Here is a 54,511-nt window from a genome sequence, read left to right as displayed (position 1 = left end):
AGAGCCAGGCCGGACCCGCGGTGGCAGAAGACGTCCCGGCCGAACCCGCCGTGGCGGAGCACGCTCCGGCCGAGCGCACCCCGGCCCACGGCCCTGCGGAGGTGTACACGCCCACCTACGTGCCCACCGCCCCCGCCACTGCCCCCGCCGTACTGCCCCGGCCGCAGCCGCCCGCGCCCACCAGCGTGCTGGACCCGGGTTTCCCGGCGGCCGTCGCTCCTCAGGCCCCCGCTCCGCCCGCCTACGCCCCGCAGGTCCCAGCCCCGCCCAGCCGCGCCGCACCCTGGCGACGGCGACGTCTGGTGGCCGTGTCGTTTCTGGTCGTCGGCCTCTACGTCGCCTACCTCTCGGTCGCGGCGCTGGACGTCCCCGACGAGAAGGCCACCGCTCCCGTCCGGTACGGGCCGGTCGACGTCACCGTCGACTCCGCCCAGGCCGGCTCCATCGACCTCGACGGGGACCGCCCGGTGGTCGGTGCGGATCCCGCCGATCTGGTGGTGCGGTGGAACGCGGCCGGCCCGCCGAGCCTGGGGGTCGAGCAGGCTCGGCCGGCCTTGGCGGAGGCCGCCCACGCCTACGCCGACTACGATCCGAGCTTCGGCGAGTGCAAGGTCCAGATCAAACAGAACGGTGCTGCCGACAGCGGCCCCCTGGCCGCGGGCAAACGGTTCTGCTACCAGACGCGCAAGGGCCGTACGGTCCTCCTGAAGATCAAGACCGTCCCCTCGGGGATCGGCCCCCTCCAGTTCTCCGTCACCGCCTGGGACGCCAAAGCGAAGTGACGCCGACCGGCCGACCTCAGGCCGGGATCAGCGCGTCCCACTCGGCGCGGGTCGGCCCGTCGTGCGTCGGCGTGAAGTCGGGGCGGGCGGCGAGCCAGGCGGTGACGCGGCGGTCGACCTTGTCGGTGCCGTAGGCGTCGTCGGGCGTGTGGACGAGGTGGCGCACGTGGGCGCGGGCCCGCATGACGACGGGGTCCTCGAAGGCGCACGGGCGGCGGCCCGCAGGTCCGTGGACGGTGCGCCTCGGCGAGGCGCGGGGTGTTTGTCTCGTCGGCCTTCACCTGGGCGTCGAACCACGGGCGCAGCGTCCAGCCGGCCCAGGCGTGGTAGCCGGCCGGGTCCGCGGCGACCTCGTCGGCGTGGGCGGCGAGGTACTGGCCGGCCAGCAGCCCGAGGGCGAGGCCGTGACCGAGGGCGGGTGGTGTGGACGAGGCTGTCCCCGGCGTTGACCAGGCCGGTGACGACGGGACCGTCATCATCGACCAGGGAGGTCCAGCGGTTGTCCAGCCCGGCCATCGCGAAGACGGGCGACTGCGGTTCGCCGGCCAGGTCGAGCCAGGAGGCGAACGCGGGGAAGGTGCGGGCGACAGCCTCGAACACGGCGGGGTCGGTGAGCGCGCCGCGGGTCGGGTCGGTCGTGGAGAGCACCATGCTGACCGTGGCCCCTCGCAAGTCGTGGCGGGGCGCAGACTTGGCGTGGGATTCCGTCATGGCAGGAGCCGGCTGGCGCCGAGGTGTCGGAGGATGCTGCTGGTGCGGGAGGACGCCCGGTTGCAGATGTCGACGGCGGCTGCCCGGACGTCGGACACGTCGTCGGAGACAGTGAGGTGCTTGCGGGCCTCGAAGGCGTGGCCGCGTCCGTCCAGGTCGATCACAGCATCCCAGGAATGGCCGTCGTCCACGCCTTCCGGGTAGACGACCGTGCTTCCCTCCGCTGACTGGATGATCCGGCCGACCTGCCAGAGCCGACGGCGTCCTTCGGCGGCGATAGCTCCCAGCAGATGATTCTTCGGCCCGGTCACCAGAACGTAGTACGGCACGGTCGCCTCCTCGGTCGCTGTCCCCCTGTCTATCGGTTCAGTCTCCCGTGGGTCACGTGCTCTTGGAGAACCCGTTGTCGGCGTAGTTGGTGAAGTTGGTGGCCCCGGTGCCGGGGTCGGTGGAGACGTAGGTGTCCAGGACGGCGGTGACGTCGCGGGCTGGCGGCTGCTCGTCGGTCTTCTCGGGGGTCGGTTCAGCGGTCACGGAGTGCCCCGGCGTCAGCACGGATCCTGCCTCCGACGGAGCCCAGTGGCCCCACCCGACCAGGCGTCAGCCACTGGACCGCTATGAACCCCGAGGCCAGCCATCCGCACCCCCGGCACCTTGCTGTCGTTGAACCGGCCGTGCGCCCTTGGCCGCCAGCCACCCCAGGCGGGGATCCCGAGCCGAATGGAACGACTGCTTCATGCCAAGACACAAAGATCTTTCAGACGGTCGCCGCCCGGTACCGGCGGCTGCCGCCCCAGCCAGGCCGGAAGAGGTCGCGATCACTACAACCGTCCCGGCTGGGCTGCGCCGTCAGCTGACAGTCGCGCTTGCCATCCATGAAGTGAAGCTAAAGGACGCGGTCACGCAGGCGCTGACGGACTGGTTGGACGAACACCCACCGGAGGTGGATGCCAAAGCCGCGCCCGGTATCCCGCGCCCCGGCCGTCGGCCAGCCCCCGGGCCGCCGACGCGGTGGCACTGACCGTCCGAGTCGACCCGGCCGAAGCCACCGAGGTGGACCTGTTCCAGGTGATGCTGCGAGAGGAGACCGGCCAACGAGTCGACAAAGCCGAACTCATCCGCGAACTCCTACTCCTTGCACGCGAACACGGACCCACCCGCCGCGCCCTCGTACAGCGGCTCAAGCGCGGACCCGGCTGACCGAATGCTCCCCGAACTGCTCCAACCTGCGAGCTGTAGCCGCCCACGCCAAGCACGATCCGCCCGCCACTCGCGCGGGGCGGCGGCAGGCCGGCCAGCAGACCGCGCAGACGGTCCGTGTCGATCCCTCCGCTGTTCAGGGCGTCGTAGAGTGCGCCATGCGCCGGTGCTCGGCCGTCAGCGTCAGATCGATCAGCGCATCGGCCCGCGCCGGCAGACAGTCGTACAGGTCGGTTCGGAGCCGGGACAACACGTCAGGGCCTCGACGCGGCTTGCCCCTGCCGAGCTACAGCGCAACACGCGCGGACTGGAGACGGAACATCTGTGCCGCGTCCTCGACCTGCCGGAACTCTTCGCCTCCGTCGACGGCATCCCCTGCCTGGCACGCTCAGCCCCGTCCATCCGCTGGGCCATGATCGGTGTCATGGTCCGCCGGCTCACCCGGGGCCGTGCTGCGACGCGCTCCGGCCCACGACCGCTCCTGCGGCAATCCTCATAGCCAGCCGCTGCTGTCGGCGAGCTACAGAGCCAAGAACCCCTTAACCTCGCGGTTCAAGGCAGGCGGCACGTCGGCCAACCCCGAGACGATCAGGCGGAGATCCCGCCGGAGTTCGGGGAAGCCCCTCCAGACCTCGGCACTCCTGGTGAGCACGGCGGCCAGCAGATCGCCCTCGTACATGTCGCCCTCGGCCAGTGGGTCGACCCGGAGGACCTCCGCCGCCAAGGGTAGGAGATAGGCAAGGCTCACGTCTTGCCTGATGAGAAGCCGCATGTCCTCGACCGTCAGGTCGCTGATCGGCTTGCGCCGAAGCTCGCGCACGGTCGCCATCAGCCGGGTTTCGCCGCCCGATTGGGCCGACCAGCGGTCGCGCTCAAGTTCCTCAAGGGAGCGGTCGCGGTTCACGAGTCGAGTCACCGACCGATCGTCCCATGCCAGATCTCAAACGCGGTCTGAGGCCACCCCCGAGCTTCGCCGGACCGCGATCACGCACTGGCTCATCGCGTACTGCATGTCCACGGGTACATGGGCTCCGGCTGAGCCCGGGCGGGAAACAGCAACGCGACCACCGGGCCTGCTGCCGTTCGACCACAGGTCTTTGAGTCGATGCTGCAAGATGAAGGAAACTGGCGACATGTGCCGAATCCTTGACTTCGCATTTCTCTAGTAGTAGTTGTGAACTCACACTGTGGAATGATCGCGTCGTCTCATCTATGCAGGAGGTGCCGTGTCGAATCTAGGGAGTGGCCATCCTGAAAATGAGACAGCACAGCGTACGGGCACGGAGAATCCCTCCACTGCAGCGGGAGATATGATAAAAAGCGCTCAAGCGCTGCCCGATGAGGAAAAGGCCTCCCTGGTCGCCGCCCTCGCCCAAAGCATCGCCACACCAGAGCAACAACAGGCCGTGGCTGAGCATGTAGTCAGAGCGCTGCCGCAGGAGCAGCAGCAGCGGCTGACCGAGACGGTACTGGGTAAGCCTGATAAACGTACACGGCAGGTCCTCTGGTACATCGTCGTCTGGACAATGACTTCCGCCGTCTTCGTCTTCGGTGTGTTGGCATTCGTGCTCATCTACCAGAACAAACACGCAGAAGCCCCCCTCGCTTTGGCCACTACTGCGCTCGGAGGCGTGGTTGGCCTCGTCGCGACCAGCCCGGGGAGCAATCCCTCACATTGAACCCGCCTCTTCGCTGGCATCGGGCGCACCGGTCACACGGTCACTTCGGCGGGACCCGCTGGTCGAAGTTGGGGTTGGCACTGTGATGACGAGCGGTCGTTGCAGGATTAGCCTCGATCTTTCGTGACGGTCCATCGGTTCATCCGACGGGCCGTTTCGGCTGCTCGGGCTGGTGATGGGTAGGGCGACGGCCCGGCTGTCGCGTCGGGTGGGCGCCGGGTTCCACTGCTCCGGCGTGGGGACGATTCGTTGGGATGGGACGTTGTCGCTGGTCAGCCAGGGTTCGGCAGGGCCTGGAGGCGTTCGGAGGCAGTGGTGATCACGCCGGTCCAGGGCCAGTGGCGGGCGAGGCGGAGGTAGCGGCGGCGGCCGGTGGTGACGAGCTGGGCGGCGGCGGAGAACAGGCGAAGTCGCAGGCGCTTGGGCTCCCAGCGTCTGGCGTCGCCGGTCAGGGCGAGCATGGGCATCCAGGCGAGCAGGTCGAGGGCGATCTGGACGATCTCCAGCCAGATGCGGTTCTGGGCGGCGTCGTGCAAGGGCAGGTTGCGTAGGCCGGTGTCGCGGGCGACGCGGATGCGGTCCTCGGAGCGGGCGCGCTGGCGGTGCCGCAGCTCCAGGGCGGCGATCGGGGCGCCGGTGGTGTTGGTGGCAAAGCAGGTCAGCCTCATGCCGTCGGCGTCGGTGAAGCGCAATTGTGCTCCGGGGTGCGGGCGTTCCTTGCGGACGATCAGCCGCATGCCCTTCGGCCAGCCGGTGAGGACGTCGCCGGCGAGTTCGGCGACCCAGGCGCCGTCGCGGACCTCGCCGCCTGGTTCGATGGCCGGGGTCCAGGCCGAGGCCGGGATCAGGAGCACGGCCTGGCGGATGGCGTCGGTGATGGTCATCCCGACCGAGTAGGACAGCCATCGGCCCCGTGCGGTGAGCCAGTTGAGGAACCTGTGGGTGCCGCCGCCGGAGTCGGTGCGGATCAGCGTCCGGCGCCCGCGCCGGTACTTTTTCGGCAGCTGGGCCAGAGCCAGGCAGGCTGTTTCGATGTGGTCGGCGGCGGTGTTGCTTCCCGCGTTGCCCGGCCGCAGCAGGCCCGCGACCAGTTCCCCGGATCCCTCGCGGCCGTGGTCGACGAACGCGAACAGCGGATGATGCCCGAAGGTCTTCTTCCAGGTCTTGGCGGCGTGCTCCTTCTCCGAGTGCGCCAGGACCAGCACCCGTCGATGTCCACGGTCACCTCGCCATCGGCATCCGGTGCCGCGTTGCCGGCCAACCGCCAGACCCGCTCACGGGCTTCGGCCCGCGCCCGCCGGGTCGCCGCCAAGACGCGAGGCCAGGCCGTGGCCAGGGCGTCGACCAGGCGGGAGACGGTCGGGTCGGAGGCCACCGGGCCGAACACGGCGGGCTGTCGGCGACGGGTGAAAACTGACCGCTGATCGGCGGATGATAGCGTCCGGCAATTCGGGGTGGGCGCCCGTGTAGCCGGCCCGCTCGTTCGATTTGGGGGGCAGCTTTGTGATCCATCTTCCAGATGGGTCCTGGTGGGACTGGGATGTTGTCAGCTGGAACGCCGGTCGGCTGCGGCTGGGCGCCAGCCACGACCTGTCGTACCACCACGGCCTGGAGCCGGTCTTCAGCGACCCGGTCTTCGTCATATGTCCCGCTTCATTCCACGATCCGACGTTCCGCGAGCCGACACCCGCGGAGGCCCGGATCGTGTCTCGGCAGGTTGGTGAAACACCTGAGGTGCTGGTCGCCTTCGAGGCCGATGCGGGAGGACCTGAACCCGCCTCCGGCTTGATCGCGGCCGGGCAGCTCGACATCGTCCAGGGAACCGTTTTCCGGTACTGGCGCGAGAATCTGGAGGCTGGGGAACGCCTTGCCCCTTGGGTGAGTCCGCCGGAAGCATGACTGCGGACTCGTAGCCGGGTGGTGCTTCTGGCCAGCTATCTGGCCAGAAGCACCGGCGAGGATGTGGGCTCTGGCGGCTATCGAGCCGAGCTTGGAACCGCTCGAATGGATCGTGTGAGGGCTCTACGGACCGCGGTGACCTCGTCTTCCAGCTCGGCTGTGCGGCGTTCGAGCCTTCCAGCTCGTGCGGCCTGCTCGGCAAGTTCGGAGATCAGGAGCGCGTTGTGGCTCTCCAGGTCCCGAATGCGGCGGAGAAGTTCGGTTCGCTGGACGTCGTCGATCTCAGCGCCGAGGGCGAGCCTGACCCGCTCCTGGAGTCGGTCCCGTTCCGTTTTCAGGCCCTTGATCTCTTCGCGGGCGAGTGCGAGGTCGGTCTGCAGGCTGGCTTCGCTGACCCGTTGCTTCGGGAGAATGGCTGCGGCCGGAATGCCGTGCCGTGCTTGTTCCTGGATGGCGGCTTGCACCGCCTGGTGGACGACCGGACTGTTGTAGACGAACCAGGTGGAGACGGCGGCCTTGCGGGCTACGCGCGCGACCGTGATCCGCTCGCCTGCGGCGACGAGGCCGGCGACGGCGTCGAGGCTCCGCTTGGTCTTGGCCTTACTGTCGGCGGTCCGTGCCTGCCGCAGCCGCTCTACGCGGGCCTCGCGGGCAGCGGTCGTTGGGTCCGTCACGGGGCCCTCCTGATGTCCAGGGTGTCACCGGGGAAGAACGCCTGAGAGGCGCGGACCTTCCGCAGCTCCTTCGACGCCGCCTCCACCGCGTCCCGTTCCTGCGGTGACAGACCGGCCAGGCGCTCGTCCATCTCGGCCAAGACCTTTGCGTATGCCTCCAGCTGGTGCTCGAAGTTCGCCAGCACCCAGTCCGCGGCGCCCATGGCCGTCGCTGCCTCCCGATCTGCTCGCAGATCGGCGATGGTCTGCTCCAGCGCCGGACGGTAGGAGGGGTCGGGCTCGTAGAAGTCGCAGCCGGCGCACTGGAAGCGCATGCGGCAGTGCCCGCCGCCGGCCTTGACGTTGCTGGGCTCGGTGCATCCTCCGTTCGGCACCGCCACGGATCGCAGCTCGTAGGCGAGCGGGTCGTTGGAGCCTCTCGGGTTCCCGTGACGGTCGGCCGCGAGTACCGCCACCGTTTCGACGGCCTTGCGGCGCCGCTCCTGGGAGACGGTGTAGTACCCCATGGTGACGTCGAGTGAGCGGTGGTCCATGAGCTTGCACAGCACGTCAATGGCGGTTCCGGCATCGGCGTGCCGCTGTGCGTAGGCGTGTCGCAGACCGTAGGCGACGATCTCGGAGCGGCGGTAGGGGATCTGGTCGCCGTTGTCGTCGAGGCGGTCGTCGAGGAGTTCGGGGATGCCGTCGACCCATTCGCGGAAAACCCTGGCCGAGAAGTAGTGAGCAGTCAGGTACCTGACTCGGGATCTGCGGGTAGCTCCGGGGGCGGGGAAGAGCCACTCTTCGCAGCCCGGCATCTCGGGAGGCTGTCTCGGTGCTTCTGCCACTGCTGGATGTGCCGGGCGGTCTCCGGCCTGATCGGAAGGCGCCGGCCGTAACGTCTGCGCTTTCGGTTGTCGTAGATCAGGGACGGCTTGCCGTCGATCCACTGCAGGCAGTCGCGCTTGAGCGAGGTGGCTTCCTCGGGACGACGCCCGGTGTCGCGGATGATCCGGTAGACCTCCTGATACATGGCCGCGAAGTCTTCGGCTTGCCAGCCGGCGTGCTTGTAGGTGGAGTCCGCGCTCATCAGGGGCAGGTACTGGTCGAGCTGGGCGATGACGTGTTCGGGGATCGCGCGGCCGCTCTCGTCCTCGGTCGTGTCGACGGCCTCGATGCCGTGCAGTTCGGGGCTGAGCGCGAAGACTCCTGGGATGTCGTCCATCAGGCCGGCCAGGCGCGCGTACTGAAGGAGCCGGCGCCACCAGCCCAGCATCGCCTTGCGCTGGGCCTGGGAGTAGGCGCTGCCGTCCTTCGGGTTGCGGGCGATCTCGATGGCCTGGACGACAAGGGTCATGTCGGCCAGGGCGAGCGTCTGCGGCCTCTCGGCGGCGGGTCTGGACGCCAGCGCGTTCGAGGCGAGCGCCGTGACGTTAGCGGTGCGCCTCAGCTCCGCGACGGTGGGCCGCACGGCTCGCCCGTACTCCTTGACGATCTCGCGCAGCCACCGTTGCCGGATCGGCCGGAAGTCCAGGTGCCCGCTGGCTGCGGGATAGCGGCGGTTCGGTGCGGAAAGAAGCCCCACAAGCGCGCAGTCCCAGACGTCTCCGAGCGTCGGATCGACGCCGTCGTACTGAACGCGGGCCCGGCGGAGTCTGACCTGCATGTCGTTGACCAGGCCATGTGTGGTCTTGGGAAGGTGCGTGATGGACAGCGGCGTCCCGAGGTCGAGCAGCGAGGACAGCCCTGGGGGGAGGTTGCGGATGATGCGGCGCATCATCGCGGGCACGACCGGGCGGTCCTCCTCGTCACGGCGCTGAAGGCAGTAGAGGATCTCTGCCCGCAGCGCTGTGGAGAGGTCCCCGAGAGCGAACTGTGAGCGGCCCGGTTGCAGGCCGTCCCCCACATTGGGTTGTCGTACGGCGGGTAGGGAGGGCGTGTGGGTCGTATCGAAGTCGGGCGGGTGACCGCGCCGTGTGCTGACGGCTCGACATGCCTCGCAGTGGGACGCCGGCGATTCGACCAGCGCGTCGCAGGCCGCCACGCGGCAGGCGAAGGCCCGGGACCGCGGGTTGTCCAGATCCGCTGTGAACAGCAGGCTGCCGGGATCCCACTCACCCGTCCGCCACTGGAGGTCGAGCCGGTCGGCGAGCCAGGCCGCCCAGTCGGGCCGTGCGACCTGGCTCGCGGGCAACTCGACGTAGTCGTGCGCGACGGTCATCGGTTTCCACCGGCTGCCACCAGATCGACCGCTGCACGCAGATCATCGTCGCTGGCATGGAGGTAGACAGCCGTGCTGGCCGCAGAGACGTGACCGAGCAGAGTCTGCACCACGTCAGGGTCGACTCCCGCACGGATCCAGGCGGTCGCCGCCGTGTGCCGCATCATGTGCGGCCGGGCCCGGAAGCCGCAACGGTTGCCAATCCGCTCAATGACCTGCTTGGCATTCGAATACGACATGGGCAGACCGGCATGTCGCGAGGCCAGATTCACGAACACGAAGTCGCATCCCGCTGCTTGCTGGACTCCGTCGCGCTCGACGAGGTGGTCCCGGTAGGCGTTCACCACCCGCCTTTCGACGGGAACGTGCCGGTGCCTCCCGGATTTGGCGCGTGCACCGTTGCTGTTGTTTTGGCGGGGCCTGACGTGCACGTGCGCCCCGGCGATCTGGCAGCCGAGGTGCTGGGAGTCGGGCAGGAAGTGAATGTCCTCGCGCCGCAGGCCGAGCGCCTCGCCAATGCGCAGGCCGGTCCCGAGGAGCAGTGCGAGCAGGAAGCGGTCGCGCGCGGTGCCGGCAGCCGAGAGAATTCGGTCGATCTGCCCGGTGGACAGAACGGCGGGTGGCAGCTCGATCTCGGCTGCTTTGAGAAGCGATTCCCAAACCGATGGATACGACTGCCGCTCGAACTTCCGTGCGCATCAGCCTCGTTCGAGTGATCACTCCGTGGCCGGCGCATAGCAGAAGGGCCTCCTGCACAGCTCGGTGATGTCGAGTCAACCAAGCACCAGGAGGCCCAGGTGTCCCACTGTGGCGTGTCGACCCCGTCCGCGTCCAACTCCGGCGTGTCGCCGTGCGATTGCCTGGCCCACCGGCTCGGCAACGCAGCCGACCAGCCCGACCGGACCCGCCGCTACAGCTCCGACCTCACCGACGCCGAATGGCACCTGGTCCGGCCGCTGCTGCCGGTCCCGGCCTGGCTGAACGGAAAGGGCGGACGCCCGGAGGGCTTCTGCCACCGCCAGATGATCGACGGCGTGCGCTACCTGGTCGCCGAGGGCGTGCGCTGGGCCAGTCTGCCGACCGACTTCCCCAAGCGGCGGGCCGTATACCGGTTCTTCCGCCGCTGGCGCGACAACGACCTGATCAAGGAGCTCTACGGCCGACTGCGCGCCCGCCTGCGAGAACTGGCCGGCAAGAAGGCGGAGCCGACCGCCGCGATCATCGACTCGCAGTCGGTCAAGGCCGACGCCACCGTGCCGACCGCCTCGCGCGGCTACGACGCCGGAAAGAAGATCAACGGCCGCAAACGGCACATCGCCGTCGACACCCTGGGCCTGCTGCTGACCGTGCTGGTCACCGCCGCCTCGGTCAAAGACAACGACGCCGGCCGCGACCTCCTTGACCAACTGCGCACCGAACACCGCCGCATCGCCCTGGTCTGGGCCGACAGCGGCTACACCGGCTGGCTGGTCGCCTTCGCCACCACCGTCCTGGCCCTTGCGCTCACCGTCGTCAAACGCAGCGACGACGCCACCGGGTTCGTGGTGCTGCCGCGCCGCTGGGTCGTGGAACGATCATTTTCCTGGCTGATCCGGGCGAGACGCCTCGCCCGGGACTACGAGACCCGCATCGACAGCGCCGAGGCGATGGCCTGGTGGGCCGCGAGCATCCCGGCCACGCGCCGCCTGGCCCGCTCCGGCGCCCCCGCGCCCCGCCGCGTCAAGCTGTCCGCGGCCTGAACAGCCCCGGCCGCTGCTCGGTCAGCCAGCCGCGCTCGACCAGCCGCTTCGCCCGGAACCGGGCGGCCTGCTCCTTCGCGTCGCTCGACGCCCAGCCCAGATGCTCGCGCATGGCCCGAGCCCGCACTCCCTCCCCGCCACCGGCCGCGTCGCGCTCGACCAGGGCCACGATCCGCGCGCAGTCGAGCGGCAGCTCCCCGGTCCCCACGCCCTCGCACCACAGCGGCACCTTCACCCGCGGCCCCGCAGCCCCCGCAGCCGGCACCTCCACCGGCGCATCGACCGCGCCAGCCGCCTCGGCCAGGGCCTCAACCGTCTCCTCGCGGGCGATGACCGCGCGCCGCGCGGCGTCCTCCGCCTCGGCCAACGCGGCCTGGAGCCGCTCCACTTCGGACCGCAGTTCCTCCGCCCGGGCCAGCGCCACTCGCTCGCGCTTCTCCAGCACTCCCAGCACCGACGGCATCCGCCACCTCCGAGCACGCCCCGCACCAGCACGACGATCCGAGCATGCCTACCGAACGACGGCCACACCCCTCACCTGGGAAAACGTGACCCTACCTTCGATTTGGGAATGGCTTCTGAGGACACGGGCGTTGACGCGTCGGAACTGTCCGTCTTCGCCTTCGTTGAAGCCCTTCGGGGTGTACTGGAGGAACCGGGGCTCACTGAGCACGGATGCGACCTCGGGGGCCACGATGCCGGTCGCCGCACACCATCGCAGGAACCCGCAGGCGGTGCCCACCACGGCATTGACAGTCTTACCGGTCGGCAGACGGTGGGTGCGCGGGTCCGGCGTCTGCTCGATGTGGAACTTGTAGCGGGCCATCTCGCCGAGCGACACGGTCTTCCAGTCGGTGCCGCGTCCGGCCCCCGGCAATGAGAGCGGGTCCGTGTGCGGTCAGCTGCCGAGCACCGCGTACATTCCCCGCTTCGGATTGGTGGCGCGGCTGGTCCTCGCGAGCTGGCCGAGCAGGGCCCGCACGTTGTTGACGTTCGCGGCAGTGCCATCCAGCCCCAGCTTGGCGGCGACGTCCTTCGCCGGGACCGGCTCCGTGAACTCGCCGAGGGCCGCGAGGACTCCCTCAGCACTCAGACGGCCGCGCTTGGCAGCAGCCGGCGGCTGCTGCTGTCCGGCGGCAGGCTTGCGGGACGCGGGGACCCGGACGCCCTTCGTGGCCTTCCGAGCGGAGGCCTTCGCGGAACCGGCCTTCTCTCCCGCTGGCGCGGCCTTCTTGACCGCAGGCTTGCGCGCTGCCTTCCTGGCGGCCGGCGCCTGGGCAGGAGCGACCGGTTGCTGCTCCGTGGTGTCCTGCGCCTGAGCCTCGACGGGCAGCTCCTGAGCGGCGACCGCAGGCTGCACCAGGCCGACAGCCGGAAGCGCGCGCAGCACGCTCAGCGCGTTGAGGGCGGCCTCCTTCTTCGCGCGGATCTCCTCCAGCGCCTGCAGGGCCTCGCCGTTCCTCCTCCTCGAACTGGGGCAGCACCGTTTCCAGCACCGCAATGACCGAGGCGACGTCGAACTGGACTGCGATCGGCTCCATGGACTACCTCACACAACACAAACGGAATGGTGTCCACGGACTTTACGGCCAATTGAAGGCCCAGCGCCTCACGGCGACCGACCGACCACCGACTCTTAAGAAAAGAGCGCTTCGGGCCGCCACCTTGCGAAGCGGTGGCCCTCGGCGCTCCGCACGGGCTCGACTGGGGAACGCGAAGCCGCAGGCTGATCCACCCACTTCCGCGTGCGCTGCTCACCAACGAACAAGGCCGGGGCCCGCGCAATCATGCGCCGGCCCCGGCCCTGGTGGTAGCGGGGACAGGATTTGAACCTGCGACCTCTGGGTTATGAGCCCAGCGAGCTACCGAGCTGCTCCACCCCGCGTCGGTGGAATCACCCTAAGCGATGACCACGCCAACACGAAATCGGTTTCCCGCAACGAGCCACAGCCGCAGCCACCGTGTCGCCGCCGACCGGCGGGCTGGGGCAGTAGACCGGGGTAATGGCGCCGCCCCGCCGAAACGCACAGCGGGCGCACTCGAACCGGCCGACTTTTCTGGCGCGGCGGTCGCACGGGCGTCGTCGCTCACCCGGGTCAGCCCTGCGACCCGTCACCGAGCCGCACCTGCCGCATGGACAGACACTCGACGTGTGCTTGCAGACCCGTTGACGCCTCATGACAGCGCCCTCATCGACGCTGTAGCGGCCACGGCCGTCACGGCCAACTGCCGTGCTGCCCGTGTCGTGCTCACCCAGGGCCGCCTATTCACTCCCGCGCCGTGGCCTTCCTCCGGGGCCCCGCGCCGCGGCGCACCTGGACCGTGCCACCGCAACGAGCTGCGCGTCGCCCGGCGCCTGCCTGGCGCCTACGTCGAGGGCTACGTCCTCGCGCCGGACCACACAGCACGCGCGCACGCGTGGTGCGCGGCCGCCGACGGAACAGTGCTCGATCCCGCATCCCCCGACGGTTCCGACCTGGCCTACCTAGGGGTGCCGATGGCCTGGGAGTTCGTCGCAGCGTTCCAGAAGCGCACCCTCACCAAGACGCATTTCAGGGGGATTTTCGACTCGGATGTGCAGGCTCGTGACGCCGAGCGCATCCTTCATGCCGGGGTTCCGATCCATGGCATGGTCGACCTGGGCCGCTTCCCGCCGCCCTTCGACCCCGAGTTGATCCCCCCAAAGGCGACCTCCTGACCAGCTTGAGGGAGCGCCATCATCTGACGCTGACGCTTGCCATGCTGGCGGCCCTCGCGGCTTCTCGGCGTCACCTGCGCACCGCTGCCGTCTTGGGGCGGCGACGTGGAAGCCGCCAGCCAAGGGCTGAGCGAAGCGCAGCAGGCCGAGTCAGGCCGCCTTGCGGAGGCCCTTCTCGTCGCGGGCGGCGGCACTCTGGCGGCGCTGCAACAACTCTGACACGATCTCAGCCGCAGTGAAGGAACTGTGTGCCAATCGTTCACTTCGGTCACATCGGCGTGGCCGTGGAGCGTTCAGAAGATTCGAGGCCCGCCTTGACGTCCGTGCGTAACCGCATACCCCATCTGGTGACTGCCGTGCTCATGCTCCTGGGCGTGATGACCGCCGCGAGCGCCCAAGCCCAGGCGGCCCCGCAGCGGCTCGCCGCCAGTGATACCGTCTGCTCCAACTCGCCCATCCCGCCCGGGTGGGTCATCACGAGCTCGTACCGGAGCAGTTCCTGCGCCCTCACCGGCGTCATCTACTCCATCGAGGACGTGACCGGGCAGACGAGCACCGCGGTGTGTTCGATGTCGCCGATTCCGGCCGGGTGGGTGATCACGAGCTCGAACACCAGCACGGGGTGTGCCGGTACTGGTGTGCTGTACAGCATCGAGAACACCGCCAACCGGACTGAGACCGCGGTGTGTTCGATGTCGCCGATTCCGGCCGGGTGGGTGATCACGAGCTCGTACAACAGCACGGGGTGTGCCGGTACCGGTGTGCTGTACACGATCGCGAACACCGCCGGCCAGACTGACGCCACGGTGTGTTCGATGTCCCCGATCCCGACCGGGTGGGTGGTGACCCGCTACTACCGCAGCCCCGCTTGTGCCGGCACCGGAGTGGCGTACACCATCCGGAAGGTCTGACCGACCGTATCCACGGGGCGCGGCCTCCATGAGGCCGCGCCTACGATGGCGGCCATGAGCGCTGTCCAGATCGCCGGCTACTACCTCGCCGGCCTCCACCTCCGCGGCGCAATACGGCCTCCAGGGGCCGGAGCGCGGTGCCGTGGTTGACGCCATCCTCGAGCGGCAGGCGCGCAACGCACGGTTCTGGGCCGAGCTCATGGCCTCCCCCGACACCGCACCCGCAGAGCCCGAGGTACTGGCCTCGCGGATCGAGTGGAGCCGCAGGGAGTTCGCGTTCACCGCCGTGAACCGGTCCATGTTCGAGGAGGCGCTGGCATGAGCCGGCTGTACCTCGTGCGGATGAACGCCATCGCTCCTTCAGCGTGCCGAATCGCCTATGCGGGACCTTGGCTGCTCTGCTGTTCGCTGGCAGACAGAGCGCCCGACCTGAAGGGTGTCTTTACTGCCGTACAACGGCTGACCAGCGGCTTTCCGGGCGGCCGCGTCCCGGGCATGATCACTGACTGTGGGTCTGCGACTGCTGCTCTTGATCTTCTGTCGACTGCTGGGCTGGCTGACACTCCTGGGACGCTCCTCCGCTGAGAACAAGGCCGAGATCCTCGCCTTGCGCCATGAGGTCGCCGTGCTGCGCCGACAGGTCGGGCGGCCGCGGATGTCGTGGGCCGACCGGGCGCCGTACTCTCCGCTCTCGCACGCCATATGCCGTCCGCCCTGCGCCGGCACCGGCTGGTCACCCCGGGCACGCTGCTGGGCTGGCACCGACGACTGGTGCGCTGGAAGTGGCGTCAGCCACCAGGAAGGTCCGGCCGGCCCCCGCTGCCCGAACAGATCGTCGCGCTCATCCGGCGCCTCGCCACAGAGAATCCGACCTGGGGCTACGTCAGGATCCACGGCGAGCTGCGCCGGCTCGGCCACCGCGTCGTCGCCGCCACCATCCGCCGCACCCTGCGCCGCTTCGGCCTGCCACCCGCACCACAGCGCGCCACCCAACAGACCTGGCGCACCTTCATCCGCACACAGGCCCACACGCTTCTCGCCTGCGACTTCCTGCACGTGGACACCGTCTTCCTCAAGCGCCTCTACGTCTTCTTCGTCATGGAGATCAAGACCCGGCGCGTCCACATCCTCGGCGTCACCGCCCACCCCACAGGAGCGTGGGTGGCCCAGCTTGCGCGGAACCTGCTGATGGACCTGGGAGACAGGGCCGGGTGCTTCCGGTTCCTCATCCGCGACCGGGACGCGAAGTTCATCGACGGTGTCTTCGCCGGCAACGACACAACTGTCGTCCCGACTCCACCACAGAGCCCGCGCTCGAACGCCTTCGCGGAGCGGTGGATCCGCACGACGCGCGCCGAATGCACCGACCGCCTCCTCATCACCGGCGAACGACACCTGCGCACCGTGCTCACCGAGTACGTCGAGCACTACAACGCCGGACGAGCCCACCGTGGCCTGGATCTACGAGCACCAGACGACGATCCCAACGTCATCCTCCTGCCCATGGCCGCAGTCCGACGCTACCGAGTACTCGGCGGACTCCTCAACGAGTACCACCCCACCCCGATCAGGCCGCCCCATGGCCTGCGGGAAACACCCAGCTCAGTGGCCTGATCGGAGTTTTGACACCCTTCAGGGGACGAGGACGGGGGAGCGGGCCGGTGAACCGGGCAAAGCAGCGCCGGTGCCGCCGGCCGGACCTCAGCCCCTGGAACTCGGAGCCGTGATGACCGCCGGCACCGCTTCGAACTCACCGGAAAGACCGGCCGGCGCCCAGGTCGTCCGCTGGTACACGATCGGGAAGTGCCACACCTGCGGGGACGGTGGTGACGCCCGCGTCGACGACGGCACCATCGTCGACGCGGGCCACGACTGCGCGGGCGACGGACGACCCGACCTCGCGCCGGCCGGAAGAAAGTCCCGAACGCTTGGGGGCTGCTCGCTCTGGCGCGGGATGAGTTGGGGCTGGTAGCAAAGTCCCGGCTCCTTAGCCACCCGCACAACCCCCGCCCGGCAACCGGTCGGGCAGGGCCATAGGCGACAAGGGGAGAGGTCATGGAAGGCAAGTTCTACCGCGTACAGGACGAGACGCGAGACGGCGAAGACCGCACGTTCGGCTTGTATGACCACCAGGGACTCAAGCGCGCGGAGGCCGGGGATGACCTGGAGCCAGGACGCCTCTGGGTGACCATCGCCGGGCACTTTGGGGACGAAGAGGCATACTCCCGGACCGTGTCCAGTCTCACCGACGCTGAGGCATGGGCCGCTGGCTGGTGGCAAGCTCACACGTTGCGCGGCGAAGAAGAGTGTGGCTGGTGCGGCTATCTGGCGGGTGTGCGCTGCGGAGTGTGCGGTACCGAGAAGTCATCCAATGACATGGTGCCGACGACGGTCACTCGACTGTGGTACTGCCCCACGCACCCCATTGACGAAGTAAGGCAGTGGGCCAACGAAGCGATAACAGGGTGGACTTACCGTCAAATGTTCATGAATGTGCTCGATGCGAGAGAGCGCAATGAGCAGGAGAGACGCGAGACAGCTGGCTAGTGCTGTGGCCGGATAGGTTCGCCGGGTTGCTTGATCACGCGGCGAGGAGGGGTCTGCCGCCCCAGCGGATGCCCTTCTCGCTGCGGATGCGGGCGCGTTCCTTGCGTTGGGCAGCCAGGACGTCGGGGTGGCGTGCGTTGGTGTTGCGCCACCGCAGGTAGCGGTGCAGCGCACGGGTCTGGACCGTGTGGTTGGGGTGGTTGGAGTTGGCGAGGGTGAACTGCCGCAGCGGTCCGAAGTGCGCCTCGATCGGATTGGCCCAGGAGGCGTTGGTCGGGGTGAAACACAGGTGGACGTTGTGCTTCTCCGCCCAGCGAAGGATCTTCCTGCCGTTGTGCGCGGACAGGTTGTCCAGGATCACGTAGACGGGGGCTCCGTCGGGGCGGGCGGCCCGGATCGACTGGAGCGCCGCCAGGGTGTTCAGGGTGCCCTTGCGGCGGCGGTTGACGCCCCACATCTTGTCGTCGCCGACCGAGTAGCAGCCGTGGAAGTAAGTGACGCCGTGGGGGCGGTGGTAGGTCGCCGGGAGCCGGTCGGGCCGTCCCTGTTCGGCCCAGCCACTGCCCGCGGTGGGGCGGATGCCCAGCGGCCCGAACTCGTCGAACGCGAAGGTGCGGTCGGGGAAGCGGTCCAGGACGTGCTCGATCCGCTCGATCTTGGTGTCGAAGTCGGGGTCGGTGGACTCCTTCCAGGTCCTGGTGCGCTGGAAGGTGACACCGCGCCGGGCGAGCAGGCAGCGCAGGGCCTCTCGGCCGATGCGGATCACCCGGCCGTGGACCTTGCGCAGGTAGGCGAGCAGCTTGCGGATCGACCAGCGGGTGAAGGGCTGGCCGAGCCTGGTCGGGCGGGTGGTGGCCGTTTGGACGACGAAGTCCTCGTCGTCAGTGCTGAGATGGCGGGGACGGCCTCCCGCCCAGCGAGGGTCCAGGCAGGCCAGGCCGATCTCGTTGAACCGGTGGATCACGTCCCGCACCGTGTCCTCGTCCGCCTGGACCAGCCGGGCGATGACCGGGACGCGGTTGCCTCCGGCCGAGGCCAGTAGCATCATCGCCCGCCGGTAGCGCACCGTGTTCGTGCTGCCCCGACGCACGATCCGCTGTAACTGCTGACCTTCCTGGTCCGTGAGTCTGCGAACCCTGACCGGCTCCGCCACTGGGGCCCCCTTCCGAGCTGAACGTCTCGCGACATCCAACCGGCCGAGGGCCCCGGCGCCAACCCGGTGAACCTATGCGGTCACAGCACTAGGGACGGAAGGTGCGGCGGTAGGTGTCGGGTGGGACGCCGACGCTGCGGTGGAAATGGCGGCGCAGGGTGGTGGCGGTGCCCATGCCGGTGGCCGTGGCGATGGTGTCGACGGTGGCGTCGGTGGTCTCCAGCAGTTCCTGGGCGTGGCGGATGCGCTGGGTGTGGAGCCACTGCAGTGGCGTGGTGCCGGTGAGGTGCTTGAAGTGGCGGCCGAGGTGGCGTGAGCTCATGCGGGCCTGGCGGGCCAGGTCCTCGACGGTGAGCGGTTGGTCCAGGCGCTTCAGCGCCCAGGGGAAGAGCTCGCCCAGGGGGTGGTTGCCTGGGGCGGGCAGGGGGGTGGAGATGAACTGGGCCTGGCCGCCGTCTCGGTGCGGTGGGATGACCAGGCGGCGGGCGATCTTGTTGGCGTTGGCTGAGCCGTGGTCGAGGCGGACCAGGTGCAGGCACAGGTCCATGGCGGCGGCCTTGCCCGCGGAGGTGAGGACGTCGCCGTTGTCGACGTAGAGGACGTCCGGATCGACGGTGGCGGCCGGGTGGCGCCGGGCCAGTTCCCGGGTGTGGGCCCAGTGGGTGGTGGCGCGCCTGCCGTCGAGCAGTCCGGCCGCTCCCAGGACGAAGGCGCCCGTGCACAGTGAGACGACGCGGGCGCCAGCCTGGTGGGCCGCGCGCACCGCGTCGACCAGGTCGGTGGGCGGTTCGCGGTCGGTGTCGGCCCAGCCGGGGACGATCACGGTGTCGACGTGCGGGAGGTGGTCGAGTCCGTGGTCGGGTTCCAGGCGGAAGCGGCCGACGCGTACCGGGCCGGGTCCGCAGAGGGAGAAGTCGTACCAGGGGTCCACGATGTGGGTCAGGTCGGCTCCGAAGATCTCGACGGCTACGGACAGTTCGTAGTGGAGCATGCCGTCGGTGACGGCCAGCGCGACCCTATGCATGTCCGAAAGTGTACGTGGCATGTCGTTTCCGACACTCGTGCGAAGTGCTGCCGGACGGACAGGATGTGGCTGTCAGACCGCAGCGGATCAAGATCGCAGCGGACGTTCGAGCACACGGGAGCAGTTTCATGGGGGCAGACCAGCTGGTGGCAGTGTTCGGCGCGTACGGTCACACCGGGCGGTTCGTGGTCGCGGAGCTGGCCGCGCGCGGGTTCGTCCCGGTGCCCTCCGGGCGCAACGCGCAGGCGCTGGAGGAACTGGCCGGTGAGCACGGGCTGCAGGCCCGGGTGGCGTCGGTGGACGATCCGGCCTCGCTGGATCGTGCCCTGGCGGGCACGGTGGCGGTCATCAACTGTGCGGGCCCCTTCGCCTCGACCACCGGCCCCGTGATCGAGGCCGCGCTTCGCGCGAAGATCCCGTATCTGGACGTGGCAGCCGAGATCGAGGCCAACCTCGACACCTTCGCGCACTACCGCGAGCGGGCCCGGGATTCGGGGGCGGTGATCGTCCCGGCCATGGCCTTCTTCGGCGGCCTCGGCGACCTGCTGGCAACCGCGGCGATGGGCGACTGGACCGAGGCCGACGAGGCGCACATCGCCTACGCACTCAGCAGCTGGCACCCCACCGCCGGCACCCGGCTGTCGGGCGCGGTCTCCCGCGAGCGGCGCGGTGACCACCGTCTGCGCTACAGCGGCGGGCAGTGGGAGCAGCGCACCGATGCCGCGCCCACCTTGGAGTGGGCCTTTCCGGAGCCGATGGGACGTCGGTCGGTGATCGGGGAGTTCACGATGGCGGACGTCGTGACCGTGCCTCAGCACCTGTCCATCTCCGACGTGACCACCTACATGACCGTCGAGGCGGCCCGCGACGTCGTCGCCCCCGACACCCCGGCCCCGACCGCCGCCGACGAGAGCGGGCGCTCGGACCAGATCTTCCTCGTCGATGTCGTCGTCCGCTCGGGCGGAGCCGAGCGCCGGGCCACGGCCAGTGGCCAGGATATCTATGCCGTCACCGCGCCCCTGGTCGTCGAAGCCCTCGACCGCGTCCTGACCGGCCGCACCAAAATCGTCGGGGTTGCCTCCGCTGGCGAGATCTTCGACGCCCCCGACTTCCTGCGCGCGCTCGCCCCCCACATCGCACTCGACTTGCACCCGCAGAAGGAAAACGCCTGACCGAAGCCCTTCGCCCCGCCGTCGGGCGCGCCCTCAGCAGGCCGTAACAATATGTGCGCCGATGACCTTGTTCGACTTCCTTCGCCTTTACGGGTGCTGTCCGAAGTGCCGAACAAACGCTGCCCAAACTCGTGAACAGAGCCACGAGGTCGACCGCGAGAACGAGGGCGTCGGCACGCTGGTGGAGAAGCTCGCCTCGTACCGCACCTGGTGCGAGCTCCCGGCCAAGGGCACGGCGAAGGCGGCCTTCGAGGCCTCGCTGCGCCGTCCCTGGGGCCGGACGAACGACCTGCGGCTGTGGCCGACCGTCTCCCGCCGACCGGCCGCGAGGGCCTGCCGCCGGTCGCCCTGGTCCTGGAAGCCGGCCGCAAGCGCGACCGGCCCGGCGCCAAGCGGCTCACCCCGGAGGAGAAGGAGGAGAAGGCCAGTCGGGACCACCGGCGGCTGCTGCGCCGCCTCCAGGAGGTCGAGGCCGCCTCCGAGGACACCTGGTACGCGCCCGCGTACCGCGCGTACGGCGACGCCGTCACCGCCCGCAACCACCACCACGCGCTGCCGGTGGTCGCGACCACCCTGCCGCTGCTGCGCCGCTCCAGCGCCGGCGCCCCGTGGCACCGATTCGGCCGGGACGGCTGGCACACCCTCACCAACGCGCTCGACAATCCGGACGGCGACGAGCTGCTGCGCGCGGAGCAGGCCGTGGCCGAGCAGGCCCGCCAGGCCCAGGCGAAGGAGGAGCGCGAGCGGCGCCGTCCGTCCTGCAGCCGTTGCAAGGCGCCCGTTCTCGGACGAGCGGTGGGCCGAGCGCGAGCGCGCTGCCTGGGGCGACGACGGGCTGTGCGAGCCTTGCCGCCAGGCCGTCGCCGACCAGCGTGCCCACCAGGAGGCCGAGCGCGAGCGGGCCGCCGCCGAAGCCGCGGCCGCCGAGGAGAAGCGGCGCGGCTCCTGGTGGCGCCGCTCCTGACCCTGCCCCACCCCGGCGCAGGCCGCTGACCTGCGCTGGGGAGTTTGGGCACCCCTGCTGACCTGCACCGGGGAGTTTCGCCGCAGGGCCGGTGAGTTTCGCCCCGGGGCGGTGGTGAGTTTGCCTGCACCGGGACGGCCGCCGCCGGTGAGTTTCGGGTGTCGACGCAGGTCAGCGGGGAAATCGGTGTCGGACACCGGCCCATCGTTGGTCGCCTCACCGGACATGGATCATCTCGGTCCGCTGTGCAGCAGCGGGATGCCGGACCGCAACCGGAGCATTCCGGGGATGTCGAGTTGGCACTCTCGTTGAGCGGCGACGATGTCTTCGATCGTGACGGTTCCCTTGGCGATGCATCGGCCGCACTGGGCACCCACCAGTTTGGCCTGCCGGACTGTGGCCAGCAGGCCCTCGATGTCGAAGACGACGGTGAGTCCCACTCGTATGGTGCCGATGCGGCGTTCGTTGATGAGTACGTCGACGCTGGGGTGGTGGCTGGAGGTGATGCGGTGGGTCAGCATCGGGACGACCTCGGTCCGTCCCGGGGCGTCCCGAGTCACGCGGGCGGCCTCGTGGAGCCGGGTGCAGGATGACGCGCTGGCCGAGCTGACCACACTCTGCCAGTCCTACCTCTTGCACCCCGCCCAACCGCCAGCGGCAGAGCCCAGCCCGGAGCCGGAGCGGGGCGGCGCGTGACCGCCCTCCTGCAGACGCTGCTCGCCGGGCTACTCATCGGCGCGGTGTACGGGCTGCTGCGGGTGAAGTCCCCGGCCCCGCCGCCCTACGCGCTGGTCGGACTGGCCGGCATGCTCACCGGCTACGCGCTGCTGGAGCGGCTCGCATGACCCCCGCGATCCGCCGCTACAGCGCCTCGCTGCTGGTCGGCCTGCTCGCCGGCGGCCTCTACCACCTGCTGGGCACCCCGTCCCCCGCCCCGCCGTGGCCCGCGCTGGCCGGCCTGGCGGGGATCGTCCTGGGCGAACGCGCCACCCGAACCCTCCTCAGTCGATCCCGCCGCCGCGACGGCGACGACTCCGCGCACTGACCACCGCGACCCACCCGCCGCATCCCCCTCCCGAAGGAACCCACCCGTGACCAGCTACCAGCCCACCCCCGCCGACGCGGCCCCGATCCCCGACCAGTACGCCACCAAGCCCCGCTACCTCGGCTACCAGGCCCCGGAAGCGGCCAAGCCCCACGCGAAGTACTTCCGCGCCCAGACCCTGCCCGTCCAGGACCACGTGCGCGAAGCCCTGCTGTCCATGGCGCCCACCGAGTACGCCTACGACATCCGCGACGCCGCACGCCGGATGTCCAGCCCCGGCTACCACGCGATGGAGACCGGCTGGACCCGCACCGACGGCGGCCTCATGGTCTCCTGCCTGACCGACATGCCCGGCGTCACCGCCGAGATGTGGGACTGGTGGTTCGGCTGGCACTCCACCGACAGCTCCCGCTACAAGCTCTGGAACCCCGAGGCCCACCAGTTCGCCGCCATCGGCGAGGACCGCAGCGCCGACCGCACCCTGACCGACCGCCAGCGATACGTCGACAACGTCTCCTACGTCGACGAGTACATCGGCGGCCGGCTCGACCGCCTCGCCATCCGCTTCACCGACCCCACCCGCCTCGGCTTCGACCGCATGGCCCCCGGCCACACCGCCATCTGCGCCCGCGTCGGCCCCAGCCAGTACCCGATCGCCCTCGGCTGGCTCATCCACCAGATCCGCCCCACCACCAACGGCTGCGAGATGCGCAGCCGCTTCTTCCTCAGCCACCCCCAACTCCTGAACCTGCCCGCCCACTCCAGCACCGCACGCGCCGCCGCCCTGCTCACCACCAAGCCCGCCCGCGCCCTCGCCGGCGCCGCACTCCCGCACCTGGCCGGCAAGGCCCTGCGACCAGGCTACGGACACGACCTGCTGCACGACTGCGCCGCCGAGATGAACCACCTCGCCTCGTTCCTGCCCGCCCTGCACGAGGAGTTCAACGGCACCCCCTGAGCCAAACCACGACCCGAGGAGTCCGGCGACTTGGTCACCGAGGGTAACTTTCGTAACTGGCCGTCCCTGGGGAATTCCCGGGCCGCTGTCACCTGGGTCGGATGCTCATGCGCGTTCAGTGCCAGGGGGGAGTGGGCGAGCCGTCCGGGTCCAGTCCCCAAGGCCACCGATCTATCGTTGAGGTGTGGAGATCAAGGCCGGCGTCGGCGGCCTGCAGGTAGAGGCTTTCGGCGCCCTCCCGGTCCCCGGCCTGCTCCCGCATCTCTGCGAGGACGGCTAGGACCTGAGGGTCGCCCGCGTCGGCAGCCTGCCAGGCGAGGGATTCGGCGCCCTCCCGGTCCCCGGCCCGCTCCCGCATCTGTGCCAGGCGGGTCAAGGCGCCAGGGTCGCTGGCGTCGGCGGCCTGCAGGTAGAGGCTTTCGGCGCCCTCCCGGTCCCCGGCCTGCTCCCGCATCTCTGCGAGGACGGCTAGGACCTGAGGGTCGCCCGCGTCGGCGGCCTGCCAGGCGAGGGATTCGGCGCCCTCCCGGTCCCCGGCCTGCTCCCGCATCTCTGCGAGGACGGCTAGGACCTGAGGGTCGCCAGCGTCGGCAGCCTGCAGGTAGAGGCTTTCGGCGCTCTCCCAGTCCCCGGCCCGCTCCCGCATCTGTGCCAGGCGGGTCAAGGCACCAGGGTCGCCGGCGTCTGCGGCCTGCTGGGCGAGGGATTCGGCGCCCTCCCGGTCACCGGCCCGCTCCCGCATCCATGCCAGGTTGGCTAGGACTTGTGGGTTGCCGGTGTCGGCAGTCTGCCGGTAGAGCGCTTCGGCGCCCTCCCAGTCCCCGGCCCGCTCCCGCATCCACACTGGGCTGACCAAGGCGAGGGGCCAGCCGGTGTCGGCGATCTGTCGGTAGAGCGCTTCGGCGCCTTCCCGGTCCCCGGCCTGCTCCCGCATCGATGCCAGGTCGAACAGGGCACCGGGGTCGCCGGCGTCTGCGGCCTGCAGGTAGAGGCTTTCGGCGCCCTCCCGGTCACCCGCCTGCTTCCGCATCCATGCCAGGTTGGCTAGGACTTGTGGGTTGCCGGTGTCGGCGGCCTGCCGGTAGAGCGCTTCGGCGCCCTCCCAGTCCCCGGCCTGCTCCCGCATCCATACCAGGCTGCCCCGGGCGAGGGGCCAGCCGGCGTCGGCGGCCTGCCGGTAGAGGCTCTCGGCGCCCTCCCGGTCACCGGCCCGCTCCCGCGTTACTGCCAGGTCGAACAGGGCACGGGAGTGGCCGGCATCGGCCGCTCGGTGCCGGAGGTGGTGGGCCCATTGCTTGCGGAATCTTGCCTCAGCTGCCGTGGCGAGGTTGTTGAGGTCCTCGGGGCGAATGAGGTGGATGTGAGCAGCGTGCCAGAAGGAGGCAGGCGGGCACAGCCGTCTGCGGGTGGCGCGGCCGTGCTGTTCGAGGTAGTCGGCGAGCCTGAACATCGGTCCCTCCTCGGGACCGGGCGTTGGACTGCCGGGTGGGCGGCGGGGGGAACGCATGGCGCTGCGGCGCAGGGGTGCCTGCTTGCCGTGGACGGGGCGGGCGAGGTCGGAGAGGGCGGCTTCGGCCCAATCGTCGGTGAGCTGGTCCCAGTCGTGGTCGGTGAGGTAGTCGGCGGCGGCGTCGGTGAGGAAGGTCTGCGGGAGGTGGACGCCGACGCCGAGGCGGCGGGCGTCCATTGCGGCCTCCAGCAGGCCCCGGGTGGCCGGGATGGCATGTTGGTAGCGGCGAAGGAGTTCGGGGGCGCCGGCGAGGTCCTGGGCGAGGCGTCCGTCGGTGTGAGCGCGGGTGAGGGCGTCCGCAAGCAGCTGGTCGCCGTCCCGGGCAAGGGCTTCTGCGGCGAGGAGCTCGTTCTGGTCGAAGGTGTCGGGGACGGTGAGGGTGCGTCCGGTCAGGAGTTCCCGGGCACGGCTGTGCGGGTCCGGGCCTCCTGGGTGGGGAAGGGCGATGTATTGGCTGGCGTACTCGGGCCAGAGAGTGCCGAGGATCAGGACCGGCTCGCGGCCGGGGTCGGTAAGGAGGGTGTGGAGGGCAGCGGCGATGCGCTCGCCAGCCTGGGGGCCGCCGAGGTAGTGCTGGGTCTCGTTCAACCACAGCACCGTGTGCGGCCCGACCCGTTCGAGGTCGGCGAGAGCGGCCTCCGCTCGGGTGGGATCGAAGGGGTGCCAGAGTGCCCAGCCCTGGTCGGCGAGCGGTTGGACCGCCTCCCAGCATGCCCTGGTCTTACCGGTGGAGGACGAGCCAACCAGCACCACCATCCGGCTGCGGCCCTTGGCGGCATCGCCTGCGGCGTCGGCCAAGTTCTGGTCGTGGGCGCGGCGAACGTAGCTGGGCAGCACCACAGCCCGGGGATCACCGGACCGTCCCGCAACGGGTCGGCTGGCGCCGGCCGGGTGGACCTCCAGGTCGTGCGGGTCCCACTGCCTGATCGGCTTCTCGGGGCGCCGCCCCGCACCTGTCCTATCGCTGTCGTGGGCGGGCCCGGAGTGGATGTTCACGACTCCGGCCTGGATCACGTTCCCGTGAACGGTGCCGTCGATGATTCGGTTGTCGGTGTGGGCCCAGCTGGCCCCCTGCGGCAGAGCGTTGTGATGGGTCACTGGATCGCTGGGGCCGTCGGCCGTAGCTGCCGGACGAGGAGGCTGCGGCGGCCGTTCCTGCGGGAGGGCAGTCGGGGTGCCCGGCCCACCACCGCTGCCGGGTGCCGGGCCGGCTGCGCAGGTAGCCCTCTGTCGGAGGTACAGCAGTTTCTGGGCCGGCAGGTGCAGGGCACGTGCAAGCGCTGCGACGGTGGCGGCCGACGGAACAGGCCCGTCGGCACGGAACGCCTCCTGCACGGTCGTGTCACCTAGTCCCGCTGAAGCGGCGAGCTGGGCCATGGTCAGCCCAGCCAGAGCCTGCCCGTGGGCCAGCCGCCTGCGCAGCTCAGCCAGCGCATTCGCATGCCCGGCGTTCTCCTCGTGCGGCATCCAGCCCCCGGTCGTGTGTTCGCCGGTGTCCATCATCGTCCGCTCCGGGCACCGGCGGCACGGATCCCGCGAAGGTGAGCCAGGCAGATCGCCGTGGCCGTCTCGCCGTCGTACCTGCCTGGCCGTTGACACTTCCTCCGCACCGTCGAGAGAAGGCCGGCGGACACCTGGAGAACTGCGCCGCCTACGGCCCGTACGGCTGCTGACACCCCACCGCCGCCAGACCGACCATCGTCCATTGAGCATTGCTCAGCGTGCCGAGCACGGACAGGTCCGCGGCGGGCCGGGCCTGCAGCTGCTGGAGCGCGGCCAGCGGGAACACCTGACGACGGGTCAGGCCGGGACGGCGCTGGGGTGCTCGATCCCGACGGGACCGGCCTGGCCGAGTGGGAGTCCGACGGCACGGTCGTCACCGACGCCGCCGACAACCTCCCCCTGCTCTCCACCAACCCCGACGACGCCCTCATCCTGCTGCGCCTGGCACTGGAACGGGACCTTGGCAGCATCCCGCCCGGCTGGGTGCTCCCCCGCCCTGTGGGGTGATCCCGGTCACGGAGGACAAGGCCCTTGACAGACATCCCATGAGCTGGAGAGTCAAACAGCGAGGGTGTGGGCCCGGTGGGACCAGGCGGTTGCCTTGTCCCACAGCTGCTGGTAATCGACCCGGCGATCGTTCTCATGTAGGTCGCGAGCGGGGCCTGTCAGCCGGCGGTCTTCTGGTCGGTCGGTGGCTTGTCGGAGCCGTCGCCTAGAGTGCAGCCTCTGAACGGACTGACGGCCGGAGAGGGGTCGGGCGATGACCGAGGCATGGGACCGGCTGCGGTCGATCATGGGCGAGCCGGTGTACACCCCGGCACAGGTGCCGTGGGAGCTGGCACCGGCCGGGCTCGGGGTCCAGCTGCCGTCGGACTACCGGGCGTTCGTCGACCTGTACGGTGCCGTGAACTTGAATGGCGAGTGGGGTGTGCGGTCGCCGACGGAGCGCTCCCAAGTAGCCGGTTCGCCGGGCGGCATGGCGGGGTGGCGTTTTGAGACCGACACAGCGTTCCGGGAGCAGGTTGAGGGCGAGGACGAGTTCTGGAACCAGGAGCGCACCCCTGTGTTCCCGGACCCGGGCGGGCTGCTGCCCTGGGGCATGAACAGCAACCACAACTACTGCTGCTGGCTGACCACGAGCCCGGACCCGGAGCAGTGGCCGGTGGCCGTCTTCTGTGACTTCGATGGCGTCGACGACGGTGAGCTCGACTGTTTCGACGGCGGCTTCGCGGAGTTCGTGGTGACCGTACTCACCGGCGGCTACGCCCATGAGGACGAGTTGCTGGTGCGCCCGGACCCGGAAGAGTGGGGACCTCAACCCGCTCGGCCGCTCTGGACACCTGCCTACGACTGGACCGGCAAGGACTGGGGTGCGGAGTGGGGCATCACCTGGTACCAGCCCACCGGGTCGACGGAAATGCCCTGGACCAGGTAGCGATGGTCCGCCGACCTGGCATTCGCCTTCGGCCGCGAGTGGGACCCCGGCGTCTTCCCCGATTGGAGTGGCAGGACACGGCGGAACGGCCCCACCCATGAGCTGGAGTGTCAAGCGGCGAGGGCATGGGCTCGGTGGGACCACGCGGTTGCCTCGTCGTACGGTGTGCCGGTTTTGAGGCAGCCGTGCAGGATGCCGACGAGCGGCCAGGAGCTGCGCCTGCCGGACAACCGCAAGCTCTGGTGCCTGACCGCGGCTGGCCGCCGGGAGGCCGTCTGCTCCCGGCCGGGGCGAAGCTGTCCGCGCTGCGCCCCGAGTGCGATGGCCAGGGTACGGCGTTCTCCGAGCACGCCCTGGACGTCGTCGCCACCGCCGGCCTCCTCGCCCGCGCCGGCATCGGGTACCTGGCCGCGTTCTCCACCGAGGTTGAGCACTCCATCCCGCACCGCCGTTCCCTGTTCACCGACCTCGTGCTGCGCGACCCCACAAGCGGCTCACCCCGGAGCAGAAGGAGGAGAAGGCCAAGCGGGACCACCAGCGGCTGCTGCACCGCATGGCCGAGGTCGAGACCGCCTCCGAGACGTCCTGGCACGCGCCCGCGTACGGCGGCGACGCCGTCCACGCCCGCAACTACCACCGCGCGCTGCCGGTCGTGGCCACCACCCTGCCGCTGCTTCGCCGCTTTGGCGCCGACGGACCGGTCTGGCACCGGTTCGGCCGCCGCGGCTGGCACACCCTCGACCAGGCGCTGGCCGACCCGGACGGCGACGAGCTGCTGCGCGCGGAGCAGGCCGCCGACCAGGCCCGCCAGGAACGGGAGCAGGAACGGCAGAAGGCGGAGCGCGAGCGCCGCCGTCCGACCTGTACCCGCTGCAAGGCGCCGTTCTCGGACGAGCGGGTGGGCCGAGCGCGACCGGGCCGCCTGGGGCGACGACGGGCTGTGCGCCGGCTGCCGCCGGCGCACAGCCGACCGGAAGGCCCAGGAGGAGGCCGAGCGCGAGCGAGCCGCCGCCGAAGCCGCGGCCGCCGAGGCGAAGCGGCGCGGCTCCTGGTGGCGCCGCTCCTGACCGCGCCTCACCCCGGCCGGGCCGCTGACCTGCGCCGGGGAGTTTCGGCACCTCTGCTGATCTGCACTGGGGAGTTTCGCCCCGGGGCCGGTGAGTTTCGCTCCGGGGCGGTGGTGAGTTTGGCCGCCGCCGCTGGTGAGTTCCGGGCGCCGACCGGTGAGTTTCGGGTGTCGGTGCAGGTCAGGGCCGGTGAGAACGGCCGTCAGCTGAGCCGTCCGGGTGGCGGCCAGGTTCGGCGGGACGGCGGGGCGGGCAGAGCCTGCGGCATGACGACACCCTTCATCAGGCGCCCCCGCCGGCCGCGCCGTCCGGCCGCGCCCACCCCGGCCGCGCCCGCCTCCCCGGTCCGCGCCGGCTGGTGGTGGTGTCGATAGGGCGGACGGGACGGGCGGCGGCGGTTCTGCGCCTGCGGCGGGCTCGGGAGGGTGGGCAACCGGCGTGGCCGGTCCGCTCGGCACGCGCCGCCCGGACGCGCCAGGGGCCTGGTGCTGCCCGCTGCGCCGGGTCGCTGGCCCCGCCCCGTCACGGCAACCGCCGCGCGGCCCGCTGTCGGCACGCGAACACCTCAGCAGCCCGAGCGCCACCTGATGATCCGCCGGACGGCGTACCGAATCCACCCGTCCAGCAGAACGCACTCCGAGCGACTGAACGGCATCGCTCGCCCGTAGGCGGATCAGGACCTGGCGTGGCGGGGCCGGCCGCCGGCGCGGCGCCGCCGGCGCTTGGTGGGGATCGGGGCGTGGGGTCGCCGGGTGGTGTCGTCGATGGTGATCAGGACACGGGTCCAGTCGGTGATCAGCTCGACCAGTTTCTGGACGCGTGCGGGGCCGGTGCTGTTGAAGGAGAGCACGAGCAGGGACGGCGCGCTGGCCAGCAGCACGACGAGCAGCAGCATCGCACTCGCCAGGATGGTGGTCGTGCGAGCGGGCCCGAACAGGGCTCGTGACAGGGACACGGGCAGCATGAACATTCCTCCCGGAAACGTGCTCGGTGAACGTCCCGGCGCTGACCGGCGGGACGTTCACCGAGCCTCGGTGCCAGAGGGGCAGTTGCGGAAGGGGAACAGCCCGGTTCCTGGCCGAAGCCACCTCGGTGTGTCCAAGTAGGCTGCTGCGCCAGCGGGTTGCCGACAGGGAACCCAGGTTCATGGCCCGACCCGGGCCACCGATGGGCAGGAGCGCCATGCAACCCGAACACCACAGTGACGACCGGGGAGAGGAACCGGCCGGAAGCGAAATCGTCGCGACGCCGCATGCCAAAGCACAGCGGGCCCTGAACAGGCACATCGAGCAGATGCTGCGGCAGGCCGGCATGAAGACGCGCTCCGAGTTCAACAAGAGGCACGGGATCCCCAAGTCCACCGCGTCCCGCTACGCCAACGGCGAGCGCACCTGGCCGTGGCGGTTCATGGAACTCCTGATGACCGACGCGGAGAAAGCGGCCGGCGGGCCGCTGACGATCGACGTCCGCGAAATCACCCTCAGCCTGTACGGGGCCGTGATGGAGGTGAGCAACAACGCCGAGTTACGTGAGATCTTCGACCTGGTGAGACAAGGCCTGGGCAAAGACGCCGCGCTGTCTCATGCCTACTACGAGATCTGGATACTGAAAAGCCGGCTCGAACGGCTGCACCGGTCCGGGCAGGCGATGCCGGCCGAAGCCCGGCAACAACTGCGCACCGCAGAACTGGCGGCCGAGCGCCTCGCGGCCGAACGGCACCTGATCCGGGCGCAGGCCGCGCAGGCAGAGCAGCTGCTGCCTCGAGAACTCAGGTTTCTCGACGACCCTGACCTACGGGTTCCCGCCCGGGAACAGGTCCCGCCGTGGTGGCCGCAACCCGTGCCGGCCACCCCCACGGCACGGTTCCCCCAGCACGAAATGGACCACGCCATCTGGCCAGGGTCCGCGACGCCCTCCAGGCGGGCTCCGTGGATCCTAATCGGCGTGCTGCTCGGCCTGCTCGGCGCGGCGGGAATCTGGATCACCCTGCTTCTTCACGGCACGGGCACGGCCAGTACCGTCCAGGCCGCCCCACCTACCGCCCAGCCGACTCCCTCCGGCAACGCCACCACCGCGGCGCAGACAGCCGTGCCCTCACCGGCGACCCCGACCGGCAACCCGACCCCGCCCCTCGCCTTGTCCCCGTCCCCGGCCGCTCCGCAAGCCGATGCACCGGGATGGACAGCCCAGTACCGGGACTCGACCATCAACGTGCCGGCACTGGAAGGTCAATGCCGACAAGGCGTCCTGGACTTCGATCCGGCACGCGGAGCCGTACACGACCCGGATGACATGACGAACCTCATGACCCCCGACGACCTCACCATCCAGCAGCCGTGCTTCACGCTCAACGCGGTCGCCACCGTCTACTCGCAGGTCCAGGCATGGGGAACTTCCACGGCATCGGCACCCGACCCGGCCCAGTGCCGAAACGACGCCATGCGCCACGGCATGCCCGATACCGTGCCACTGAGCAAGCTCACCGTCGGCTCGGCCTACTGCGTCATCACCACCAAACGCTCGCTGGCCTGGTTCAAGGTCACCGGGAAGCCAGGAAGCGACCAGCAGGGCCTGACCGTCACCGCGACCCTGTGGACCCGAAACACCTGACCGTTGCTCGGTTCCGCATAGCTCTCCATGCCCGGCGGCGTGGTCGAGGACGAGGACGGTGAGGAACCGGCCGACGCGCTGCGCCGGGAACTGCGCGAGGAGTTCGGCCTCGACCTGGCGGTGCTGCCCGCGCCGCCGGTGCTGCGCTTCGTCCAGGACCAGGAGACCGAGCGGCCGGGCGAGAGCGTGCCGTTCCGGCTCGGCACCTGGTCTTCACCGCCTACCTGCCCGACCACCTGGTGGAGGCCGTCGCTCTGGTCGAGCAGGACGACCCCGGTCAGGCGCCGGTGGTGTGGCTGCCGGTGGCCAACGCGGCCGGCCTCCACCTGTACCCGGACGTCGGCGCCGTCCTCGGCCAGCCCGTCCGGCCCGACGTCACCGTGGGCGGCCCGGTGCTGCTCCCGGCGATGACCACCACGTCCTACCGGTGGCGCTGACCTCCCGCGCGCAGGCCGCAGCCAGCCCGGCTGTGACTGTGCACCGTAGCTGGCCAGACTCTTCGCGCTACTTGGCCAGCAGGTAGGCATACGTTGAATTGGGCGAACCCACGGGCCCATCGACGGAGACGTCGTTGTCACGCACCAACAGCTGCCAGATGTCCCGGAGCTCCTCGCCGTCGGCGTCGATCACACCGTTGACCGTGTGGTCGAAGGTGAAGTACTCGAAGCCGGGCCGACCCTGCGCTGCGCCGCCGCCCCGCGTCCACCCCGGCGGCGAGCGTCTGACGCAACCTGCCTCACCGCCCGGATGCACCCGGCCGTACGGAGTGGTCGACTCGAGACGACGGGAAGTCTCGAGGGCCGTCACGGAGAGGAGCCGGGCGATGCCGAAGGTATCCAAGCAGTCCGCGACGAAGGTCCAGGAGTTCGGTCCGGTGACTGACCGCCGCGAGGAGATGAACGGCTACACCGTCGAATTCGTCTCCTTCGGGGCGGACGCCGACCTGGACGGGCCGCTGCAGTCGCTGCCCGACGGGAAGTGCCAGTGCCCGCACTGGGGCTACGTCATCGCCGGGCGGATGCGCTTCGTCTTCGCCGACCACGAGGAGGTGTACGAGGCCGGCGACGCGTTCTACCAGCCGCCGGGCCATCGGCCGTACGTCGACGCCGGGACGGAGCTGCTGCAGTTCAGCCCCACCGACGCGCTCGCCCGCACCGAGCAGGCCATCATCGACTGGATGGGCCGCCAACAGGGCGGTACGCCTTAGCTGCCCGGCCGCCGCATCCTGCCGGTCTGACCTCAATCCACGGGAGCGGGGCCAGCCAGCCGGCTGGTGCACGTCGGCCTACCAGCGTGCTCCCGGGGCCCAGCGCCCTGCGCTGACCGCTCGCCTTCCCCACACCGTGCCAACGAGCGGGTGGGCATCGGCGATGCCCTGGAGATCGCGGATGCGCTGCCGGGCGGCGCGCTCGCCGGTGTCGGCCAGGACGAACAGCAGCCTGGGGAAGCGCGTGTAGTGCTGCTGTCAGGCCGGCCCCACGCTCTGCGCGCCTGTTGTGCGCCGCAGATGCACCGGGATGGGGTGGTGTTCGTGGAAGCGGGCGTAGCCGATCAGCTTCGACGCGAGCTTCTCGCTGGCCATGGTGCCGCGGTCGACCTCGACGAATGCCCGGTGCAGCGCCCGGCCGCCGGCGTCGGTCGTGTAGTGCAGCAGGCCGTCGGGGATGATGGCGCCGTCTCGGCCTTCGCCGTAGCTGGTAGACCTCCGGCAGGAAGTCCAACGGTCGGCACTCGTCCCCGGCCTTCCGGGCGCCGGCCACGAACGCCGCCTGGGTGCGGGTGACGGCCAGGATGTGCCCAACCCGCAGCCTCGCCTCGGTCTTGTCCTCGGGCAGCGGCGGGGAGGCCACGCCCACCAGCTCCGGGAAGCGGTCGGCGATCCGCGCGCCCCGCTCGGTCAGGAACCAGGCCCGCAGCCTGCCAGCCTGCGGGAGGACGACATCCTCGACCAGGCCCTCGCCCTTCAGCCGGCGCAGCCGTCGGCGCATCAGCTCAGGCCGGCTGTCGGGGGTGTGCAGGACACGCAGCTGCTCAGCCGTGGCCATCCGGAACTGGAACAGCGCGGCCACGACCTGGGGGTCGATCTCGGGCGGCATCGCCATCACGGGCTCCTCAAAGGTCGGTGCCCACCGCCCCGGCGGCGGCGAGCACCGTATGGAAGCCCGCAGTTCTCCCCACATTTCTCCCCAAGACCGGCCCGTACGGTGACGATCCGACAACGGGTGCACTAACCGGTCCGCCAACCGGGGTTACGAACCGGTGCACCAACCGGTCGCCGCCCTCCCGGCCGCTACGCCCGAATTCTGAGCAAACGCACAGGTCAGAGGCCGTGGCGAGCGGCCGTCAAGGCGAAACTCACCACCCCGACAACCCTCTCCTTCCCCTTCCTGTCCTTGGCTTTGTGGGTGGCGGTTGGCTGGTCGGGTGGGGCGGTGGCGTTGAGGGTCCGCTGCGCCTGCGGCGGGCCTCTTCTTCTCTCGCGTCCGGCTGGTGCCGGCCGCTCGCGGCGGGGCGAGGCGGGCTGGGGCGCGGGCGGCCGCAGAAGGCACCAGGCCGCCCCTGCGAGCCCCGCCGCCGTTCGGGCGAGGGGTCTGTCACCAGCCGAACATGGCGCGTAGCGTTGGTACCGCTGGCGGCGTCTACCGTCCAGGGCGATCGTGTGCTATGGGGGGCGTCGCAGCCAGCCTGAGAGAGCGAACGATCATGGGCATACTTTTTCGCCTGCTGGCCCCGAAACCAGTCAAGAAGATCCGACACGCTGCGCACCCCGTACGCAACGTCAAGCGTGCCGTCACGCCGAAGCCAGTCCGGCAGGTCCGACGCGCCGCGCATCCGGTCAGCATGGTGGAACGAGGCATTGAAAACGGCATCGTGCACGCCGTACGCGGCAGCGGTGGGAGAACAGCCGCCCGCAGGGCTGGCGGTACCGGAACGGTCTACTACGGCACGTGCGGTGTCCACCATCGGCGCCCGGACACAGCCGCCAACTGCAAGGACTGCGCGGCGGTCGATGCGTTGCAGGCCGCCCGCGCTGCCGCTGCGGAAGCCGCCCGGGTTGAGGCGACCCGTAGAGCAGCAGCCGAGTCCGCTCGCGCGGAGGCTGCTCGGGTCCGGCGTGAGGTCATCCTGGCTGACCACAAGCGCGCCGCCGAAACTAACCGGAAGCAGCACGCGACAGCACGAACCTCATCCTGGAAGACCTGGGCGACGCCGCGCTGAACGAGGCCATCACGACCCTGAGCACCGCCCTGCACCCACCTGACCCTGGTCGTGGGTACCGCATCCCGCCCCGGCGGTCTACTGACCCTGTGCCGCCAGCGCCACCTCAACGGCCAGGGCCTGCTCGACCCGGCCCGTGTCAGCGAGTTGGACGCGCTCGGGATGATCTGGTCGAAGAACGCGAACGCCTGGGAGCGAGGCTACGCCTACGCCGCCGCCTTCCACCACCAGCACGGCCACCTGGCGATCCCGGCGACCGCGAAGCTTGACGATTGACCCGCCCCGCACCGGCCACCTGCACCCCCGCCGTCCCGGCCCACCCAGGCCGGGACGGCCGCCCGTACCGCGTTCCCGACTCCCGGAGGCACCGCGCGATGACCGACACCACCCGCCCCAACCCGCGGACCCCGCTGCCGCGCCCGGGCGGCTGGAGCTGGCCCCGTGCAGCAGCCGGCCTGCGCCCGTGGACCGGGACCTGGGCCGCCCGGTCCTCGACTCCCGCTGGTGCGCGGTTCGATGTGGCTGCGCTGGACCGGCCACGACGGCATCCGCACCCTGCACCAGGGCGCCGGCCTGGCCCGCAGCTGGACCGAGAAGGACGTCGACGGCCTGGACGGCTGGGTGGCCCTGATCGACGGCCGGATCGTCCTCAGCGCCCGCCCGGGCGGCGGCCTGCCGGAACCCGTCGTCCACGCCGAGGCGTGGCAGGCCGGAGCGACGCTGCATGCCGCCCTCGCCCAGCACCCCGCCCGCCCCGACCACACCCAAGACGAGGACGAGGACGACGACCAGGAGCACGGGCTGCTCGGCGACATCCGCAGCAGGGTCCGCCGCCGGGCGGCCGGGATGCCCCTGGAGAACATCCAGCAGGCCCTGGAACAGGCCCGGTTCGAGGAACGCTGCGCCGACCGGCACGCCGACGCCGGAGACGAGACCGCCTACGTCACCGCGGCCGCCATCCGCAGCCCAGGTCCAGCCGGACATCCGCGTCCCGGGGCGCGAGCTCCACGGCGGGCGACAGCACCTCGACGGCCACCTCCCAGCACTTGGCCCCGGTCAGTTCGAAACCCAACTCCCGCCGCACCGCGACGTCGTCGGGCCGGGCATGCAGCAGGCCCAGGAGGTTCGCGATCCGGGCCTCGTCCTCGTCGCTGTCCTCCCCGCCGTCCGGCAGCAGTTCAGGCCACAGCTCGTCCGGGTCGAGGAAACACATCCGCCGACAACGTCGCCTCCGCGCAGGCGGGGGAAACCGGCGCCTTCGGACCGGCGCCGTACCTGGCGTCCCACGACGGCGCCCGCAGCGGCAAGCCCGGGGCCGCAGTGATCCCGCCCGGCGGGAACCACCACCCGGTGTCCGGGACAACAGTCCGCACAGCGGATTCGCCGCTGGCCTGGGGCGGCGGCGCGGACTCGACCGGCCCGGTCCGGTGACCGTGGAAGGCAAGCGGCCGCCCGGACGGTCTGGGCAGATGACCGGTTTGGGGGCCTGGGTCAGGCCGCTCGGGTTGCGGTCGTGGGGTCGGACCCGGGTGTCGGGTGCAGCCTGACGCGGCACGCCGCACAAGCGGTCCGAATGACACCCGTGAGAAATATGATCAAGCCGGCTGGCTTGCTCGGCCTCGGCCTCGGGGAGGCGAATGCCGGGGCCGTCACCATATGGTTACGGGGGGATGGGAAGTCAATGTGGTTCGGCCTACTGGGCCCGCTCTCGGTTCGTGAGGGCGATCGTGTGTTGCCGCTGGGCGGCCCAAAGCGCCGCGCTCTGCTGGCTGCGCTACTGCTCCAGGCCAACCGGCCGGTGTCCCTGAGCGGCCTTCAGAGCGCCATGTGGGGTGAGGAGCCGCCGGCCACTGCGGTCGCCTCGCTGTACAACCACGTCGGGCGGCTGCGGCGGGCGCTGGGCGCCGAAGGCACATCGCGGCTTTCGTCCACTCCGCACGGCCTGCTGCTGCGGGTGGCAGAGGGGGAGTTGGACGTCCAGGAGTTCACCGCGCTGCTCGCGCGCGCCCACGCCGCCCGCGTACGGCGTGGTTGGCAGGACGTGAGCCGACACACAAGCGCGGCATTGGCCCTGTGGCGAGGGCAGCCGTTGTCGGACCTGCCGGAGCTGCATGCCCTGGAGGTAGAGGTCCGGCACCTGTGTCAGACCCACCTGCAGGCGCTGGAGTGGTACTTCGAGGCCGAGTTGCAGCTGGGCCGGCACGTGGAGGTGATCCCGGAGCTCGGCCGCTGGGCGGGCCGGCACCGGTTGCACGAGGCGCTGCACGTCCTGCTGATCACCGCGCTGTACCGCAGCGGCCGGCAGGCCGAGGCGCTGGAGGCGTTCGAAACCGTCCGGACGGCGCTGGCCGAGGAACTCGGAGTCGATCCGGGCGCGGCCCTGCGGCACGTCCACCTACGCGTGCTGACCGCCGACCCGCTGATCGTCGGACGATCCACCGCTGCCGACGAGACGGCGCCTGGTGCCCTCGCGCTCACCGCGCGGAGTGGCGTCAGCCTCACCATTCCCGCGGCGGTCGGGGCGGGTGGCACAGAGGAGACCTCGGCCCAGCCGGAACCCGGCAGGCAGCACACGGTGCCGGTACCCGCGCAACTGCCCGCCGAGACCCCGCTCTTCACCGGCCGGCAAAGCGAACTGCGGCGGCTGTGCAAGGTGCTGGAACAGGCCGCCAACGGCGATGGTCCGCACGTTGTGACGGTGACGGGCATGGGCGGCGTGGGCAAGAGCGCGCTCGCCGTCCACGCCGCGCACCTGCTGCGCGACCGGTTCCCCGACGGGCAACTCCACCTCGACCTGCGCGGCTTCGGCGCCTCTGCCCCACGCGAGACCCACGAGGTACTCGCCAGCCTCCTGGCCGACCTGCACACGGCGACGTCCAGCGCGAGCGTCCGGCTCCTGCCCGACCACACCGACGACCGCGCCGCGCTGCTGCGCACCGTGCTCGCCGACCGGCGCATCCTGCTGGTCCTCGACAACGCCCGCGACAGCGCCCAGGTCCTCCCGCTGCTGCCCGGCACCGGCGCCTGCGCCGTAATCGTCACCAGCCGCAACACCCTCACCGACCTGCCCACCGCCGAGCACCTGCCGCTCGCCCCCATGGACATCGAGGAACAGCGCGCCCTGCTGACCGCCCTATGCGGCAGCGACCGCGTCGACCAGGACCTCGACGGCGCCCTGCGCATCCTCGCCGCCTGCGCCGGCCTGCCGCTGGCCCTGCGGATCATCGGTGCCCGACTGGCCGCCCGCCCCGCCTGGCCGCTCGCCACCCTGGCCGACCGCCTCGCCCCCGACGGGCCCGGACGCCTGACGGCCCTGGCCGCAGGGCAGTTGGAGGTACGGGCGACCTTCGCCTCCAGCTACCTCGCCCTGCGGGACAGCGACCAGCACACGGAGCGCGAGGCCGCACGTGCCTTCCGCCTGGTGGGTCTGTGGTCGGGCCAAGTCCTCAGCCCTGGCCCCGCAGCAGCCATGTTCGACCGCACCCCGGATGAGGCGGAGCGCCTGCTGGAACGACTCGTCGACTCCCACCTGCTGGAATCCCCCGCACCGCTGCGCTACCGGCTCCACGACCTCCTCGCCGAATACGCCGCCGAACGTGCCCACGCCGACGAGACCGCGCAGGAGCGCGAGGCGGCCCTGCTGCGCCTGTGCGTCTGGTACGCGCTCGCCGTGGAGAGCACCCGCACAATCCTGCGTGAGACCGGCCAGCTGCCCCCCAGACTCAACCAGGCCCCGCCCGCGCCCCTTCCCATCTTCGCGGACGAGACCCGAACCCTGGCCTGGTGCCGACAAGAACTGACGAACATCGGCGAGGCCATCCGGCAGGCCGGCCAGGGTCCTCGGCCCGACCTCGCCTGGCGACTGGCTGTCTGGCTCTTCGGATACATGCGCACGAGCTGGTGGGCCGGCCAGGGGGAGGACTTCCTCGACCAGGCGCTGCGCATCGCTGATCAGCACCACGACCGGCTCGGCCGCGGCTGGCTGCTGCGCTACCTGGGCATCACCCACGGCATGGCCCGGCGACTGGACAAGTGCGTCCAGGCCCTACAGGACGCCCTCGCACTCTTCGACGACCCTGAGAGCAAAGCGTCGATCCACTGCAACCTTTCGGTCGCCCACACCGCCGCCGGCCAGGCCGACCAGGCCCTCGTCCACGCGCGGGCGGCCTTCGACCTCCACCGGCAAGCCGGCTCCGCGCCGCGGCTCACCGCCCTGGTGGTCAGTTCGATGGCTGATGCCCTGCGGACGGCAGGCCGGCACACGGAAGCCGAAGACCACTACGAGGCGGCCCTCGCACTGTGGCGCGAGCGCGGCGACGCCAACAGCACCGCCATCACGCTGTCCAACCTCGGCGATGTCATGCGCGGTCTCGGCCGGCACCAGGACGCCTTCGCGGCACTGTACGAAGCCCAGGACATCTTCGAACGGATCGGCAATATCTCCGCTATGGCGGACAACCTGATCACCATGGCCCGCACGCATGCCGACTTCTCTGAGTGGCCGCAGGCCCGCATCCGGGTGCTCCAGGCCATCGACCTTGCCGAACGCCACCACCTGGGCCCCTGGCTGAGCGAGGCACACGAGGTCCTCACCACGATCGAAAGCGCCCACGCCGCCGAGTCATGAAGGCGCGGGCGGCGTCGGCAGGGCCTGAACCGGAAGGTCTGGCTGGGGTTTGCTGCCAACCCTAGGCACCCTGCCGAGCAGCGATCGACAGGTTGGCCTGCGTGGCGGCCTGGCTCGCCGGGTCGTCGAAGAGGGCGAGTGCCTCTTCCAGTGCCTCGATGGCCCGGTCGTAGCGCCGGGCCATCCGGTGGCCGGCGCCGAGCAGCAGCCAGGCACGGCCGAGCCGGTCGCCCCGCTGCTCGGTGCTGCGCAGCCCCTGGTGGAGCGAGTCCTCCCACTGGCCGGTCCACCAGCAGGTTCGCATGTAGCCGAACAGCCACACGGGCAGGCGCCAGGCGAGGTCGGGGCGGGGGCCCAGCCGGCTTGCCGGCTGGCTTCGCCTCACACTTGGGGCACTCAAGCCCGTCCGGGCCGGCCTTCTCGTGGAGCTCCAGCGGGGAGCCCGCCTTCCCGCCGATAGAGCCCCGGCACGTCCAGCACGGGCGCAGCGCGGCGTCGGTCTCCGGGGTCTTCTCCAGGCGCTTGAGGGCGCTGGCGGCGGCCTTTCCTTGCGTTCCTCGTGCTTGTGGTGGCAGGGGTGGCAGCGGCCGCCGGGGCGGCGGGTCTACTGGGCCGTGGAGCCCGTACCCATAGGTGTTCTCCTGCTCGGGGACGGCTCTCTGGGGCCGGTGTGGCAGCGCTTTGGCGGTCCTGGCCGACACTCCCCGGCGGTGCCGACGTGTCGGAAGGCCTTGCGGAAGTTGTGGCAGGCGGCGAGCAGGCGCCACTCGCTGCGGGCGTCGTCCTCGCCGCGCAGGAGGAGCTGGCGGCCGTTCTGGCAGGTCATGATCTGGCCGAAGACGGGTTCGACGTAACAGGGAACTGTTAGTGGATTGTTGGGCCGCTGTTGGAGGGCCCTGCCAGCCTCGTGGCGTCCCCGCGTGACTGGTCCCGCAGCGAAGTCGGGGCAGAGTGCGCACCCAACGCTAGAGGCAGGACACGTGAAACCCAAGATCCTCCGACTCCGCCGCATCAGGGCCGCCCTGACCGTCGTCGCGATGCTGCTGACCGGGCTGTCGTTCTCGGTGGGGCAGGCGTCGGCCTTGGTCAGCCCCGCCGCGTTCGAGATCCAGAACCAGGCGACTGGCCTGTGCATCCAGGCGACGTCCGACGTGCATCCGTACCAGATCGAGCTCCATCCCTGCGGCAGCAGCGACGACCAGTACTTCGGGGTCAGGGACCACAACACCTTCGTTGACCTCGCCACCGGCGGCACCTGCCTGGCGACGGACACGCAGGGCAACGCCCTGTCCGTGCTCTGCGGCGAGAGCGCCTACAACGTCCACTGGATGGCCGGCTCCGTCCAGGGCGACTGGACGACCATCAGCAGCCCCAACGGCTGCTATCTGAAGATCCTCAACGGCATGACCCCCGCCTGCATGCCGGGCTTCCAGGGCAGCAACGCCCAGTGGCGCATGATCTACGGGCACCCGAACCACCACAACGGTACGGAGGCGGGCATGGGCCGGGTGAAGTGGGCGGACTTTGATGGTGACGGCAAGGCCGACTACCTCACCATCGGCGCCGACGGCGCGGTCAACGTCTGGCTGAACAAGGGAGGCGACGGCCACGGTGGCTGGCAGGCCCTGGGCCAGGTCGCCACCGGTCTGACCTCGGACACCAGTCGGGTGCGCTTCGCCGACTTCGACGGTGACGGATTGGCCGACTACCTCTGCATCAACCCGGACGGCTCCGTGCACGTCTACCTCAACCGCGGCGGCGACGGCCACGGCGGCTGGCAGGACCTGGGCCAGGTCGCGACCGGCCTCACCTCGGACGCCAGCCGCGTGCGTTTCGCCGACATCGACGGTGACGGCCGGGCGGACTACAACGTCATCAACGCGGACGGCTCGGTCACCACCTACCTCAACAACGGCGGCGACAGCGGCGCCGGCTGGGTCAACTACGGGCAGATCGCCACCGGCTTCACCACCGACCCCAGCCGGGTGCGCCTCGCCGACATCGACGGTGACGGCAAGGCCGACTACTCCGTGATCAACGGCAGCGGCGCGGTCAGCACCTACCTCAACCGCGGCGGCGACGGCCACGGCGGCTGGTCCGACTACGGGCAGATCGCCACCGGTGTCACCAGCGACCAGAACGCCGTCGCCCTCGCCGACTTCACCGGCGACGGCATGGCCGACTACATCTCCACCAACCCGAACGGATCGGTCAACGTCTTCCGCAACGACGGCGGCGACGGCCACGGCGGCTGGACCGATCTCGGTCAGATCGCCACCGGCGCCTGATCCCCACCACCCGTCACCGGTTTGAACGTGGGGGCTTCGGTTCGTCAGCCGAAGCCCCCACGCCTGACCGAACACCGCATCTCTCCATGGGGGAATCTTGAAACGCATCCTGCTGCTCGGCCTGAGCGCCGCGCTGGGCGTGGCCGGCGTGGCCGCCGCCCCGGGCACGCCGTCCGCACACGCCGTCTCTATCGGCACAACCGCCGCGCCTTCGCTGCGCGTCATGCCGCTGGGCGACTCGATCACCGCAGGCGCCGGCAGCTCGACCCGGTCGTCCTACCGGGCTCCCCTGTGGAACCTGGTCGCCGACCAATTCCGCTACACCGTACGCTACGTGGGCTCCCAGGCCGGCGGACAGCTCGCCGACCTCGCCCACGAGGGCCACTCCGGCTACATGATCGACGACATCCGTGCCGGGATCGACCAGTGGCTCGCCGCCGCCCACCCGGATGTCGTCCTGCTGCACATCGGCGTCAACGACCTCGACCGCAGCACCGACCCGACCCACGCGCCCGACCGCCTCAAGGCCCTGGTCGACCGGATCTTCGCGGACCAGCCCGGGGTCGCGGTGGTCATGGAGGGCGTGATCCCGACCACCCAGGGCCTCCAGGTCTCGCCGTCCAACTTCAACGACCGGGCCCGGCAGTTGCAGGCGATCGAGGCTCAGGCTGGGAACAGCTTCCGGTACGTGGAGCCGCCGGCCCTGACGTCATCCGAGATGGCCGACCGCCTGCACCCCAACGACAGCGGCTACAACCGGATGGCGCAGGCCTTCTACACCGGGCTGGACCAGGCGTACTCCGCGGGAGCCGCGCAGGCCTCCGTGACGTCCAACGCCGCCAACGATTCCGGCGGTCTGGGCCGGGTCCGGTACGCGGACTTCGATGGTGACGGCAAGGTCGACTACGTGACGATCAACCAGGACGGATCGTTGCGCGTCTGGTTGAACAAGGGCGGTGACGGGCACGGGGGTTGGCAGGAATTCGGCCAGGTTGCCACCGGCGCCACCACCGACCCCGGTCGTGTCCGCCTCGCGGACTTCGACGGTGACGGGCGGGCCGACTACGCGGTCATCAACCCGGACGGTTCGGTGCACGTCTGGTTGAACAAGGGCGGTGACGGGCACGGGGGTTGGCAGGACCTGGGCCAGGTCGCCTCCGGCCTCACGACCGACGCCGGCCAGATGAAGCTCGCGGACTTCGACGGTGACGGCAAGGCCGACTACGTGGTCATCAACTCAAACGGCTCGGTGGACGTCTACCTGAACAAGGGCGGTGACGGCCACGGCGGTTGGCAGCCCATCGGCCAGGTCGCGACCGGCCTCACCACCGACGCCGGCCGCGTCCGCCTCGCCGACTTCGACGGTGACGGCAAGGCCGACTACGCCGTGATCGACCCCAGCGGCGCCGTGCGGGTCTGGCTGAACCGCGGCGGAGACACCGGCGGCGGCTGGGTGGCCCAGGGCCAGGTCGCCACCGGCCTCACCGCCGACCAGGACCGGGTCCAGTTCGCCGACTTCAACGGCGGCGGGAACGCGGACTACATCCTCACCGATTCACCGTCCAACGCCGCCACCGTCTTCACCTGGAACGGCGGCGACGGCCACGGAGGCTGGAACGGCCTCGGCCAGGTGGCCACCGGCGTATCCACCGGCTGATCCCGCTATCTATGCCGCCCGAGGTTTCAACCCTCGGGCGGCACAGGTGCTGGAGCACATTCGTGTACGGGGAACTGGAGACCGACCACGACGTCCTGGTGACGCTCCACCGCTTCACCCTGGCGACCGCCGAGCAGCTCCACAGCTGCACTGCGGCGCAGCCGGGATCAAGCAGACCCAGAAGCGCATGGCCCGGCTCCAGGCCGAGGGCCTGGTCGAGGTCGACCGCGAGAAGGAGGGCGTCGGCACGCTCGTGGAGAAGCTCACCTCCTACCGCACCTGGTGCGAGCTCCCGGCGAAGGGCACGGCGAAGGCCGTGTTCGAGGCCTCGCTGCGCCGCCGGGGCGCCCGGACGCACGGCCTGCGGCTGTGGCCCACCGTCTACCCGCCGACCGGGCGCGAGGGGCTGCCGCCGGTCGCCCTGGTCCTGGAGGCCGGCCGCAAGCGCACCCGACCCGGAGCGAAGCGGCTCCACCCCGGAGCAGAAGGCGGAGAAGGCCAAGCGGGACCACGAGCGCCTGCTGAACCGCATGACCGAGGTCGAGGCCGCCTCCGAGGACATCTGGCACGCCCCCGCGTACGGCGGCGACGCCGTCCACGCCCGCGACCACCACCGGGCGCTGCCGGTGGTGGCCACCACCCTGCCGCTGCTGCGCCGTCACGGGGCCGACGCCCCGGTGTGGCACCGGTTCGGTCGCCGCGGCTGGCACACCCTCATGACGCGCTCGCAAACCCGGACGGCGACGAGTTGCTGGCCGTCGAGCGGGCGGAGGCGGATCGGGCCCGCCGGGCGCGGGAGGCGGCGGAGCGGGAGCGGCGCCGTCCGGCCTGCCGCTGCTGCTTGGCGCGGTTCTCGGACGAGCGGTGGGAGGAGAAGGAACGGGGCTGGAACGACGACGGGCTGTGCGCCGGCTGCCGCCAGGCCGACGCCGACCGGAAGGCGCGGGAGGCCGCCGAGCGCGAGCGGGCCGCCGCCGAAGCCGCGGCCGCCGAGGCGAAACGCACCAGCTCCTGGTGGCGCCGGTCCTGACCCGGCCTCACCCCGAGCACCGGCCGCTGACCTGCGGTGGGGAGTTTTGGCACCCCCGCTGACCTGCACTGGGGAGTTTCGCCCCAGGGCCGGTGAGTTTCGCCTTGGCCCTGGTGAGTTTCGGGTGTCGTCGCAGGTCAGAGGCCGGTTAGAACGGGCCGGCGCCTCCTACCGGTGGTGCCGGCCTTTCCCGACGATCGGTAGCCGCGCTGGTCAGGTGACGGCGGGGCTGCGGCGCTCCAGGAGGATGACGTCGCGCCAGCGTCCGTGGTGGCGGCCGAGGCGTTCGCGGGTGCCGACGACGCGGAAGCCGGCCTTGGCGTGGAGGGCGAGGCTGGCGGTGTTCTCCGGGAAGATGCCGGACTGCACGGTCCAGATTCCGGCGGCGTCAGTGGAAGCCAGCAGCGCCTCCAAGAGCGCCAGGCCCACGCCGCGACCCCGGGCGTCGGGGTGGACGTAGACGGAGTGCTCGGCCACCCCGGCGTACGCGCACCGATCGGAGACTGGCACGACGGCGGCCCAGCCGAGGACCCGGCCCGCCTGGTCGAGGGCGACCAGGCGGTGCTCGGCGCGAGGCGGGAGGCGTCGAAGGCCTCCCAGGTCGGCGCGGTGGTCTCGAAGGTGGCGTCGCCGCCGTCGATGCCGGCCTGGTAGATCGCCAGAACCTGGTCGGCGTGCTCGGCGAGCATCGCGGTGACGGTCACCGAGGGGGTGGTCATGCGGCGGCCTCGATGCCGAGGTCGGCGAGCAGGCTGCGGATGTGCTGCTCGATCTGGTCGCGGATCGGGCGCACGGCCTCGACGCCCTGGCCGGCCGGGTCCTCCAGCTTCCAGTCCAGGTACCGCTTGCCGGGGAAGTACGGGCAGGCGTCGCCGCAGCCCATCGTGATCACCACGTCGGAGGCCTGCACCGCCTCGACGGTGAGCACCTTCGGGACCTCGGCGGAGATGTCGATGCCGACCTCGGCCAGGGCCTCGACCACGGCCGGGTTCACGGTGTCGGCGGGGGCGGAGCCGGCGGAGCGGACCTCGACCCGCTCGCCGCCGAGGTGGGTGAGGAAGGCGGCGGCCATCTGGGAGCGGCCGGCGTTGTGCACGCAGACGAACAGCACGGACGGGACGGCGGGAGAGCTCACGGGGGTACTTCCTTCGGGCAGGAACAGGAATGGCGGTGCGGGGTTCAGCGGCTGGTGGCGGCCGGGTGGTGCTCGCCGTGCGGGACCACGACGTCCTCGGCGGCGGCAGCGGCGGGGCGGCCGAACAGCACGGCGACTAGGGCGACGCCGACCACCACGCCGACGAGCTGGGCGGCGACGAACGGCAGCACGGAGGAGGGCGCGATGCCGGCGAAGGTGTCGGTGAACGCGCGGCCGACCGTCACGGCGGGGTTGGCGAAGCTGGTGCTGGAGGTGAACCAGTAGGCGGCGCCGATGTAGGAGGCGACCGCGACCGGGGCGAAGTGAGCTCGGCCGGCGCGGGCCAGGCCGAAGATCAGCAGGATGAGCCCGGCGGTGGCGACGACCTCGCCCAGCCACAGGTGCGGGGCGAAGCGGGCGTCGGTGGACCAGCGCACCAGCGGCTCGGCGAACATCGCGTCGGCCAGCACCGCCCCGCCGATCGCGCCGAGGATCTGGGCGGGCAGGTAGGCGGCGGCCTCGCGCAGGGTCGGGCCCTCGCCGTCGCGCCGGCCGGTCCACCACGCGGCCAGGGTGACCACGGGGTTGAAGTGCGCGCCGGAGACCGGGCCGAGCAGCGCGATCAGCACGCCGAGGCCGAACACGGTGGCCAGGGAGTTGGCCAGCAGCTGCACGCCGACGTCCTGGGACAGCTTGGTGGCCTGGATGCCCGAGCCGACCACGACCGCGACCAGGGCACCGGTGCCGACGAACTCGACTGCGGCCCGGCGCCCGAGCGGAGCCATCTGCGTCATCTCGCGCCCCCAGCCGGGAGGGTGGCGGCCGGGGCCTGGAGCAGAGCGGACAGCTTGGCCAGCGCGGCGGGCAGCACCCAGTAGTAGACCCAGGTGCCGCGCCGCTCGGAGCCGACGAGTCCGGCCTCGCGCAGCACCTTCAAGTGGTGGGAGATGGTCGGCTGGGAGACGTCGAAGGGGCCGGTCAGGTCGCAGACGCAGGCCTCGCCGCCCTCGTGCGAGGCGATCAGGGACAGCAGCCGCAGCCGGACCGGGTCCGACAGGGCCTTGAACATCTTCGCCAGGTCGGCGGCGGATTCCTCGCCCAGGGGCTCGCGGACCATTGGCGAGCAGCACGCCACCGCGTCGTCCTGACCGAGCACCGGCAATTCCAGATTCGACATACGTCTATGTTGACAGCCATCTATCCGGAGAGGCAAGCTCGCTGTATCGACAGACGTCGAAACAAGACCTCGGATCGGGGAGACCGCCATGTCCCGCGTTCAGCTCGCCCTGCGCGTCGCCAACCTCGAAGGCTCCATCGCCTTCTACTCCAAGCTCTTCGGCACCGAGCCCGCCAAGCGCCGCCCCGGCTACGCCAACTTCGCCATCACCGAGCCCCCGCTCAAGCTCGTCCTCATCGAGGGCGAGACCGACCAGGACACCCGCCTGGACCACCTCGGCGTCGAGGTCGAGTCCACCGAGCAGGTCACCGCCGCTACCACCCGCCTCAAGGACGCCGGCCTGGCCACCTTCGAGGAGAACGACACCTCCTGCTGCTACGCGCTCCAGGACAAGGTGTGGGTGACCGGCCCGGGCAAGGAGCCCTGGGAGGTCTACGTCGTCAAGGCCGACGCCGACACCCTCGGCAAGAGCGCCGACAGCGCGCCGGACGCCTGCTGCGGCACCACCGCCTGCTGCACCCCGGACGAGCAGGCTATCGACCCGGCCCAGAGCCCGGCCGAGGCGAAGGCCGCCGCCGGCTGCGCGTGCGGCAGCTGACGCCGCTCCAAGTCGGCCCGACCCCAGAACCGGCGCGGACCGGGCCAGCACTCTGGCAGGCGGCCGGCCGCTGCTTTCGCAGCCGCACCGGACGGTAAGTCACCTGCCCGCGCCCGCCGTTGCGGTACGGTACGGCCATGGGCTGATCGTGGCCTTGCCGGGAGCGGCTTCGGCCGCTCGGGAAGGCAGAACAGCGATGGAAAGGGGCGGCCCGCGCTCGGGCCGCCCCTTCGCCATTCCCGCCAGCTGCCGGCTCGGCGCATCGGCCAGGCCATCGCGCAGCTCATCGGGCAGGGTGACGACCCACGCGCTCTCCTCCTCCGGATCGCTCACCAGAACGCCGAACCGGGGATGGGCGGTGACATGTGAGAACGGCTCGTCGAGCAGCAGCGCCGCGTCCTGGGCGGGACCACAGCTCGCGGCAGCACCGCCGTAAGCAGGGCGAGACCTCCCTCAGCCGGGCTCCGCACTGCCTTGGCTCAGCCCGGCGCATTCATCAGGAAGGTGAGATAGGCTCACCGCCCTGGAGTACGCGCTGCACGGCCGGCCCATCGAACCCGGGAAACTGATCCACCACAGCGACCACGGCTGTCAGACCGGGTTCAAGGGGTCGTTGCAACACCGCTGGTTTGGAGCGAGAGTAGCTGATCGTCGAGGGCCTCCGCAGGAGTTCTCCAGCCGAGTGTTTTCCGCGGCCGGGTGTTGAGCGCGCCGGCGACGGCTTCGAGGTCGCGGGCGGTCCAGCGGGCCAGGTCCGTGCCCTTCGGGAAGTACTGCCGCAGCAGCCCGTTCGTGTTCTCGTTCGTGCCCCGCTGCCAGGGGCTGTGCGGGTCGGCGAAGTAGACGGCGATGCCTGTGTCGGCCTTCAGCTGGGCGTGCTGGGCGAGCTCCTTACCTCGATCCCAGGTCAGCGATCTGCGCAACTGCTGTGGGATATTGGCCATTTGGGCCGTGAGGGCCTTGCGCATCGCCTCGGCTCCGTAGCCGGCCAGCGCGGGGCCGTTCTTCACCCTTGGCTCGACGCCTTCCATCCGCGGAAGGTGGACCAGGCGGTTCGTCCCGATGATCAGATCGCCTTCCCAGTGGCCCGCGACGGCCCGGTCCTCGGCCTCGGCGGGACGCTCGCTGATCATCACGTCGGGCGTGACGTGACCGGCCGCCTTCTGGCGGGCGCGCGAGCGCGGAACCCGAAGGGCACGCCCGGTCCGCAGGCACGTGACCAGCTCACGCTCGAGCGCGCCGCGGCCCTGGACGTAGAGGGCCTGGTAGATCGCCTCGTGCGAGATCCGCATGGATTCGTCGTCCGGATAGTCGACCAGCAACCGCTTCGCTATCTGCTCCGGACTCCACGCCGTCGCCCAACGCCGGTCCTGACGGCGGGGCTTGTTCCGCCCCTTCCACTCCTGCGTCGCCGGACCCGGCACCAGCCTCCCGTCGGGAGCCTGGATCAAGCCGGCCAACCGGTCCTGCACGTACTCGCGCAGCCGCTCGTCGGCCGCGAGCTTCGCGGTCTTCGGCCGGCCTGCCGCCAGCTCGGCCTTCCACTGCGCGATCGAGGCCCGGTAGTCGAGCCGCCCGCACCTCGTGGCCGCGTTGCGCCGCAGCTCCCGAGAGATCGTCGACGGCGAGCGCCCCAGCCTGCGGGCTATCTCTCTCACGCCGGTGTCCTGGGCCCTCAGCAGGGCGATCTCCTCGCGCTCGGCGAACGACAGATACCGACCTGACAGCGGACTGAGCTGGATCGAAGGCATCCCGCCACGATCGCGGAACCACCGCGAACCGACCGGCCCGGACACGCCGCACGCCAGCGCGGCATCCTCGCTCGTGAGTCCCTCGGCGATCTTCAACCAGAACGCGCGCTCCACATCCCGACGCACCGGCGGCCGGCCCGGCGACCGCATCGCCGGACGCCCCGTCACCTTCGTCGTCCACCCCGCAGGCCGCCCCATCCGACACCTCCACAATCGAGGTGTTGCGACGACCAGTTGAATCCACCCAATACACGTCCATCAAGCTCACAACTCGCCTGCTGAAGGCGGGAATCGAGCCCAGCATGGGAACCGTCGGCGACTCGTTCGACAACGCCCTCGCGGAGAACTTCTGGAGCGTGCTGAAGACCGAGTGCGTGCGCCGCACGACCTTCGCCACCCGCACGGACGCGGACCTGGCCCTGTTCGCCTACATCGACGGCTGGTACAACACCCGCCGCATCCAGAAACGACTCGGCTGGCTCAGCCCCGACGAGTACGAGGCGAAGTACTACGCCGACCACGCGACGGCCGAACCAGTGGCCGTCGAACCACCCACACCCGCCCTCACCAGGTAATGACCACCTCCCACCCAGCGGGGGAAGCTCACAGGCGGGTGGGCGGGGATCGCAGGTGTGACCTGTTGGTGGTGGTGGGCGTCAAATGGCCTCTGGCACGTGGTTGTCCGGACCTTTGGTTGGGCCTGTTGGGGGTGTGGGGTGGGTGGTGGTGGCTGGTTTGGTGACTGTGTGTGGTGGCGAGTGGGGTCGTGGGTCGGGTCGGGCCGCTTGGGGCCGGCGGGGTGCTGTTGGGTGTGTTTTCGGGGCTGAACTCCGCCGGGTATTTCGTTCGGTTGTTTTGGCGGATTGGTTGATGGTGGTGGTCTGAATTCGGGGCGGAATTGCGGGGTGGGGGTGGTGGCGGGGGTCGGTGTTCGGTTTCGTCCGGGGTTGTGCCGCCGGCCCTCTGCGCCGTCCGGGCCTGCTGCGTCCTGCTCGGTCGCCGTCGTCCAGGGCCGTGCGCGGGCCGGGGGCCGCCGTCCGGGGCCCCCTCTGCGCCGCCGTCGCCGTCCCGCCGACCTGGCTGCCGTCCGGGCCGCTGCGCCGCTCTGGTCGGTGCTGCGCCCCGCCTGCCTGCCTGCTTGCCGGGCCGCAGTCCGGGCCGCGCCTCTGCTTCGGCCGTGCCCGCCCGCCCCGCTCCGGGCGGTGCTGCGCGGCCGTCCCGGGCCGCCGGGCTCGCTGCCGTCGCCGTCCCTGTGCTTCCGCCGGCCTCGCTGCGTGCCGCCGTCCTGGCTGGGTGGCTGGGTGGCCGTCAGGCCGCCGTGGAGGTTGTTCTGGTGGTGGTTGGGGGTGGTGGCTGGGGGGTCGGTTCGGGGTGGGTTGGTGCTGTCGCGCCTGCTGTCGCGTGTTGCCTGTCGTGTGGGGTGCTGTCGCGTGTTGTGACGTGGGCGGATACCCCTGTTCCCCTGTGTGTGGTGGGGGCGCGACAGGTGGGTGCGACAGGGTGCCGGGCGGGTCCGCGGCTGCCGCTCGGGTGGTGGCCGCAGCCGGGTGCCGGCGACCGCCAGGTGCCGGTGGTCCTGGTCGCGGTCCGGGGCCGCCGTCCGGGGCTGCTGTCCAGGGCGGTCGGGTACGGCCGGGAGGGGCGGCCGTTCTCGGGGCGGCTTTCTCCTGGTGGTGGTGTTCGGCGGCCGGGTGGTGGGTGGGGGTGCAACGCGGGGGTGCAACCGCGGTGTTGCGCGGGGGTGCAGCACGGGGCCGTGTTGCGGGTCTGACCTGGTGTTATGTGGCCGGGAGCGGGGCGGGTGGGTGTGTTGCACCCCGTGTTGCAGCGGGCTGCGCCGGTTGGCTGGCCTCGGCTCCTCCCTTGGCGTTTTGACAGATCAGCCCCGGTATTTGCCCTTCTGTCGTGACATTTTGTCAACATCACTGCAGGGCCCTACAGTGCGCGGCATGAATCTCCGCACCAAGAAGACGCTGACTGCCCTGCTCAGCGGCGCGATCCTCCACATCTTCTCGATCATCAACATCCTGTCCAGAGGCGCGCACCTTACGCCGGTCTTCTTCGTCTTCGTGGCCTTGAACTTGGCTATCGCCGGGTACACGTGGTGGTGGTACGGCGACTCCCCCAAGGCGGTGGGTTTGCGGGCGAAGGCGGAGGCCAAGAAGGCCGCCCGGCAGCAGTTGAGCTGATCGCTCGGTCTCCCGTTCACCCACGTCCGCCCGTCAGAAGCCGTCAGCAACACCCGAACTCCCTTGGACGCGGTTCGTTCCGACGCCGTGCCCAGTAGGCGTAGGTGACGGCCAGCAGCAGCGGGCCCCACATGACCAACAGGGACTGGCAGCACACTGCCAGTACCCGCCACCCGTTGTCGGTGTAGTGCAGGCCGGGGAGGACGCCGAGGATCCCGAGCGACCACTCGACCAGTACGCCGGTCAACACCAGCCCGCCGAGGGTCGCCGGCACGATCGCCGCGGCCGGCGGCACCCGCCGGCCACCGATGACCGGGATCCAGCCGGGCGCGACCTCGCCCCACCCGCGCACCAGGCCGAGGGAGAGCAGGGCGAGGCACTCCGAGACCGTGCTCAGGGTGAAGACGTACGGCGCGATCTCCCACCAGTCGTAGGTCTTTTCCTGCACCGTGCCCATGGTGAAGCCGAACGCGAACGGCAGCCGCCACAGGCACGCGGGCAGTCCGACCAGCGGGATGGCCCGCGCCATGGCGGTGGCCCAGCGCGGCACGGGTCGCTCGGTGCCGTCTGTGGTGGGAGCGGCCGCGGGCATCGTCGTCGTCTTCATGCTCACAGCCTTCGGCAGCAGCCTATCCGCGGCATCGTCCTGGTGGATGACGCCGGTGCCTCTGGCGGGGGAACCCGTCTGGATGTCCGGTGTGTCGGGCACGTTGTGCAGCCCGGTGCAGGAGTGCGGCAGTTCGCTCCATGTGATGCCGGTGAGTCGCCGCGCCAGTACCACTGGAGGCCGGGCGGGATCAGTTCGTCGAACATGCTCTGCAGTGCCGGGAACGGCATCGGGCCAGCGGCTGGCGATCGCTGTTAAGTCAGTGGCATTGGCCCTAGTCGACGTCCTCGCGATGGTTGACCTGCCCTCGCTGGGCGGCCCGGACCGGCCCGCTGGACGCCACCGGCGCACGTGACGGCCCGCTCCCTGCCCGGTCGGGTGGTTGTCTGGACAGGGTGCTGAAGGGCTGCCCGAACGGGGTGCTGGACGGTGTGTCCGGAGGTTGTGCCGGGGGTAGTGGCAACCGTACGGTCCAGCCCCTGTTTCCCGAGGTCGGACCGGTCGGGCAAGCCGCTTGGGACGGGCGACACCTCTTCCCACGCGATAGCCGTGGGAAGAGGCCCTGCTCCATCCACCAGCCGCGGCCCGACCGGCGCTGCGCCGCGCCGGTTGCGTTTTCTGGTTGCGTACGGGGGTCGGTACGGCCCCCGGAACCTGCGTTTCTGGGTGTGTTTCTGGTTGCGTACAGGGTTCGGTTCAGCGGACGGCCACGGTCCCGCTGTCCGGCTGTTTGCGCTGCTCAGCGGGGGTGACGGGCCGAACCACCACGCCGACTTACCTTCCTGGGCCCCGCTTGCTGTCTGGGTGGGGGTGGGTTGGGTGGGGGCGTTGGTCGGTGTGGCCGGTCGCTGCGCTGGGCTTTTCTTCTCTGCGTCCGGCTGGTGCCGGCCGCGTGGGTGGGTGGGTGGGTGGGGCCGTCCCGTCCGTCGCCGTGGTGGTGCGCCCGTGCCGTGTGCTCGCCGTCGTCGGCCCGGCGGCTCCGTCGGGCCGCCGCCCTTGCCGTGATGGGGTCGCCGTGTCGCGGGCTCGTTGTGGTCCCGTCGTCCGGCCGTCTCGCTGTGCTGTTGTCCGCCGTCGCCGTCGCCGTCGCCGCTGCCGCCCTTGCCCGTCCGCCGTCGCCGTCGGCGCGGGCCGGAGCGCCTGCGCCGAGAACAGCCTGGAGACGGTCCGCCCTCCATTGTCAGCGCCAGGTGAGACCGAGGCCGAAGATCGTCGCCGACCACTTCCGTCTATGGCTCGGCTGCGGGACGCCGGTGGTGGACGGGCGGGAGATGCCGTGGCGGGACTGGGTCCACGAACTGCGCGGACACTACGAGTTCCGGTACCTCGAATGCGAGGGCGACCCCGAGACCGCCGAGCACGTCGACCTCGTCCGTGTAGACGGGGGTGCCGTCGGTGGTCGTCTCGCCGGCCGCGTAGACGATGACGATTTCGGGCGGCGGGTGTGCGCCGGGTGGGCGGGGCAGGGTGATCGCGTACCGGCGCGGCGTGTCCACGGGCCCCTCACCCGCCCTCGGCACGGGTCGCCTCGATGGCGGCGCTCACACTCGGGCGGACGGTGAAGACCTCGTCGGTGCCGGTGATCTCCAGCAGCCGGCGCATCTGCGGGAGGAGGCGTTGGAGAGCGCGGAGGCCGGCGGCCGCGTGCACGCCCAGGTGTCGACGCAGGCGGATCACCGACCTGGTCAACGGCGCCCCCGACAACCAGCCGGTCACCGTGTACGCCACGTACGCCTCGCTGGAGCGCATCGTCCAGGCCCACCAGGGCTGGGGCCTGGCTCAGTGGGACCTGGTGGTGATCGACGAGGCCCACCGCACGGCCGGTTCGGAGGGCAAGGCGTGGGCCGCGGTTCACAACGACGCCCAGGTCCCGGCGAAGCGCCGGCTGTACTTCACCGCCACCCCGCGGATCGCGGACGACCGGCGCGCGAAGGACGGCCTGGCCGACCTCGCCGACACCGAAGGCGCCGAGAAGCTGCCCGCCCTCTGCTCCATGGACTCGGAGGAGATCTACGGCAAGACCTGCTTCACCTGGACCCTCGGACAAGGCATCGAGCACGGCTACCTCGCCGACTACCGCGTCCTCGTGCCCGTCGTCACCGACGAGGACTTGCGCGAGCTGCTCAACCTTCCGGCCGTCGCCGACCTGCGCTCCCAGCGCAGCAACGAGGAGCTGCTGCGCCTGGCCCTCCAGATGGCCGTGCTGCGCGCGGTCGCCGACCTCGGCCTGCGCCGCGTGATCACGTTCCACTCCCGGGTGTCCGCGGCGCGGGAGTTCGCGGGCACTCTGCTGGAGGCCTCGGAGCTGCTGGAGGACGCGGAGCGCCCGGAGCGGATCTGGGCGAAGGCGGTGGCCGGCACCGACCGGCTCAAGGACCGCCGGGCCGCGTTCGCGGACTTCAAGGCCCACACCGGTGAGGACGGCGAGGAGTGCGGCATCCTGTGCAACAGTCGCCTCCTGACCGAGGGCATTGACGTTGCCGCCGTGGACGCCATCTGCTTCGCGGACCCGAAGTCGAGCGTGATCGACATCGTCCAGGCTGTCGGGCGGGCGCTGCGCCAGTCCTACCGCGAGGGCAAGGTCTCCTGGGTCATCATCCCGGTCTACCTGCCGACGCCGGAGGTCGGCGACGACACCGCCACCGCACACCCGGCCGAGGTCCACGACGCCGGCGAGGCCGTGAAGGCCGAGGCCGACGCCGAGATCGAAGCCTCCAGCTTCCGCACGATCTGGCGGGTCCTGCGGGCGCTC

General features: G+C 70.7%; 59 protein-coding genes, 1 tRNA gene and 6 pseudogenes (2 of these 66 only partly in view). 31 read left to right on the top strand and 35 right to left on the bottom strand.

Features of this window, described 5'->3' with window-relative positions; all coding sequences use genetic code 11:
- Positions 1-782, top strand: the 3' portion of a protein-coding gene (locus F7Q99_RS28035) for a protein kinase domain-containing protein (RefSeq protein ID WP_326847279.1). It extends 598 nt beyond the left edge of the window; 782 of the gene's 1,380 nt are visible here — the last part of the coding sequence; its start codon lies beyond the left edge, outside the window; the stop codon is at positions 780-782.
- A gap of 16 nt (positions 783-798) precedes the next feature.
- Here the strand turns inward: F7Q99_RS28035 and F7Q99_RS41640 are convergent, their stop codons facing one another.
- The 3 genes from F7Q99_RS41640 to F7Q99_RS28020 all read right to left on the bottom strand — a co-directional run bounded on the left by F7Q99_RS41640 (position 799) and on the right by F7Q99_RS28020 (position 2,027).
- Positions 799-966 carry a hypothetical protein gene (locus tag F7Q99_RS41640; protein ID WP_230210959.1) on the bottom strand — a complete coding sequence of 56 codons (168 nt, stop codon included), beginning with the start codon at positions 964-966 and terminating at the stop codon, positions 799-801.
- Between the two features lie 523 nt (positions 967-1,489).
- Positions 1,490-1,822: a hypothetical protein gene (locus tag F7Q99_RS28025; protein WP_153466757.1), complete on the bottom strand. Its 333-nt coding sequence runs from the start codon at positions 1,820-1,822 to the stop codon at positions 1,490-1,492.
- Positions 1,823-1,874: 52 nt separating this feature from the next.
- Positions 1,875-2,027 carry a hypothetical protein gene (locus tag F7Q99_RS28020; RefSeq protein ID WP_153466756.1) on the bottom strand — a complete coding sequence of 51 codons (153 nt, stop codon included), beginning with the start codon at positions 2,025-2,027 and terminating at the stop codon, positions 1,875-1,877.
- 477 nt (positions 2,028-2,504) lie between these two features.
- Between F7Q99_RS28020 and F7Q99_RS28015 the strand changes: the two genes are divergently transcribed.
- Positions 2,505-2,693 carry a hypothetical protein gene (locus tag F7Q99_RS28015; RefSeq protein WP_153466755.1) on the top strand — a complete coding sequence of 63 codons (189 nt, stop codon included), beginning with the start codon at positions 2,505-2,507 and terminating at the stop codon, positions 2,691-2,693.
- Positions 2,694-2,737: 44 nt separating this feature from the next.
- Here F7Q99_RS28015 and F7Q99_RS41635 read toward each other — a convergent pair.
- Positions 2,738-2,946: pseudogene (locus F7Q99_RS41635) on the bottom strand (NF041680 family putative transposase); the annotation flags it as partial.
- Positions 2,947-3,213: 267 nt separating this feature from the next.
- A complete protein-coding gene (locus F7Q99_RS28010; RefSeq protein WP_326847278.1) occupies positions 3,214-3,609 on the bottom strand; it encodes a contact-dependent growth inhibition system immunity protein in 396 nt (131 codons plus the stop codon).
- A 310-nt stretch (positions 3,610-3,919) separates the two neighbouring features.
- Between F7Q99_RS28010 and F7Q99_RS28005 the strand changes: the two genes are divergently transcribed.
- Positions 3,920-4,372: a hypothetical protein gene (locus F7Q99_RS28005; protein ID WP_153466753.1), complete on the top strand. Its 453-nt coding sequence runs from the start codon at positions 3,920-3,922 to the stop codon at positions 4,370-4,372.
- Positions 4,373-4,644: 272 nt separating this feature from the next.
- Here the strand turns inward: F7Q99_RS28005 and F7Q99_RS28000 are convergent.
- Positions 4,645-5,774, bottom strand: a pseudogene (locus F7Q99_RS28000) (IS1380 family transposase); the annotation flags it as partial.
- 101 nt (positions 5,775-5,875) lie between these two features.
- On the opposite strand from F7Q99_RS28000, the gene F7Q99_RS27995 reads away from it, so the two are divergent.
- Positions 5,876-6,271: a hypothetical protein gene (locus F7Q99_RS27995; RefSeq protein WP_153466752.1), complete on the top strand. Its 396-nt coding sequence runs from the start codon at positions 5,876-5,878 to the stop codon at positions 6,269-6,271.
- 77 nt (positions 6,272-6,348) lie between these two features.
- Here F7Q99_RS27995 and F7Q99_RS27990 read toward each other — a convergent pair whose 3' ends face one another.
- From F7Q99_RS27990 to F7Q99_RS27975, 4 genes are read right to left on the bottom strand one after another with little or no spacing between them, the layout of a single operon-like run.
- Complete coding sequence (locus F7Q99_RS27990) at positions 6,349-6,945, bottom strand: DUF6262 family protein (protein WP_153466751.1); 597 nt, start codon at positions 6,943-6,945, stop codon at positions 6,349-6,351.
- Complete coding sequence (locus F7Q99_RS27985) at positions 6,942-7,742, bottom strand: site-specific integrase (RefSeq protein ID WP_153466750.1); 801 nt, start codon at positions 7,740-7,742, stop codon at positions 6,942-6,944. Before F7Q99_RS27985 ends, F7Q99_RS27990 begins: the two co-directional genes overlap by 4 nt.
- Positions 7,673-9,145, bottom strand: coding sequence for a hypothetical protein (locus F7Q99_RS27980; protein ID WP_153466749.1), 1,473 nt, complete (start codon positions 9,143-9,145; stop codon positions 7,673-7,675). Before F7Q99_RS27980 ends, F7Q99_RS27985 begins: the two co-directional genes overlap by 70 nt.
- A complete protein-coding gene (locus tag F7Q99_RS27975) occupies positions 9,142-9,696 on the bottom strand; it encodes a tyrosine-type recombinase/integrase (RefSeq protein ID WP_326847363.1) in 555 nt (184 codons plus the stop codon). The genes F7Q99_RS27980 and F7Q99_RS27975 overlap by 4 nt, the downstream gene beginning before the upstream one ends.
- 246 nt (positions 9,697-9,942) lie before the next feature.
- Between F7Q99_RS27975 and F7Q99_RS27970 the strand changes: the two genes are divergently transcribed.
- Positions 9,943-10,884 carry an IS5 family transposase gene (locus tag F7Q99_RS27970; RefSeq protein WP_326847277.1) on the top strand — a complete coding sequence of 314 codons (942 nt, stop codon included), beginning with the start codon at positions 9,943-9,945 and terminating at the stop codon, positions 10,882-10,884.
- On the opposite strand, the gene F7Q99_RS27965 is transcribed toward F7Q99_RS27970, so the two are convergent.
- From F7Q99_RS27965 to F7Q99_RS27950, 4 genes are all read right to left on the bottom strand, one after another.
- Positions 10,865-11,347, bottom strand: a complete 483-nt coding sequence (locus F7Q99_RS27965) for a hypothetical protein (RefSeq protein WP_153466747.1) — start codon at positions 11,345-11,347, stop codon at positions 10,865-10,867. The genes F7Q99_RS27970 and F7Q99_RS27965 overlap by 20 nt on opposite strands.
- A gap of 48 nt (positions 11,348-11,395) precedes the next feature.
- Positions 11,396-11,725, bottom strand: a complete 330-nt coding sequence (locus tag F7Q99_RS27960) for a hypothetical protein (protein WP_153466746.1) — start codon at positions 11,723-11,725, stop codon at positions 11,396-11,398.
- 57 nt (positions 11,726-11,782) lie between these two features.
- Complete coding sequence (locus tag F7Q99_RS27955; protein WP_153466745.1) at positions 11,783-12,385, bottom strand: hypothetical protein; 603 nt, start codon at positions 12,383-12,385, stop codon at positions 11,783-11,785.
- Positions 12,386-12,692: 307 nt separating this feature from the next.
- Positions 12,693-12,769 (bottom strand) — tRNA-Met (locus F7Q99_RS27950).
- Between the two features lie 267 nt (positions 12,770-13,036).
- On the opposite strand from F7Q99_RS27950, the gene F7Q99_RS27945 reads away from it, so the two are divergent.
- The 5 genes from F7Q99_RS27945 to F7Q99_RS27925 all read left to right on the top strand — a co-directional run bounded on the left by F7Q99_RS27945 (position 13,037) and on the right by F7Q99_RS27925 (position 17,040).
- Positions 13,037-13,582, top strand: a complete 546-nt coding sequence (locus F7Q99_RS27945) for a hypothetical protein (protein WP_153466744.1) — start codon at positions 13,037-13,039, stop codon at positions 13,580-13,582.
- A 248-nt stretch (positions 13,583-13,830) separates the two neighbouring features.
- On the top strand, positions 13,831-14,493 hold the full coding sequence (locus F7Q99_RS27940) for a hypothetical protein (RefSeq protein ID WP_153466743.1): 663 nt from the start codon (positions 13,831-13,833) through the stop codon (positions 14,491-14,493).
- A gap of 142 nt (positions 14,494-14,635) precedes the next feature.
- Positions 14,636-14,815, top strand: a complete 180-nt coding sequence (locus F7Q99_RS27935) for a hypothetical protein (RefSeq protein WP_153466742.1) — start codon at positions 14,636-14,638, stop codon at positions 14,813-14,815.
- 380 nt (positions 14,816-15,195) lie between these two features.
- Positions 15,196-16,107, top strand: a complete 912-nt coding sequence (locus F7Q99_RS27930) for an integrase core domain-containing protein (protein WP_230210958.1) — start codon at positions 15,196-15,198, stop codon at positions 16,105-16,107.
- Between the two features lie 441 nt (positions 16,108-16,548).
- Positions 16,549-17,040, top strand: a complete 492-nt coding sequence (locus F7Q99_RS27925; protein WP_153466741.1) for a hypothetical protein — start codon at positions 16,549-16,551, stop codon at positions 17,038-17,040.
- 34 nt (positions 17,041-17,074) lie between these two features.
- On the opposite strand, the gene F7Q99_RS27920 is transcribed toward F7Q99_RS27925, so the two are convergent.
- Positions 17,075-18,193 carry an IS630 family transposase gene (locus F7Q99_RS27920; RefSeq protein WP_326847276.1) on the bottom strand — a complete coding sequence of 373 codons (1,119 nt, stop codon included), beginning with the start codon at positions 18,191-18,193 and terminating at the stop codon, positions 17,075-17,077.
- Positions 18,194-18,281: 88 nt separating this feature from the next.
- Positions 18,282-19,217 (bottom strand): helix-turn-helix domain-containing protein, encoded by a 936-nt coding sequence (locus tag F7Q99_RS27915; RefSeq protein ID WP_153466739.1) that lies wholly within the window; start codon positions 19,215-19,217, stop codon positions 18,282-18,284.
- A gap of 128 nt (positions 19,218-19,345) precedes the next feature.
- On the opposite strand from F7Q99_RS27915, the gene F7Q99_RS27910 reads away from it, so the two are divergent.
- The gene (locus tag F7Q99_RS27910) at positions 19,346-20,389 is read left to right on the top strand and encodes a saccharopine dehydrogenase family protein (RefSeq protein ID WP_153466738.1); all 1,044 of its coding nucleotides are present in this window, start codon (positions 19,346-19,348) and stop codon (positions 20,387-20,389) included.
- 297 nt (positions 20,390-20,686) lie between these two features.
- A complete protein-coding gene (locus F7Q99_RS27905) occupies positions 20,687-21,382 on the top strand; it encodes a hypothetical protein (RefSeq protein WP_153466737.1) in 696 nt (231 codons plus the stop codon).
- 201 nt (positions 21,383-21,583) lie between these two features.
- Here the strand turns inward: F7Q99_RS27905 and F7Q99_RS27900 are convergent, their stop codons facing one another.
- A complete protein-coding gene (locus F7Q99_RS27900) occupies positions 21,584-21,874 on the bottom strand; it encodes a hypothetical protein (RefSeq protein WP_153466736.1) in 291 nt (96 codons plus the stop codon).
- 171 nt (positions 21,875-22,045) lie between these two features.
- On the opposite strand from F7Q99_RS27900, the gene F7Q99_RS41630 reads away from it, so the two are divergent.
- Genes F7Q99_RS41630 through F7Q99_RS27885 form a run of 3 tightly spaced genes read left to right on the top strand, consistent with a single transcriptional unit; the run spans position 22,046 to position 23,356 of the window.
- A complete protein-coding gene (locus F7Q99_RS41630) occupies positions 22,046-22,198 on the top strand; it encodes a DUF1427 family protein (protein ID WP_326847275.1) in 153 nt (50 codons plus the stop codon).
- A complete protein-coding gene (locus tag F7Q99_RS27890; protein WP_153466734.1) occupies positions 22,195-22,398 on the top strand; it encodes a DUF1427 family protein in 204 nt (67 codons plus the stop codon). Before F7Q99_RS41630 ends, F7Q99_RS27890 begins: the two co-directional genes overlap by 4 nt.
- A gap of 46 nt (positions 22,399-22,444) precedes the next feature.
- Positions 22,445-23,356 carry a DAPG hydrolase family protein gene (locus F7Q99_RS27885; RefSeq protein WP_153466733.1) on the top strand — a complete coding sequence of 304 codons (912 nt, stop codon included), beginning with the start codon at positions 22,445-22,447 and terminating at the stop codon, positions 23,354-23,356.
- Positions 23,357-23,471: 115 nt separating this feature from the next.
- Here F7Q99_RS27885 and F7Q99_RS27880 read toward each other — a convergent pair whose 3' ends face one another.
- Both F7Q99_RS27880 and F7Q99_RS27875 read right to left on the bottom strand, forming a co-directional pair.
- Positions 23,472-25,664 (bottom strand): tetratricopeptide repeat protein, encoded by a 2,193-nt coding sequence (locus F7Q99_RS27880; protein WP_230210956.1) that lies wholly within the window; start codon positions 25,662-25,664, stop codon positions 23,472-23,474.
- Between the two features lie 853 nt (positions 25,665-26,517).
- On the bottom strand, positions 26,518-26,655 hold the full coding sequence (locus F7Q99_RS27875) for a hypothetical protein (RefSeq protein WP_153466732.1): 138 nt from the start codon (positions 26,653-26,655) through the stop codon (positions 26,518-26,520).
- 32 nt (positions 26,656-26,687) lie between these two features.
- Between F7Q99_RS27875 and F7Q99_RS27870 the strand changes: the two genes are divergently transcribed.
- Both F7Q99_RS27870 and F7Q99_RS27865 read left to right on the top strand, forming a co-directional pair.
- Positions 26,688-26,876, top strand: a complete 189-nt coding sequence (locus F7Q99_RS27870; protein WP_153466731.1) for a hypothetical protein — start codon at positions 26,688-26,690, stop codon at positions 26,874-26,876.
- A 253-nt stretch (positions 26,877-27,129) separates the two neighbouring features.
- Entirely contained in the window at positions 27,130-27,804 is a 675-nt protein-coding gene (locus F7Q99_RS27865; protein ID WP_153466730.1) for an SMI1/KNR4 family protein, read from the top strand.
- Between the two features lie 110 nt (positions 27,805-27,914).
- Here the strand turns inward: F7Q99_RS27865 and F7Q99_RS27860 are convergent, their stop codons facing one another.
- A complete protein-coding gene (locus tag F7Q99_RS27860) occupies positions 27,915-28,250 on the bottom strand; it encodes a hypothetical protein (RefSeq protein WP_153466729.1) in 336 nt (111 codons plus the stop codon).
- Between the two features lie 107 nt (positions 28,251-28,357).
- Here F7Q99_RS27860 and F7Q99_RS27855 point away from each other — a divergent pair, with 107 nt between their 5' ends.
- Positions 28,358-29,245 carry a hypothetical protein gene (locus F7Q99_RS27855; protein WP_153466728.1) on the top strand — a complete coding sequence of 296 codons (888 nt, stop codon included), beginning with the start codon at positions 28,358-28,360 and terminating at the stop codon, positions 29,243-29,245.
- Positions 29,246-29,544: 299 nt separating this feature from the next.
- Here F7Q99_RS27855 and F7Q99_RS27850 read toward each other — a convergent pair whose 3' ends face one another.
- The gene (locus F7Q99_RS27850; protein WP_153466727.1) at positions 29,545-29,835 is read right to left on the bottom strand and encodes a hypothetical protein; all 291 of its coding nucleotides are present in this window, start codon (positions 29,833-29,835) and stop codon (positions 29,545-29,547) included.
- A gap of 218 nt (positions 29,836-30,053) precedes the next feature.
- Here F7Q99_RS27850 and F7Q99_RS27845 point away from each other — a divergent pair, with 218 nt between their 5' ends.
- From F7Q99_RS27845 to F7Q99_RS43320, 3 genes and pseudogenes are all read left to right on the top strand, one after another.
- The gene (locus F7Q99_RS27845; RefSeq protein WP_153466726.1) at positions 30,054-31,481 is read left to right on the top strand and encodes a hypothetical protein; all 1,428 of its coding nucleotides are present in this window, start codon (positions 30,054-30,056) and stop codon (positions 31,479-31,481) included.
- A 27-nt stretch (positions 31,482-31,508) separates the two neighbouring features.
- Positions 31,509-31,640 (top strand): annotated as a pseudogene (locus F7Q99_RS43325) (NUDIX domain-containing protein); the annotation flags it as partial.
- Between the two features lie 80 nt (positions 31,641-31,720).
- Positions 31,721-31,918: a hypothetical protein gene (locus tag F7Q99_RS43320; protein ID WP_195911327.1), complete on the top strand. Its 198-nt coding sequence runs from the start codon at positions 31,721-31,723 to the stop codon at positions 31,916-31,918.
- Positions 31,919-31,985: 67 nt separating this feature from the next.
- Here F7Q99_RS43320 and F7Q99_RS27835 read toward each other — a convergent pair whose 3' ends face one another.
- On the bottom strand, positions 31,986-32,321 hold the full coding sequence (locus F7Q99_RS27835; RefSeq protein ID WP_153466725.1) for a hypothetical protein: 336 nt from the start codon (positions 32,319-32,321) through the stop codon (positions 31,986-31,988).
- Between F7Q99_RS27835 and F7Q99_RS27830 the strand changes: the two genes are divergently transcribed.
- Positions 32,305-32,688: a cupin domain-containing protein gene (locus F7Q99_RS27830; protein ID WP_153466724.1), complete on the top strand. Its 384-nt coding sequence runs from the start codon at positions 32,305-32,307 to the stop codon at positions 32,686-32,688. The two genes, F7Q99_RS27835 and F7Q99_RS27830, sit on opposite strands and share 17 nt — an antisense overlap.
- 375 nt (positions 32,689-33,063) lie before the next feature.
- Here F7Q99_RS27830 and F7Q99_RS43750 read toward each other — a convergent pair.
- Positions 33,064-33,526 (bottom strand): annotated as a pseudogene (locus F7Q99_RS43750) (replication-relaxation family protein); the annotation flags it as partial.
- Between the two features lie 1,225 nt (positions 33,527-34,751).
- Between F7Q99_RS43750 and F7Q99_RS27820 the strand changes: the two are divergent.
- Positions 34,752-34,976, top strand: a complete 225-nt coding sequence (locus F7Q99_RS27820) for a helicase associated domain-containing protein (RefSeq protein WP_153466722.1) — start codon at positions 34,752-34,754, stop codon at positions 34,974-34,976.
- A gap of 667 nt (positions 34,977-35,643) precedes the next feature.
- On the opposite strand, the gene F7Q99_RS27815 is transcribed toward F7Q99_RS27820, so the two are convergent.
- Positions 35,644-35,913, bottom strand: a complete 270-nt coding sequence (locus F7Q99_RS27815; RefSeq protein ID WP_153466721.1) for a tetratricopeptide repeat protein — start codon at positions 35,911-35,913, stop codon at positions 35,644-35,646.
- A 516-nt stretch (positions 35,914-36,429) separates the two neighbouring features.
- On the opposite strand from F7Q99_RS27815, the gene F7Q99_RS27810 reads away from it, so the two are divergent.
- Complete coding sequence (locus F7Q99_RS27810; protein ID WP_195911277.1) at positions 36,430-39,327, top strand: AfsR/SARP family transcriptional regulator; 2,898 nt, start codon at positions 36,430-36,432, stop codon at positions 39,325-39,327.
- 61 nt (positions 39,328-39,388) lie between these two features.
- Here F7Q99_RS27810 and F7Q99_RS27805 read toward each other — a convergent pair whose 3' ends face one another.
- Complete coding sequence (locus F7Q99_RS27805) at positions 39,389-39,712, bottom strand: tetratricopeptide repeat protein (RefSeq protein WP_153466719.1); 324 nt, start codon at positions 39,710-39,712, stop codon at positions 39,389-39,391.
- Between the two features lie 318 nt (positions 39,713-40,030).
- A pseudogene (locus F7Q99_RS27800) lies at positions 40,031-40,180 on the bottom strand (transposase); the annotation flags it as partial.
- Between the two features lie 127 nt (positions 40,181-40,307).
- Between F7Q99_RS27800 and F7Q99_RS43315 the strand changes: the two are divergent.
- The 3 genes from F7Q99_RS43315 (at position 40,308) to F7Q99_RS27785 (ending at position 44,302) form a co-directional block, all read left to right on the top strand.
- Positions 40,308-41,615: a VCBS repeat-containing protein gene (locus F7Q99_RS43315; protein ID WP_326847274.1), complete on the top strand. Its 1,308-nt coding sequence runs from the start codon at positions 40,308-40,310 to the stop codon at positions 41,613-41,615.
- Between the two features lie 97 nt (positions 41,616-41,712).
- A complete protein-coding gene (locus tag F7Q99_RS27790) occupies positions 41,713-43,272 on the top strand; it encodes an FG-GAP-like repeat-containing protein (RefSeq protein ID WP_153466718.1) in 1,560 nt (519 codons plus the stop codon).
- A 187-nt stretch (positions 43,273-43,459) separates the two neighbouring features.
- Positions 43,460-44,302, top strand: a complete 843-nt coding sequence (locus F7Q99_RS27785; RefSeq protein ID WP_153466717.1) for a hypothetical protein — start codon at positions 43,460-43,462, stop codon at positions 44,300-44,302.
- Between the two features lie 213 nt (positions 44,303-44,515).
- Here F7Q99_RS27785 and F7Q99_RS27780 read toward each other — a convergent pair.
- The 4 genes and pseudogenes from F7Q99_RS27780 to F7Q99_RS27765 form a co-directional block, all read right to left on the bottom strand.
- Positions 44,516-45,021: pseudogene (locus F7Q99_RS27780) on the bottom strand (N-acetyltransferase family protein).
- Positions 45,018-45,437, bottom strand: coding sequence for an arsenate reductase ArsC (locus tag F7Q99_RS27775; RefSeq protein WP_326847273.1), 420 nt, complete (start codon positions 45,435-45,437; stop codon positions 45,018-45,020). Before F7Q99_RS27775 ends, F7Q99_RS27780 begins: the two are co-directional and overlap by 4 nt.
- A 44-nt stretch (positions 45,438-45,481) precedes the next feature.
- Positions 45,482-46,231, bottom strand: coding sequence for an aquaporin (locus F7Q99_RS27770; protein ID WP_153466716.1), 750 nt, complete (start codon positions 46,229-46,231; stop codon positions 45,482-45,484).
- Positions 46,228-46,614, bottom strand: a complete 387-nt coding sequence (locus F7Q99_RS27765; protein WP_153466715.1) for an ArsR/SmtB family transcription factor — start codon at positions 46,612-46,614, stop codon at positions 46,228-46,230. Before F7Q99_RS27765 ends, F7Q99_RS27770 begins: the two co-directional genes overlap by 4 nt.
- An 88-nt stretch (positions 46,615-46,702) precedes the next feature.
- On the opposite strand from F7Q99_RS27765, the gene F7Q99_RS27760 reads away from it, so the two are divergent.
- On the top strand, positions 46,703-47,212 hold the full coding sequence (locus F7Q99_RS27760; RefSeq protein ID WP_153466714.1) for an ArsI/CadI family heavy metal resistance metalloenzyme: 510 nt from the start codon (positions 46,703-46,705) through the stop codon (positions 47,210-47,212).
- 99 nt (positions 47,213-47,311) lie between these two features.
- On the opposite strand, the gene F7Q99_RS27755 is transcribed toward F7Q99_RS27760, so the two are convergent.
- Positions 47,312-47,545, bottom strand: coding sequence for a hypothetical protein (locus F7Q99_RS27755; RefSeq protein WP_153466713.1), 234 nt, complete (start codon positions 47,543-47,545; stop codon positions 47,312-47,314).
- Positions 47,546-47,814: 269 nt separating this feature from the next.
- Positions 47,815-49,161, bottom strand: coding sequence for an IS30 family transposase (locus F7Q99_RS27750; protein WP_153466712.1), 1,347 nt, complete (start codon positions 49,159-49,161; stop codon positions 47,815-47,817).
- 20 nt (positions 49,162-49,181) lie between these two features.
- Between F7Q99_RS27750 and F7Q99_RS27745 the strand changes: the two genes are divergently transcribed.
- Positions 49,182-49,538, top strand: a complete 357-nt coding sequence (locus tag F7Q99_RS27745; protein WP_326847272.1) for an IS3 family transposase — start codon at positions 49,182-49,184, stop codon at positions 49,536-49,538.
- 1,374 nt (positions 49,539-50,912) lie between these two features.
- Positions 50,913-51,152 carry a hypothetical protein gene (locus tag F7Q99_RS27740; protein ID WP_153466710.1) on the top strand — a complete coding sequence of 80 codons (240 nt, stop codon included), beginning with the start codon at positions 50,913-50,915 and terminating at the stop codon, positions 51,150-51,152.
- A 43-nt stretch (positions 51,153-51,195) separates the two neighbouring features.
- On the opposite strand, the gene F7Q99_RS27735 is transcribed toward F7Q99_RS27740, so the two are convergent.
- The 3 genes from F7Q99_RS27735 to F7Q99_RS43310 form a co-directional block, all read right to left on the bottom strand.
- Complete coding sequence (locus tag F7Q99_RS27735) at positions 51,196-51,759, bottom strand: hypothetical protein (protein ID WP_153466709.1); 564 nt, start codon at positions 51,757-51,759, stop codon at positions 51,196-51,198.
- 1,229 nt (positions 51,760-52,988) lie between these two features.
- Positions 52,989-53,255 (bottom strand): DUF6296 family protein, encoded by a 267-nt coding sequence (locus F7Q99_RS27730; protein WP_153466708.1) that lies wholly within the window; start codon positions 53,253-53,255, stop codon positions 52,989-52,991.
- A 7-nt stretch (positions 53,256-53,262) separates the two neighbouring features.
- Positions 53,263-53,487 (bottom strand): hypothetical protein, encoded by a 225-nt coding sequence (locus tag F7Q99_RS43310; protein WP_195911276.1) that lies wholly within the window; start codon positions 53,485-53,487, stop codon positions 53,263-53,265.
- On the opposite strand from F7Q99_RS43310, the gene F7Q99_RS27725 reads away from it, so the two are divergent.
- A protein-coding gene (locus tag F7Q99_RS27725; RefSeq protein ID WP_195911275.1) for a helicase associated domain-containing protein crosses the window boundary here: on the top strand, positions 53,477-54,511 show its 5' portion. 852 nt of this gene lie beyond the right edge of the window; the window shows 1,035 of its 1,887 coding nt (coding positions 1-1,035); it begins with the start codon at positions 53,477-53,479; its stop codon lies beyond the right edge, outside the window. The two genes, F7Q99_RS43310 and F7Q99_RS27725, sit on opposite strands and share 11 nt — an antisense overlap.

The sequence above is a fragment of the Streptomyces kaniharaensis genome, from assembly GCF_009569385.1.
Classification (GTDB): domain Bacteria; phylum Actinomycetota; class Actinomycetes; order Streptomycetales; family Streptomycetaceae; genus Kitasatospora; species Kitasatospora kaniharaensis.
Note: the sequence above shows the minus strand (reverse complement) of the source record. Positions and strands in the feature narration are given on the sequence as shown.

Bases quoted from the DNA above. Each gene is read 5' to 3' on its own strand.
- F7Q99_RS27850 (WP_153466727.1), bottom strand. From the start codon at position 29,835: ATGCTGCCCGTGTCCCTGTCACGAGCCCTGTTCGGGCCCGCTCGCACG.
- F7Q99_RS27985 (WP_153466750.1), bottom strand. From the start codon at position 7,742: ATGCCGGGCTGCGAAGAGTGGCTCTTCCCCGCCCCCGGAGCTACCCGC.
- F7Q99_RS27890 (WP_153466734.1), top strand. From the start codon at position 22,195: ATGACCCCCGCGATCCGCCGCTACAGCGCCTCGCTGCTGGTCGGCCTG.
- F7Q99_RS27750 (WP_153466712.1), bottom strand. From the start codon at position 49,161: ATGGGGCGGCCTGCGGGGTGGACGACGAAGGTGACGGGGCGTCCGGCG.
- F7Q99_RS27930 (WP_230210958.1), top strand. From the start codon at position 15,196: ATGCCGTCCGCCCTGCGCCGGCACCGGCTGGTCACCCCGGGCACGCTG.
- F7Q99_RS27925 (WP_153466741.1), top strand. From the start codon at position 16,549: ATGGAAGGCAAGTTCTACCGCGTACAGGACGAGACGCGAGACGGCGAA.
- F7Q99_RS27785 (WP_153466717.1), top strand. From the start codon at position 43,460: ATGGCCCGGCTCCAGGCCGAGGGCCTGGTCGAGGTCGACCGCGAGAAG.
- F7Q99_RS27845 (WP_153466726.1), top strand. From the start codon at position 30,054: ATGCAACCCGAACACCACAGTGACGACCGGGGAGAGGAACCGGCCGGA.
- F7Q99_RS27980 (WP_153466749.1), bottom strand. From the start codon at position 9,145: ATGACCGTCGCGCACGACTACGTCGAGTTGCCCGCGAGCCAGGTCGCA.
- F7Q99_RS27855 (WP_153466728.1), top strand. From the start codon at position 28,358: ATGGCCGAGGTCGAGACCGCCTCCGAGACGTCCTGGCACGCGCCCGCG.
- F7Q99_RS27915 (WP_153466739.1), bottom strand. From the start codon at position 19,217: ATGCATAGGGTCGCGCTGGCCGTCACCGACGGCATGCTCCACTACGAA.
- F7Q99_RS27865 (WP_153466730.1), top strand. From the start codon at position 27,130: ATGACCGAGGCATGGGACCGGCTGCGGTCGATCATGGGCGAGCCGGTG.
- F7Q99_RS27815 (WP_153466721.1), bottom strand. From the start codon at position 35,913: ATGTGTTTCCTCGACCCGGACGAGCTGTGGCCTGAACTGCTGCCGGAC.
- F7Q99_RS27910 (WP_153466738.1), top strand. From the start codon at position 19,346: ATGGGGGCAGACCAGCTGGTGGCAGTGTTCGGCGCGTACGGTCACACC.
- F7Q99_RS27765 (WP_153466715.1), bottom strand. From the start codon at position 46,614: ATGTCGAATCTGGAATTGCCGGTGCTCGGTCAGGACGACGCGGTGGCG.
- F7Q99_RS27770 (WP_153466716.1), bottom strand. From the start codon at position 46,231: ATGACGCAGATGGCTCCGCTCGGGCGCCGGGCCGCAGTCGAGTTCGTC.
- F7Q99_RS27900 (WP_153466736.1), bottom strand. From the start codon at position 21,874: ATGCTGACCCACCGCATCACCTCCAGCCACCACCCCAGCGTCGACGTA.
- F7Q99_RS41640 (WP_230210959.1), bottom strand. From the start codon at position 966: ATGCGGGCCCGCGCCCACGTGCGCCACCTCGTCCACACGCCCGACGAC.
- F7Q99_RS27760 (WP_153466714.1), top strand. From the start codon at position 46,703: ATGTCCCGCGTTCAGCTCGCCCTGCGCGTCGCCAACCTCGAAGGCTCC.
- F7Q99_RS27740 (WP_153466710.1), top strand. From the start codon at position 50,913: ATGAATCTCCGCACCAAGAAGACGCTGACTGCCCTGCTCAGCGGCGCG.
- F7Q99_RS27735 (WP_153466709.1), bottom strand. From the start codon at position 51,759: ATGAAGACGACGACGATGCCCGCGGCCGCTCCCACCACAGACGGCACC.
- F7Q99_RS27830 (WP_153466724.1), top strand. From the start codon at position 32,305: ATGCCGAAGGTATCCAAGCAGTCCGCGACGAAGGTCCAGGAGTTCGGT.
- F7Q99_RS27965 (WP_153466747.1), bottom strand. From the start codon at position 11,347: ATGCCGTCGGTGCTGGGAGTGCTGGAGAAGCGCGAGCGAGTGGCGCTG.